At 66.7% G+C, this 56,793-nt stretch carries 52 protein-coding genes (2 of these 52 only partly in view); 27 read left to right on the plus strand and 25 right to left on the minus strand.

From position 1 onward, the window contains the following. The 6 genes in view from ABRP28_RS00275 to ABRP28_RS00300 are tightly spaced (each overlapping or abutting the next) and all read left to right on the plus strand, a layout consistent with a single transcriptional unit that may run on beyond the window. Positions 1-64, plus strand: partial view of a glycosyltransferase gene (locus tag ABRP28_RS00275; protein ID WP_350003945.1) — the end only. Its footprint begins 749 nt before the window's first position; only the last 64 of its 813 coding nucleotides appear in the window; its start codon lies beyond the left edge, outside the window; the stop codon is at positions 62-64. Further along, on the plus strand, positions 61-1,344 hold the full coding sequence (locus tag ABRP28_RS00280; RefSeq protein WP_350003944.1) for a polysaccharide biosynthesis protein: 1,284 nt from the start codon (positions 61-63) through the stop codon (positions 1,342-1,344). The genes ABRP28_RS00275 and ABRP28_RS00280 overlap by 4 nt, the downstream gene beginning before the upstream one ends. Next, the gene (locus ABRP28_RS00285; protein WP_350003943.1) at positions 1,341-3,119 is read left to right on the plus strand and encodes a glycosyltransferase; all 1,779 of its coding nucleotides are present in this window, start codon (positions 1,341-1,343) and stop codon (positions 3,117-3,119) included. Before ABRP28_RS00280 ends, ABRP28_RS00285 begins: the two co-directional genes overlap by 4 nt. After that, on the plus strand, positions 3,116-3,454 hold the full coding sequence (locus ABRP28_RS00290; RefSeq protein ID WP_350003942.1) for a hypothetical protein: 339 nt from the start codon (positions 3,116-3,118) through the stop codon (positions 3,452-3,454). The genes ABRP28_RS00285 and ABRP28_RS00290 overlap by 4 nt, the downstream gene beginning before the upstream one ends. Beyond that, entirely contained in the window at positions 3,454-3,666 is a 213-nt protein-coding gene (locus ABRP28_RS00295; protein ID WP_350003941.1) for a hypothetical protein, read from the plus strand. Before ABRP28_RS00290 ends, ABRP28_RS00295 begins: the two co-directional genes overlap by 1 nt. Then, a complete protein-coding gene (locus ABRP28_RS00300; protein ID WP_350003940.1) occupies positions 3,663-4,715 on the plus strand; it encodes a hypothetical protein in 1,053 nt (350 codons plus the stop codon). The genes ABRP28_RS00295 and ABRP28_RS00300 overlap by 4 nt, the downstream gene beginning before the upstream one ends. Positions 4,716-4,750: 35 nt before the next feature. On the opposite strand, the gene ABRP28_RS00305 is transcribed toward ABRP28_RS00300, so the two are convergent. From ABRP28_RS00305 to ABRP28_RS00315, 3 genes are all read right to left on the minus strand, one after another. Beyond that, complete coding sequence (locus tag ABRP28_RS00305; protein WP_350003939.1) at positions 4,751-5,146, minus strand: DUF1622 domain-containing protein; 396 nt, start codon at positions 5,144-5,146, stop codon at positions 4,751-4,753. A gap of 71 nt (positions 5,147-5,217) precedes the next feature. After that, positions 5,218-6,078: an SDR family oxidoreductase gene (locus tag ABRP28_RS00310; RefSeq protein ID WP_350003938.1), complete on the minus strand. Its 861-nt coding sequence runs from the start codon at positions 6,076-6,078 to the stop codon at positions 5,218-5,220. Positions 6,079-6,081: 3 nt separating this feature from the next. Next, entirely contained in the window at positions 6,082-7,002 is a 921-nt protein-coding gene (locus tag ABRP28_RS00315) for an MSMEG_6728 family protein (RefSeq protein ID WP_350003937.1), read from the minus strand. 156 nt (positions 7,003-7,158) lie between these two features. On the opposite strand from ABRP28_RS00315, the gene ABRP28_RS00320 reads away from it, so the two are divergent. Continuing rightward, on the plus strand, positions 7,159-7,746 hold the full coding sequence (locus ABRP28_RS00320; RefSeq protein ID WP_350003936.1) for a hypothetical protein: 588 nt from the start codon (positions 7,159-7,161) through the stop codon (positions 7,744-7,746). A 152-nt stretch (positions 7,747-7,898) separates the two neighbouring features. Here the strand turns inward: ABRP28_RS00320 and ABRP28_RS00325 are convergent, their stop codons facing one another. Together ABRP28_RS00325 and ABRP28_RS00330 are read right to left on the minus strand one after the other, a co-directional pair. Further along, positions 7,899-8,561, minus strand: a complete 663-nt coding sequence (locus tag ABRP28_RS00325; protein WP_350003935.1) for a transglycosylase family protein — start codon at positions 8,559-8,561, stop codon at positions 7,899-7,901. Positions 8,562-8,777: 216 nt separating this feature from the next. Next, entirely contained in the window at positions 8,778-11,309 is a 2,532-nt protein-coding gene (locus tag ABRP28_RS00330) for an excinuclease ABC subunit UvrA (protein WP_350003934.1), read from the minus strand. Positions 11,310-11,357: 48 nt separating this feature from the next. On the opposite strand from ABRP28_RS00330, the gene ABRP28_RS00335 reads away from it, so the two are divergent. The 3 genes from ABRP28_RS00335 to ABRP28_RS00345 all read left to right on the plus strand — a co-directional run bounded on the left by ABRP28_RS00335 (position 11,358) and on the right by ABRP28_RS00345 (position 14,066). Then, positions 11,358-12,422 carry an adenosine deaminase gene (locus ABRP28_RS00335; protein ID WP_350003933.1) on the plus strand — a complete coding sequence of 355 codons (1,065 nt, stop codon included), beginning with the start codon at positions 11,358-11,360 and terminating at the stop codon, positions 12,420-12,422. A gap of 254 nt (positions 12,423-12,676) precedes the next feature. Next, positions 12,677-13,594, plus strand: coding sequence for a glycosidase (locus tag ABRP28_RS00340; protein ID WP_350003932.1), 918 nt, complete (start codon positions 12,677-12,679; stop codon positions 13,592-13,594). 112 nt (positions 13,595-13,706) lie between these two features. Then, positions 13,707-14,066: an acylphosphatase gene (locus ABRP28_RS00345; protein WP_350003931.1), complete on the plus strand. Its 360-nt coding sequence runs from the start codon at positions 13,707-13,709 to the stop codon at positions 14,064-14,066. A 13-nt stretch (positions 14,067-14,079) separates the two neighbouring features. Here the strand turns inward: ABRP28_RS00345 and ABRP28_RS00350 are convergent, their stop codons facing one another. The 3 genes from ABRP28_RS00350 to ABRP28_RS00360 form a co-directional block, all read right to left on the minus strand. Then, positions 14,080-17,697: a TM0106 family RecB-like putative nuclease gene (locus ABRP28_RS00350; protein ID WP_350003930.1), complete on the minus strand. Its 3,618-nt coding sequence runs from the start codon at positions 17,695-17,697 to the stop codon at positions 14,080-14,082. A 112-nt stretch (positions 17,698-17,809) separates the two neighbouring features. Next, on the minus strand, positions 17,810-19,009 hold the full coding sequence (locus ABRP28_RS00355) for a TerC family protein (RefSeq protein ID WP_350003929.1): 1,200 nt from the start codon (positions 19,007-19,009) through the stop codon (positions 17,810-17,812). 41 nt (positions 19,010-19,050) lie between these two features. Next, the gene (locus tag ABRP28_RS00360) at positions 19,051-20,724 is read right to left on the minus strand and encodes a RecQ family ATP-dependent DNA helicase (protein WP_350003928.1); all 1,674 of its coding nucleotides are present in this window, start codon (positions 20,722-20,724) and stop codon (positions 19,051-19,053) included. 220 nt (positions 20,725-20,944) lie between these two features. Between ABRP28_RS00360 and ABRP28_RS00365 the strand changes: the two genes are divergently transcribed. After that, positions 20,945-23,272, plus strand: a complete 2,328-nt coding sequence (locus tag ABRP28_RS00365) for an FdhF/YdeP family oxidoreductase (RefSeq protein WP_350003927.1) — start codon at positions 20,945-20,947, stop codon at positions 23,270-23,272. Between the two features lie 17 nt (positions 23,273-23,289). Here ABRP28_RS00365 and ABRP28_RS00370 read toward each other — a convergent pair whose 3' ends face one another. After that, entirely contained in the window at positions 23,290-23,619 is a 330-nt protein-coding gene (locus ABRP28_RS00370; RefSeq protein ID WP_350003926.1) for a DUF6457 domain-containing protein, read from the minus strand. 324 nt (positions 23,620-23,943) lie between these two features. Between ABRP28_RS00370 and fdhA the strand changes: the two genes are divergently transcribed. The 4 genes from fdhA (at position 23,944) to ABRP28_RS00390 (ending at position 27,396) form a co-directional block, all read left to right on the plus strand. Continuing rightward, a complete protein-coding gene (gene fdhA / locus ABRP28_RS00375; RefSeq protein WP_231457053.1) occupies positions 23,944-25,161 on the plus strand; it encodes a formaldehyde dehydrogenase, glutathione-independent in 1,218 nt (405 codons plus the stop codon). Between the two features lie 132 nt (positions 25,162-25,293). Then, positions 25,294-25,644 (plus strand): GNAT family N-acetyltransferase, encoded by a 351-nt coding sequence (locus ABRP28_RS00380; protein ID WP_350003925.1) that lies wholly within the window; start codon positions 25,294-25,296, stop codon positions 25,642-25,644. Between the two features lie 160 nt (positions 25,645-25,804). Then, positions 25,805-27,166: an MFS transporter gene (locus tag ABRP28_RS00385; RefSeq protein WP_350003924.1), complete on the plus strand. Its 1,362-nt coding sequence runs from the start codon at positions 25,805-25,807 to the stop codon at positions 27,164-27,166. Between the two features lie 23 nt (positions 27,167-27,189). Next, positions 27,190-27,396: a hypothetical protein gene (locus ABRP28_RS00390; RefSeq protein ID WP_350003923.1), complete on the plus strand. Its 207-nt coding sequence runs from the start codon at positions 27,190-27,192 to the stop codon at positions 27,394-27,396. Here the strand turns inward: ABRP28_RS00390 and ABRP28_RS00395 are convergent. Continuing rightward, a complete protein-coding gene (locus ABRP28_RS00395; RefSeq protein WP_350003922.1) occupies positions 27,393-28,145 on the minus strand; it encodes a metalloregulator ArsR/SmtB family transcription factor in 753 nt (250 codons plus the stop codon). The two genes, ABRP28_RS00390 and ABRP28_RS00395, sit on opposite strands and share 4 nt — an antisense overlap. A gap of 83 nt (positions 28,146-28,228) precedes the next feature. Between ABRP28_RS00395 and ABRP28_RS00400 the strand changes: the two genes are divergently transcribed. After that, a complete protein-coding gene (locus tag ABRP28_RS00400; protein WP_350003921.1) occupies positions 28,229-29,212 on the plus strand; it encodes a phosphotransferase in 984 nt (327 codons plus the stop codon). On the opposite strand, the gene ABRP28_RS00405 is transcribed toward ABRP28_RS00400, so the two are convergent. From ABRP28_RS00405 to ABRP28_RS00450, 10 genes are all read right to left on the minus strand, one after another. Next, the gene (locus tag ABRP28_RS00405; protein WP_350003920.1) at positions 29,209-30,462 is read right to left on the minus strand and encodes an MFS transporter; all 1,254 of its coding nucleotides are present in this window, start codon (positions 30,460-30,462) and stop codon (positions 29,209-29,211) included. The genes ABRP28_RS00400 and ABRP28_RS00405 overlap by 4 nt on opposite strands. Before the next feature lie 152 nt (positions 30,463-30,614). Then, a complete protein-coding gene (locus ABRP28_RS00410; protein WP_350003919.1) occupies positions 30,615-31,889 on the minus strand; it encodes an AGE family epimerase/isomerase in 1,275 nt (424 codons plus the stop codon). Between the two features lie 47 nt (positions 31,890-31,936). Further along, positions 31,937-32,119 carry a hypothetical protein gene (locus ABRP28_RS00415; protein WP_350003918.1) on the minus strand — a complete coding sequence of 61 codons (183 nt, stop codon included), beginning with the start codon at positions 32,117-32,119 and terminating at the stop codon, positions 31,937-31,939. 57 nt (positions 32,120-32,176) lie between these two features. Beyond that, positions 32,177-32,920: a sulfite exporter TauE/SafE family protein gene (locus ABRP28_RS00420; protein ID WP_350003917.1), complete on the minus strand. Its 744-nt coding sequence runs from the start codon at positions 32,918-32,920 to the stop codon at positions 32,177-32,179. Further along, entirely contained in the window at positions 32,921-34,360 is a 1,440-nt protein-coding gene (locus ABRP28_RS00425; protein WP_350003916.1) for an NAD-dependent succinate-semialdehyde dehydrogenase, read from the minus strand. A 79-nt stretch (positions 34,361-34,439) separates the two neighbouring features. After that, positions 34,440-35,255: a carbohydrate ABC transporter permease gene (locus ABRP28_RS00430; protein WP_066273968.1), complete on the minus strand. Its 816-nt coding sequence runs from the start codon at positions 35,253-35,255 to the stop codon at positions 34,440-34,442. A gap of 4 nt (positions 35,256-35,259) precedes the next feature. Next, complete coding sequence (locus tag ABRP28_RS00435) at positions 35,260-36,222, minus strand: carbohydrate ABC transporter permease (protein WP_374152901.1); 963 nt, start codon at positions 36,220-36,222, stop codon at positions 35,260-35,262. After that, positions 36,219-37,505: an extracellular solute-binding protein gene (locus tag ABRP28_RS00440; RefSeq protein ID WP_350003914.1), complete on the minus strand. Its 1,287-nt coding sequence runs from the start codon at positions 37,503-37,505 to the stop codon at positions 36,219-36,221. The genes ABRP28_RS00435 and ABRP28_RS00440 overlap by 4 nt, the downstream gene beginning before the upstream one ends. A gap of 95 nt (positions 37,506-37,600) precedes the next feature. Next, positions 37,601-38,485 (minus strand): aldolase, encoded by an 885-nt coding sequence (locus ABRP28_RS00445; RefSeq protein WP_350003913.1) that lies wholly within the window; start codon positions 38,483-38,485, stop codon positions 37,601-37,603. 16 nt (positions 38,486-38,501) lie between these two features. Further along, on the minus strand, positions 38,502-39,416 hold the full coding sequence (locus ABRP28_RS00450) for a PfkB family carbohydrate kinase (RefSeq protein WP_350003912.1): 915 nt from the start codon (positions 39,414-39,416) through the stop codon (positions 38,502-38,504). Positions 39,417-39,557: 141 nt separating this feature from the next. Here ABRP28_RS00450 and ABRP28_RS00455 point away from each other — a divergent pair, with 141 nt between their 5' ends. The 4 genes from ABRP28_RS00455 (at position 39,558) to ABRP28_RS00470 (ending at position 44,091) form a co-directional block, all read left to right on the plus strand. Then, positions 39,558-40,700 carry a Gfo/Idh/MocA family oxidoreductase gene (locus ABRP28_RS00455; RefSeq protein WP_350003911.1) on the plus strand — a complete coding sequence of 381 codons (1,143 nt, stop codon included), beginning with the start codon at positions 39,558-39,560 and terminating at the stop codon, positions 40,698-40,700. Between the two features lie 69 nt (positions 40,701-40,769). After that, positions 40,770-41,552, plus strand: coding sequence for a DeoR/GlpR family DNA-binding transcription regulator (locus tag ABRP28_RS00460; RefSeq protein WP_350003910.1), 783 nt, complete (start codon positions 40,770-40,772; stop codon positions 41,550-41,552). After that, positions 41,549-42,478: a 2-hydroxyacid dehydrogenase gene (locus ABRP28_RS00465; RefSeq protein ID WP_350003909.1), complete on the plus strand. Its 930-nt coding sequence runs from the start codon at positions 41,549-41,551 to the stop codon at positions 42,476-42,478. Before ABRP28_RS00460 ends, ABRP28_RS00465 begins: the two co-directional genes overlap by 4 nt. A 110-nt stretch (positions 42,479-42,588) precedes the next feature. After that, positions 42,589-44,091 carry a DUF222 domain-containing protein gene (locus tag ABRP28_RS00470; protein ID WP_374152995.1) on the plus strand — a complete coding sequence of 501 codons (1,503 nt, stop codon included), beginning with the start codon at positions 42,589-42,591 and terminating at the stop codon, positions 44,089-44,091. Here ABRP28_RS00470 and ABRP28_RS00475 read toward each other — a convergent pair. After that, positions 44,088-44,975 carry a LysR family transcriptional regulator ArgP gene (locus tag ABRP28_RS00475; protein WP_350003907.1) on the minus strand — a complete coding sequence of 296 codons (888 nt, stop codon included), beginning with the start codon at positions 44,973-44,975 and terminating at the stop codon, positions 44,088-44,090. The genes ABRP28_RS00470 and ABRP28_RS00475 overlap by 4 nt on opposite strands. A gap of 70 nt (positions 44,976-45,045) precedes the next feature. Between ABRP28_RS00475 and ABRP28_RS00480 the strand changes: the two genes are divergently transcribed. Further along, complete coding sequence (locus ABRP28_RS00480) at positions 45,046-45,642, plus strand: LysE/ArgO family amino acid transporter (protein WP_350003906.1); 597 nt, start codon at positions 45,046-45,048, stop codon at positions 45,640-45,642. 20 nt (positions 45,643-45,662) lie between these two features. On the opposite strand, the gene ABRP28_RS00485 is transcribed toward ABRP28_RS00480, so the two are convergent. The 4 genes from ABRP28_RS00485 to ABRP28_RS00500 form a co-directional block, all read right to left on the minus strand. Beyond that, entirely contained in the window at positions 45,663-46,526 is an 864-nt protein-coding gene (locus tag ABRP28_RS00485) for a hypothetical protein (protein WP_350003905.1), read from the minus strand. After that, on the minus strand, positions 46,523-47,197 hold the full coding sequence (locus ABRP28_RS00490) for a hypothetical protein (protein WP_350003904.1): 675 nt from the start codon (positions 47,195-47,197) through the stop codon (positions 46,523-46,525). The genes ABRP28_RS00485 and ABRP28_RS00490 overlap by 4 nt, the downstream gene beginning before the upstream one ends. Positions 47,198-47,928: 731 nt before the next feature. After that, positions 47,929-49,188 (minus strand): MFS transporter, encoded by a 1,260-nt coding sequence (locus tag ABRP28_RS00495; protein WP_350003903.1) that lies wholly within the window; start codon positions 49,186-49,188, stop codon positions 47,929-47,931. Next, positions 49,185-49,562 carry a MarR family transcriptional regulator gene (locus tag ABRP28_RS00500; RefSeq protein WP_350003975.1) on the minus strand — a complete coding sequence of 126 codons (378 nt, stop codon included), beginning with the start codon at positions 49,560-49,562 and terminating at the stop codon, positions 49,185-49,187. Before ABRP28_RS00500 ends, ABRP28_RS00495 begins: the two co-directional genes overlap by 4 nt. Before the next feature lie 445 nt (positions 49,563-50,007). On the opposite strand from ABRP28_RS00500, the gene ABRP28_RS00505 reads away from it, so the two are divergent. The 6 genes in view from ABRP28_RS00505 to ABRP28_RS00530 are tightly spaced (at most 49 nt apart) and all read left to right on the plus strand, a layout consistent with a single transcriptional unit that may run on beyond the window. Continuing rightward, positions 50,008-52,077: a beta-galactosidase gene (locus ABRP28_RS00505; RefSeq protein WP_350003902.1), complete on the plus strand. Its 2,070-nt coding sequence runs from the start codon at positions 50,008-50,010 to the stop codon at positions 52,075-52,077. An 11-nt stretch (positions 52,078-52,088) separates the two neighbouring features. Continuing rightward, positions 52,089-53,069 carry an ABC transporter permease subunit gene (locus ABRP28_RS00510; RefSeq protein ID WP_350003901.1) on the plus strand — a complete coding sequence of 327 codons (981 nt, stop codon included), beginning with the start codon at positions 52,089-52,091 and terminating at the stop codon, positions 53,067-53,069. Between the two features lie 11 nt (positions 53,070-53,080). Further along, complete coding sequence (locus ABRP28_RS00515; RefSeq protein ID WP_350003900.1) at positions 53,081-53,980, plus strand: carbohydrate ABC transporter permease; 900 nt, start codon at positions 53,081-53,083, stop codon at positions 53,978-53,980. Between the two features lie 7 nt (positions 53,981-53,987). Next, on the plus strand, positions 53,988-55,622 hold the full coding sequence (locus ABRP28_RS00520) for an extracellular solute-binding protein (RefSeq protein ID WP_374152902.1): 1,635 nt from the start codon (positions 53,988-53,990) through the stop codon (positions 55,620-55,622). 49 nt (positions 55,623-55,671) lie between these two features. Further along, a complete protein-coding gene (locus ABRP28_RS00525; RefSeq protein ID WP_350003898.1) occupies positions 55,672-56,352 on the plus strand; it encodes a YesL family protein in 681 nt (226 codons plus the stop codon). Between the two features lie 31 nt (positions 56,353-56,383). After that, positions 56,384-56,793, plus strand: partial view of an alpha/beta hydrolase gene (locus tag ABRP28_RS00530; RefSeq protein WP_350003897.1) — the 5' portion only. It continues 376 nt past the right edge of the window; the window shows 410 of its 786 coding nt (coding positions 1-410); the start codon lies at positions 56,384-56,386; its stop codon lies off the right edge, out of view.

The following is a 56,793-nucleotide window of genomic DNA, read 5'->3' on the forward strand; positions in this document are numbered from 1 at the left end:
GCGCTACTACCTTGCCTTCTGCTGGTACAACTACGCGGGCCTGGCGCGGGGTCTCGCGCGGTGAGGGCTGGGCGGGGGACAGCTGAGACGAACGCGACAACCGTCCGGCACTCCGCCCTGCGCAGCTCCCTCGGCCTCGTCGTCGCAAAGGCAGCCCAGACAGGCGCGGGCTTCGCCTTTTGGGTCGTGGCCGCGCGCGCTACGTCCGACCGCGAGGTTGGACTCACCATGGCCGCGGTCTCCGCGGTGATGCTCTGCACCCAGCTCGCGGTGCTCGGTGCCGGGTCGGCCGTGATTGTCTCAGTGGGGCGGGGGGAGCCGCCTGCGCGGGTGCTGGACGCCGCCTTTGCCATCGTGGGGGTGGCCGGCACCGGGCTGGCCCTTGGCTACCTTGTGCTGCAAGCGGCCGTGACGCCGGACACCGCCTCCTTGTCGGTGCTCTTCTGGCTGACGTTCCTTGTTGCCGCCGTTACCGGCACCATGGTGATCGTCTTGGACCAGGCGCTCGTGGCGTTGGGACGCGGCGCCAGCGCGGCCTCGAGGTATGCGTTGGGCGGCGGTGTGGCACTCGGAGCCGCAGGGCTGGTGGCCTGGCGGGCGAACGGTGCCTCCGCCGACGTGCTGATGGCCTGCTGGACCCTCGGGACCACCGTGGCGTGCGTGGTGGGTGCCGTCCAGTTGCGAAGACTGGTGGGCTACCGGCCGCGGCCGACCCTGCGTGTGGCGCGCGGCCGTTCACTGCTGGCCCTGGGCCTGCCGAACCAGATCCTTACGCTCACCGAACGCGCCCCCGGCCTGGTGCTGCCGCTCCTCCTCGCGCACATGGTGTCGCCTGAGGCCGCCGCCTACTGGTATCCAGCCTGGATGATGGCCTGGGCTGCCTATACCGCTCCCATGCTGATGGGCATCGTCCAGTTTTCCGAAGGTGTCCGGGAGCCTGACCGCCTGGTAGCCACCACCTGGGCGAGCCTCCGGTGGTCGCTCGCCGTGGGAGGCCTCGCCGCCGTCGTCCTTGTGGTTTTTGCCCGCCCGCTGCTCGGCCTGCTGGGGGAGCGCTACGCCGATTCCTCAGCGGACGCCCTCCGGCTCCTGGCGGCCGGGCTGGTGGCATACGCGGTGCTGCAGGCCTACAACGCCGTGTGCCGGGCCAGCGGCCGCTACGCTGAGGCAATCATCGTGGGTGCGGCGCTCGGAACCGTCCTGTGCGCTTCGGCGCTGGTGGCGGCCGAGAGGGGGGCCAGCGCCATGGCCCTTGCGTGGCTGGTAGTGCTCTCCACCGGTGCAGCGGCTGCCGGCATCCGGCTGTTCGTTGTCCTCCGGCGAGTGAAGCAGGACGCGAGATGACCAGCACACTCGATGTGGCCAGACGCACCGAAGCGCGCTGGAAGCCCCGCGAGGTGTGGTGCGCAGTGGGGGGAGCCGGGTCGCTGGCGCTTGCCGCGGGGGCCGCCTCCACAGTGGCCGTGCCCGTGAACAGCGACCTTGGGCTCCTCGCCGTCCTGCCCTACCCGTTCTGGGTGGGGATCCTGCTCCTCAACGTTTCCTTCGCCGTCGCGCTCCGCGGGGATGCCGCGGGCCCGGCGCGTCGCCCGGTCATGCTGTGGCTCATCGCGGTGCTCGTGGTGGTGCTCTTCGGGACCGCAGCCTTCGTGACGGACATCCCGCGGGGGGAGGTCGCCTTCCGCCACCTCGGCATCGCCGACGCCCTCTCAAGGACCCAGGGCATCGACCCGGACATCGACGCGTACTTCAACTGGCCGGGCTTCTTCGCCCTCCTGGCGACCGTGCTCGGCGCGACGGGTCTTGACCCCGCCACCGTGGCATTGTGGGCACCGGTGCTCAACATGGGCCTGTGGCTCGCTGCCATGGGCGTGCTGACGCGCTACCTGACGCGCGATCCGCGGCGCCGCTGGCTTGCGCTGTGGATCTTCTGCCTCGGCAACTGGCAGGACCAGGACTATCTGTCTCCCCAAGCCTTCGGCTTTTTCCTGTACCTCGTCATCGTTGCACTGCTCGTCGGGCCCTTGGCCGCGCGGGCGCCCGGCTTCCGCGGCTTCAACCGCGCCGCCCTGGAGTCATGGTGGCGCGGGCGGTCGCCCACGGAACCCCGGCAGGCCCACCGGGCAAGCGCAATCGCCGTGGTCCTCCTGCTCGTCCCAGTCATCTGCGCGAGCCACCAGCTGACACCCTTCATGCTCTTGATCGCCATGATCGCCCTCACCCTGAGCGGACGGATCTGGCCCAGCCGCCTGCCCCTCATCACCGCCGTGGTGCTGTCGCTCTGGCTCGTGTACCCCGCCAGTGCCTACCTCGTGGGGCACCCTCCACTCGAGGACGCAGGACTGCTGGCAGCAGCCGAGGCGAACGTCGTCGACCGCGTGGGCGGGACCCCCGGGCATGTGTTTGTGGTCCAGGTCCGGATGGTCCTCACCGTTGTGCTGTGGCTGCTCGCTGCAGCGGGCGCCTTGCGGGACTGGCGCAGGGGGCGGCTCGACATTCGGGTGGTGCTCCTGGCCGTCAGCCCGCTGCTGCTCTTTCCCGCGCAGGCGTACGGCGGGGAGATGCTCATCCGTGTCTCACTGTTCGCGCTGCCCTTTATCGCATTGCAGGCCTGTTCGGCCCTGCTTCCCAGGCATCGCGGCGCACGTCCTTCCGTCCTCCGTGCCACGGGCCTTGCGCTGACCTGCTCCCTGCTGGCCGTGCTGACCGTGACTGGGCGCTTTGGGAATGCCCAGTATGACGTCTTCACCGAGGGCGAGATGGCCGCCGTCGCCGCCGTCCAGCGTTTCGCGCCGCCAGGCTCGGCAATCATCTCCGCCGCCCATCCGACGCCATGGCGCAGCGAATCCTACCTTGAGCACAAGTACCGGACCGTCGACGAACTGTGCCAGGCCGACCTGTCGGCGTCGGTGTGTGGCCCCCTCGTTTACAACTATGCCCGGCACAATCCTGCCGGTGCCGTCCTGCTGCTCACACGCTCGTCCGAGGCGAGCCTCGTGGTGCAAGGAGCCACCACTGAGCGCGGCTTCGCGGAGCTGGAGGATTGGCTGGGCGCGCAGGACGGCGTGGAGTTCGTGTTCGGCAACGCGGACGCACGCGCTTACCGGGTGGCGCCATGAGCGGCAGCGTCAGCCGGTTTACCCTGGTGCTCGGCCTCGCGGCCGTGGCATTGGCGCTGGTGACGGTGGTTGGGTTGCCGGCACCGCTGCAGGCGGTGACGGCGGCGGCCGTCCTTGTCCTGCTCCCGGGGCAGGCGCTGGCGCGGCTCACACCGGTGACCGACGCCGGGCTTGGCGCGCTGCTCGTCCTGGCCCTGGGCCTCGCCACGCTCACGGCGGTGTCCACGACGATGTTCTACCTCGCTGTCTGGTCCTGGCAGGCGTGCGTCGTGACGATGGCCGCCATCACTGTCCTCGCGTGCGTGGCACGGGCACGGCAGGAGGCGGCAGGCTGATGGACCTGTTGATCGACCTGGTCGGCCTGCTCGCGGCCGCAGCACTGCTTGTCACGCTCGTGGCGCTTGAGGTGCGGCGCCCGGAACCGGACACCGGGCAGCCCGTACACCCTAGGCTCCTCGGCCTGACCATCAGCCCCCGGGTGGTTGCCGCCGGCTGGGTGGTATACCTGATCCTCTTCCTTCCGCGCCTGCTGGGACTCCTGGTATGAGCGGCGCGGCGCGATGGCTGTTCCTCAGCGACCTCCACCTGGGCGTGACGGACGACGACGCGCGGCACCCCGGCACGGTGCTGTCCGCGTTCCTGCGGCGTGAGGTGCTCTCGGCCCCGGGTCCGCTGCCGCACGTCGCGTTCGTCGGTGACACCTTCGAACTGGTCGGGTGCAGCGGGGAGGGAAGCGTGGCCCGGCTCGAGGCCATCCGCAACCGCCATCCCGGGACGTTCGAGGCGCTGGAGGCGTGTGCGGCGCGCGGGGTGCAACTGCATTTTGTGTGCGGCAACCACGACGTCGAGCTGGCGAGGCCCGCGGTGTCCGCCCGCCTTGCGGCACTGCTGTCACCTGCAGAGCCGGGTCGGGTCCAGGTGCATCCCTGGTTCCTGCACGTCCCGCGGATACTCGTGGCCGAGCACGGGCACCAGCACCACGCGCTGCACCGGATACCCGAGGTTCTCCGCGCTGCGGTCAGCGGCACCGACGGACTGGACCTGCCACCGCTCGCCGCCTGGACCGCCGATCCGTCGAGGTCACGCCTGCGCCGTGCCGGGGCGCTTGCGCAGGCCTGCCTGGGGTCCGAACGGGCGGAACGCCGCGTACGGGAGCCCGCTTACGCCAACCTCCTGCAGGCCGAATCGTCCCGGCTCGGTCTAGACGGGGCGGCCGTGCTGGATCTGGCACGCCTGTCCCGGTTCCGCACCGTGTCGGCGCTGCCGGCTGCTGCGGCCCGCATGGCGCTGGCAGCTGCTGGGCGAAGTGCTGCGGGCGGAAAGGCCCCTGCTGCAGCGGCCAAGGTGGCACATACCCTTGAAGCCCATGGCGCCGGGGTTGCCTGGTACATTTCGGGCCACACCCACCGGGCCGTGGAATCGGCCCTCGAGGCCAGCTCAACCCGGTACGTGAACACCGGCACCTGGTGTTCGGACATCCGCGGCCGCGGACCCGACCAGTCGGACCGCCAGGCGTTCCCGTATGCCGTGGTGGACGTCGCCCGCGACGGCGCTACCAGCGGCGGGCTGCGGTACTGGCGTCCGGAAGCCGGTTGAGCCGCACCGGCAGCGCAGCGGTGCTACGGGAGTCCTCAGCCTGCTGAAGCCGCCGCTGGCTCGGCGGGCTTGGTGGATTCCTTCTGCCAGGGCCAGCGCCCGGTGATTTCCAGCTCAAGCGAGAAACTGAGGAACGTCCGGATCAGCACGATGATAGCCAGGACCCCGACGCTTTCGAACGTGGGGGTCACAGCAACCGTGCGGATGATGTCGGCCGCAACCAGCAGCTCCAGGCCCAGAAGTATGGACCGGCCCAGCAGTTGCCGGTAGGAGCGGTAGAAGCTCAGCCTGTCCGCGCCGGCGGGAAGGTTGCGTGGCTGGTGCCCGCGGAGCGCCAGCGGGATGGAGATGAGCGCGCCGATCACCATGACGGCAACTCCCGCAAAATCGACGAACTCTCCGACAGTCTCGATGATGTGCCGAAAATCCATGGTTCACGCCTTCCTCTGCGACCGGGGTCCAGTCAGCCAGCCTAATGCCGGCGCCCGCAGCCACGCCGCAGCTACGGATGGCGGACCCCGGTCCCGGCGAGGACGGCCCGGTAGCCTTCCCGGAATGTTGGATAGGTGAACGCGAAGCCGGTACTGAGCAGGAGACCGTTGCCGCAGCGCTTGTTGCCGCCCCGCGCCGGCCCTGCATCACCTGCCGGGGGCTCGGCGAGCCCGATCTCCGTGGCGAGGAAGCGCAGCACCGTCCCGAGGTCGGCGGGATCGTTGTCCACGCCAACATAGGTTGCATCGGGCCGGGGGGCCATAGTGGCGAGATGGACGATGGCGGCCGCAGCGTCGTCCCGGTGGATGCGGTTGGTGTACCTGACATCCTCCGGAATAACGGCGGAACCGTTGCGTACCTGGTCTATCAGGCGGGTGCGGCCAGGGCCGTAGATGCCGCCTAATCGGAGGGATGTGGCCGTGGTGGCGGTGCCGCGGAACCGGGCCTGGATGAGCTCCTCGGCTTCCAGCAGCACGCGTCCGGAAAATCCACCGGGCACAGCCGGCGTGCCTTCGTCCACCCAACCACCTGCGGCGTCGCCGTAGACAGCCGTGGAGGAAACGAAAAGCACCCGGCCCGGCTGTACGCCGTCTCGTTCCAGGGCGTCGAGGACGTTGATGGGTCCGTCCACGTAGCTCGCGCGGTAGGCCTCCTCGGAGGGCGAATCGGCAGCAACGGCTATAACGACGGCGGTGGTGTCGGCGGGAACCGGCGGCAGTCCCGGCGCGCTGAGGTCGGCTGCGACACCTTCGATGGCGGACGGCAGCTTCGCGGGGGAGCGGCGCCAGCCCACCACGCGGTGGCCCAGCGCGTGGAACCGCAGCCCCGCTTCGGTCCCCAGGTCACCACAGCCGGCTAGGAGGATAGTCATGGGTTACGGTGCCTCCACCGGGAAGAACACGCGCGGGTCCTGCAGGAGGGCCGGATAGGTGAAGGCGGAACGGTCGATGATTTCCGTGACCGTGAAGTTCCTGCCGAACCTGCCGTCCTCCAGCGTGATGGGCCGGCCGACAACCTGCCCCACCGCAAACTTCGCACCGTGTTCGAACGGGACGGCAACGGGAGTCTTGCCCGGGAGGGTGGAGAATGCTTCCTCCTGCGCCAGGCGCTTGCGCGTGGGCTTCTTCACAAGCTGCTTGGGCGGTGCCTTGCGGGACTGCCGGGACGGGCGCCGGGACCCGTCGTCGACGAAAACAGGGGAGTAGTCCGCGTCCGCACCGGACGCATCAGCGGCGGCAGCGGGGCTCCCGTTCACCGGCGGAAGGGCCACGGTATCCAACGACTGGGGATCGACGTCGTCGTGCGGGGACCTCAGGATCCACAGGATGTCACCCTCAGGCTCCTGCGGCAGGAACTCATGCCGGGGCTCGGGCCAGATGTAGTCCATCTCCGGTATCGCATCGGTGAAGACCGGGGTGTAGAACTTGGGTTCCTTGCGTACCAGCTTTGAGCGGTGGCTCAGGTGGAAATCGGGGTCCCCAAGCCAGGGCGGCATGGGGATCTTCGCCGCATAGTCCGGGTGGGCTGCCTGCGGCGCAAACTCAGCGATGTTGGCGCGGGTGTTGTCCGGGTGGCCGCGCTGGGTCCACTCGTCAACCATGGCCAGCCCGTACATGGTGAGTGCGGGCACGTACCCCATCCACATCCGGATGGCCGGGTGCGTCTGCCAGCCGTAGCCGGGAATCACCAGGGCACGCAGTGTCTGCAGTGCCTCAACGCGCTGCTTGCCCAGCCTGGCGGTGTCCAGGGCAGCGGCGCTCTGCCGGAAATCAGGGTACGGGAGGAAGGTTTGCATCCCTTCAGTCTGACGGCACCCGGCGGATGTGCCAATTGCAGTGCCACGGACCACATGGACGAAGCCCGGATGTTCACATAGTGGACCTATGCATACGCCGGTGCTCCCAACCCACTAAGATCACCGCAACCACCCCGGCGTTTTGGAAGCTCCCTCATGACATCAACACCTGAAAAAACCACCGCAACCGCCCCCTCCCTGCCCCGCTACGGGCAGATGCTGAGCCCGGAAGCAAAGGGCATCCTTGTCCTCGACGAGTTCACCCTTGATCCCGCCGCGGCCCGCAAGGAACAGCACCGCTTCCGCGACGGCATGGCCGCGGTCGCCCTGACAATGCGCCGCATCGCCGCGCTCCGCATTGTGATCGCCATCGTGGCCATCGGAAATCTTCCACTGTTCCTGCTCTCGAGCGGCTGGTGGATCTACGGCGTTTCGCTCACCCTCGTGGTTGCCGTCCATGCCGCCGTCTCCTGGCTGAACCGGCACGAGCCGCGGTTGAAGCAGCGCTCAGCCCTGGAACTGCACAAGCACCGCGAAAGCAGCGCGAACTACCGCAAGGTCCGCGACGCCGTGAAATACATGATCGACACCCCCGCCCGGATGAACGAGCACCTTTACCTTGAGCTGCTCGCCGCCAAGCGGGTCGCCCTCAACCTGGCCCACGGCACGGTCGCCCTGCTGGACACCAGCGATGACTCGGCGTGGAAGGTGCGGATTGTCCGGGAGTTGCCCGGCGCCGCGTAGGGCCGGCTGCGGCCTGTAAAACCATTAAAGAACGACGCCGGCACATCCCCTTGTGGGGGCGTGCCGGCGTCGTAGCTGGTCAACGGAATTTGTCTATCGCCGACCTGATCTTGGTGCCCTTGCGGGCAGCTGCTGCGCAGCTTCAACAGCCACTAGGCCGGAAGCTGGATGACCTGTCCCGCGAATACAAGGTTGGGATCCGCAATGGTGTCCAGGTTGGCGTCGGCAAGGTGCTGCCAGCCGCCTTCAATGCCAAGCTTCTCGGCAACCTTGCTTAGGGTGTCGCCGGCCTGCAGCGTGTAGGTCTCGCCGCTCAGGGCCACGGAGGTCACGTGCTTCGCAACCGGAGCGGCCTGCTCTGCGGGCACGCTCTGCACCGGTGCGGCCTGGACCGGAGCTGCCTGCACTGGCGCGCTCTGGACCGGAGCAGACTGCACCGGAACGGACTGGGGCGCAACGCCGCTGCCGCCGCCGCTCAGGCCTAGCTGGGCCGAGCAGGAGGGCCAGGCGCCCCAGCCCTGCGAGGCCTGGACCCGCTCGGCTACGGCGATCTGCTGCTCGCGGCTGGCGTCAGCGGCGGAACCCGTGCCACCGAAGGCAGCCCAGGTGGTGGGGCTGAACTGCAGGCCGCCGGAGTAGCCGTTGCCGGTGTTGATGGACCAGTTGCCGCTGCTCTCGCACTGTGCCAGGGCATCCCACGTGGAGGTGCTGGTGGTGGCGTTGGCAGCGGTGGCTGAGAGAGCCAGGCCTGCAGCGGAGATGGCAGCTACAGTTGCTCCGCGGCGTGCGGCAGTACGGAATTTGGTGTTTTTCATGATGGGTGATGCTCCTGAAGGCCACCTGCGCTGCTTCCGTCCCCGGAGATCATCGCGCCACTGCCCGCCCCTGACGAATAGAGGTCGTTTCGGTGGCTGCCTGCTGGGCAGTTGTGGTGAAGGCAGCACCGGGCATTCATGGGTCCGCCAGCGGCGGGCATGCCTTTTACGCTAGGACATTGCGCGGCCGTTATCAAATCGAGATGTTTCTGGGCATTAGCTGGGGGTTCCCTGACCGAGCGCGGTTGCCAGGTACGGAGCGGTGCGGCTCCGGGTGGAACGGGCGACGGCGGCCGGCGTCCCGGTAGCCACGATCAGGCCGCCTTTGTCCCCTCCTGACGGGCCGAGGTCAATGACCCAGTCGGCGCCGGCGACTACTGCCATATCGTGCTCAACAACCACCACGGAGTTTCCCGCGTCCACCAGGCCGTGGAGCTGGGCCATCAGGAGCTGGACATCGGCAGGGTGCAGCCCGGTGGTGGGTTCATCCAAAAGGTAGAGGCTGTGGCCACGCTGGGCCCGTTGCAGCTCAGTGGCCAGCTTGATCCGCTGCGCCTCGCCGCCCGAGAGCTCGGTGGCTGGCTGCCCCAGCCGCAGATAACCCAGGCCGACATCCCGCAGGCTCTTGAGGCTCCTCGCCGCTGCGGGGATGGTGGCCAGGAACCCGGAGGCGGCGTCCACCGTCATGGCCAGGACTTCGGCGATATTCAGGCCGTGGTACTGGACCTCAAGCGTTTCAGGGTTGTATCGCGATCCCGCGCATTCCGGGCAGGGGCCGTAGCTGCCGGGCAGGAAGAGCAGTTCGACGGCGACGAACCCCTCGCCCTGGCAGGTTTCGCAGCGTCCTCCCGCCATGTTGAAGGAGAACCTGCCGGCGCCGAAGCCGCGGGCCCTGGCCTGCTCCGTGGCGGCATACTCCTTGCGCACGGCGTCGAACAGGCCGGTGTAGGTGGCCAGGTTGGATCGCGGGGTCCGGCCGATGGGCTTCTGGTCCACCGTCACCAGGCGGTCAATGCGGTGGTGACCCAGGACGGCTCCCAGTTCCAGCGGCTCGGCAGATTCATCCTGCTCAGCCGGGGTCCTTAGGCCGGAGCCCACCACCTCGCCGAGTACTTTGCTCACCAGGGTGGACTTGCCGGAGCCGGACACGCCGGTGACTGCCGTCAGGACGCCCAGGGGGAACTCGGCATCCAGCCCGCGCAGGTTGTGCCGGGTGATGTCCTTCAGCTCCAGCCACTCTTCCGGTTCCCGCACCCGGCCGGTACCGGAACGGCCAGACGGGACGGAATCGCCGCCGTCGAAAAGGAAAGGCCTGGTGACAGACGCTTCAATTCCGGCGAGGCCGTCAACCGGCCCGCTGTAGAGCACTTCGCCGCCGCCTTCGCCGGCGCGGGGGCCTACATCCACCAGCCAGTCCGCCCTGCGGACCACGTCCATGTTGTGCTCCACCACGAACACCGAGTTGCCGGACGACTTCAGCTGCGCCAGCACCTCCAGCAGCGGCTCGGCGTCGGCAGGGTGCAGCCCGGCGGACGGTTCATCCAGCACGTAGATCACACCGAACAGGCCGGACCGCAGCTGCGTGGCGATCCTGAGCCGCTGCATCTCGCCCGGCGAGAGGGTGGGGGTGGCCCGGCCGAGCGCCAGGTAGCCGAGCCCGAGGTCCAGCAGCACCGTGATGCGCTGGAGCAGGTCCCGGGTGATGGCCACCGCTACCTCGTTGGACTCCCCGGAAAGCTGCGTGCGGGAGGCCGTGCCGGCGTCGTCCAGTACAGCGGTGGGGCGGACAACCTCGGCGAGCTCCGCCATGGGGAGGCCGTTGAGTTCCGCGATGGTCCTGCCCGCAAACGTGACGGCCAGGGCCTCGGGCACCAGCCCCGTGCCCGAGCAGCGCGGGCACGGACCGGACTCCATGTAGGCCAGCACGCGTTCACGCATGGAAGCGCTCTGTGAATCGGCCAGCGTATGGAGGACGTAGCTGCGGGCGCTCCAGAACTTCCCCTTGTACGGTTTGGCAACGCGGTCCCGCTGTGGGGTCACCTCCACCACGGGCTGTTCCTCGGTGAAGAGGATCCAGTCACGGTGTTTTTTGGGTAGCTTGCGCCACGGGACGTCGACGTCGTAGCCCAGGTGGGTGAGGATGTCCCGCAGGTTCTTCCCCTGCCATGCGCCGGGCCAGGCGGCGATGGCGCCGTCGCGGATGCTCAGTGACGGGTCCGGGACCAGCGAGGACTCCGTGACGGTGTGCGCGATGCCCAGGCCGTGGCATTCCCGGCAGGCGCCGGCAGCTGTGTTGGGGGAGAAGGCGTCCGAGTCCAGCTGGGTGCTGCCTGCCGGGTAGGTGCCAGCCCGGGAGAACAGCATGCGGAGGGAGTTGGAGAGCGTGGTGACGGTTCCCACGGTGGACCGGCTGCTGGGAGCGCCGCGGCGCTGTTGAAGCGCGACGGCGGGGGGCAGCCCGCTGATCAGCTCCACCTTCGGGTTGTGCCCCTGCTGGATCAGGCGGCGGGCGTACGGGGCGACGGATTCGAAATAGCGCCGCTGGGCCTCAGCGTAGATGGTTCCGAACGCCAGGGAGGACTTGCCGGACCCCGAGACGCCGGTGAACGCCACGATCGCATCGCGCGGGACATCCACATCCACGTTGCGGAGATTGTTTTCGCGGGCACCCCGGACCCTGACAAAACCGTCTGCGGCGGGGGCGGGAGACGGGTACTGCAGGTCATCAGCGTGCTTAGCGTTCTGCATTGGTTCGACTCTAGTGGTGATTCCGGCGCTGGGCATTATCCTGACCCGATGGATAACTTTGCCGGCGGCACTGCCGTGCCCGAGAGAGAACTGGACGCAGCAGAGCTGGACGTCCCCGCCAAAATCCTTCCGGTGGCGGAGCTGCACCTGCACATTGAGGGAACCCTCCAGCCGGAGCTGATTTTCGCGCTCGCGGAGCGGAACGGCATCGCCCTCCCGTATGCAGGCCTGGACGAGCTCCGGGAAAGGTATGAGTTCACGGACCTGCAGTCCTTCCTCGACCTCTACTACGCCAACATGGCCGTGCTTCAGACGGAGCAGGACTTCGCGGACATGACCCGCGCCTACCTTGAACGGGCCGCCGCCGCAGGAGTGCGGCATGCCGAGATCATGATGGACCCGCAGGCCCACCTCTCCCGCGGCATCCCGCTGGAAGTGTGCGTCAACGGCGTTGCATCCGTCCTGGCGACGTCCCAGGAAGAATTCGGGATCTCAACGCTGCTGATCGCGGCCTTCCTCCGTGATCTCAGCGAAGAATCCGCCCTGGACGTCCTGGACGGCCTGCTGGCCATGAACGCCCCGATCGCCGCCGTCGGCCTGGACTCCGCCGAGGTGGGAAACCCGCCGTCCAAGTTCGAGCGGCTCTACGCGAAAGCCCGCGAAGCCGGCCTGCGGCTGACCGCCCACGCAGGGGAGGAGGGCCCGGCGTCGTACATCATCGAAGCCCTGGACATCCTTGGCGTGGAACGGATCGACCACGGCATCCGCTGCATGGATGATCCGGACCTGGTGGAGCGCCTGGTGGATGCGCGTATCCCGCTGACGGTGTGCCCGCTCTCCAATGTCCGTCTGCGCGCCGTGGACACCCTGGCGGACCATCCCCTGCCCGCCATGCTGGCAGCCGGCCTGAACGTGTCCGTGAACTCCGATGATCCGGCCTACTTTGGCGGCTACGTGGATGACAATTTTGCCCAGCTGGGCGCGGTCTTTGAGCTCTCGGACTTCGACAAGGCCAGGCTCGCCGCCAACTCCATCCACTCGTCCTTCGCTTCCGAGGAGCGTAAGGCGGAGCTGCTGGACGAACTGAACCGCGGGGAGGCCGTGCACCCGTAACGTGTCTGAGGCAACAACAGCCGCGTCATGCGGCTAAACTGGGTGCCGCAGGCGTGTCTGGGAAGTGCAGTGCGGCACCCATGTCAGCGCTCAAGGGTTGTGCAGCCAGCCCGTTTCCCGAGACCTCAGCCTCACTTGTTGGGACGTCCGCTTAACAGTCGGTCACGACACGCAGTGTTAACCATTTCAAGTCGCGCGATTTAACGGGCAGTTGGCAAGATGCCTAAGACCGATCGCTTTTATAAAGGGGAATCATGGCCAAGTCCACCGCAGAAAACACCTTCCTTCGACTCAAGACCGTACTGGATGTCCTGACCGAAGGTGTGTGGTCAGGCGATGCGCTGAACGCGGGCCAGGTCCTCGCCGAGGCAACGGCCCGGATGCCGTTCAACGAGCACGAGGCCGAGCTGCTCAGCGGCGGCATTCCCCGCGGCCACAAGACGCTCACCTCCGCCACGGCAAAGCTGGTCAAGGCCGGCTGGCTGGTCAAGGGCCGCTCCGGCTGGACCATCACCGACGAAGGCATGCGTGCCACGGTCGCCTTCCCGGATGCGGTTTCCTTCGCCAGCGCGCTCGACGCCGGCACGCCCATCCCTGCCGACGTCCAGGTTCCCACTGCTCCAGAGGGCTTCGTCCGGAAGACCACCGCGGTTCCCGCAACGGCAGCTGCCGCCACGGAACCCAAAAAGGCCACCAAAAAGACGCCTGCCAAGAAGGCCGCCGCCGCCGTTGGCAGGGCAGCCAAGGTGATCGAGGACGCCGTCGAACCGGTTGTGAAGGCTGTCCGCAAGGACAAGGCACCGTCCAAGACCGAGGCAGTTGCCGCACCCGCAGCGCCGGAGGCGTTTGAGGACGCGGACGTCGAGACGCACCCGCAGCCCGAAGCAGTGGCTGTTGCAGGCGACTTCAATACCTTCCTGGGCGCTCCGGAGAACTGGGCGCCGCAGTACGACGAAGCGCAGATGGAGTTCGACTTCCTGGACCAGATCTGGAAGAAGAGCGCCGAACTGCCTGCCGGTTTCTACACCTTCAAGATCGCCATCAACCGCTCCTGGGATGAGAACTACGGCGCTTACGGCACGTTCGACGGCCCCAACCACGAACTGCACCACGCCGGCGGCACCGTGACCATCCGCTACAACCACAGCACCCGCGACATCACCATCAACTAACGGGTTGCCCTCCCGCCCAACCAGGTAGCAGTTAATGTCGTTTTGGAGGCTCGGAACGGCACTTACTGCTACCTGGTTGGGCGGGGGCGGCGCTGACAGGAGGGGAGGCACCTTGGCCAGGCACGCAGGTTCGTCATCCGGGGTGCCCGACTCCTCCGACGGAGCGGCTTCTCCTGGCGCGACGGCTCCAGCTGACACGGATGCGGTCCGGCTGGAGGCGCGTGTTTACGGCATGGTGCAGGGAGTGGGCTTCCGGTTCCGGACCATGGGCAAGGCCGAGGACCTGGGCCTGGCCGGCGAAGTGGAAAATCTTAGCGACGGTTCGGTGGCCGTGGTTGCTGAGGGCCCCGAGCGGCAGGTCCGGGCACTTCTCGACTGGCTCAATTCCCCGAACACCCCCGGCCGGGTGGAGCGTGTTGAGGACTCGTTCTCCGCGGCGCGCGGCGGCTTCCGCGGTTTCAGGGCCCGCTGACCGGCATCTCCCGTCAGCCGCGCGGGCTCAGGCCCAGGAACGCACCCAGCTCCTCCAGCGCTGCGGGCCGGTGCGGCATATAGCTGGTGAGCTCGGGCGAGCGGATGATCACCGATCGCCACTGCCCCCGCGAGACAGCAACATTGATCCGGTTCCTGTTCAGCAGGAACTCCGCTCCCCGCGGCGCCTCAGCTACGGCAGAGCAGGCCATGGACACGAGCACTACCGGCGCTTCCTGCCCCTGGAACTTGTCCACCGTCCCCACCCGGACCTCCGGCAAACCGGCTTCCTCCAGCGCCCTGCGCACCAGGTGGACCTGGGCGTTGTACGCGGCCACCACCAGCAGGTCCTGCTGGCTGAGGGGCCGGAACTCATCCTCGGCGCCGGGCTTCCATTTCAGCCCCAAATGCCGCCGTGCCTGCCGCACCACTTCAGCGGCCTCCTCCGGGGATGCTGTGGTGTTGCCGGCGTGCTCTACGAACACTGTCTCGACGCCCGGCGGCAGCTCCTCGAGGTTGCGCAGCGACGCCGCCGGCGCGGACTGCAGCTTTCCCTCGTAGCTGAGCCGTGACACCGCCCGGCACAGGTCCGGATGCATCCGCCAGCTGTCCGCCAGGAAGTAGCCCAGGCTGGCAGGCAGGGTGGCGTGCCCCGCAGCCAGCCAGCCCAGCGCCGATTCATCCACCGGCTCCGGGTGGGCCCCTTGGCTGACCTGCGGAAGCTGCTGAGGATCGCCCAGCAGGAGGAGCCGCTTGGCCGCGCGCGAAACCGCAAGGGTGTTGGCCAGCGAGAACTGGCCCGCCTCGTCGATCACCAGGAGGTCCAGCGAGCCCGCCGGGACTTCCTTGCCCGTCATGGTCCACGCCGTTCCGCCCACCAGGCAGCCGCCGGGGGAGGCGAGCAGCCGGGCGACGTCGCCGTCGGCCGTCTGGGTCCAGGGGACATCGTGCGGCGCAGCCAGCTTCTTCGCCACAACCGTGGGGGAGACACCGCGGGTGGCGATGGCACGGCAGAGCAGGTTTTCCACCACGTTGTGCGACTGGCCCACCACGCCGATCTTCCAGCCGTCAGCCACGAGGTGGCCGACGACGTGGGCCCCCACGAACGTCTTTCCTGTTCCCGGAGGGCCCTGGACTGCCAGGTAGGAGTGGCCAAGGTCCCGAAGCGATGCCGTGATGGCTGCAGCGTAGTCCGGAGCGCCCGCGGTGTCATGGCGCACCCCTGCCGGGCCGGGAAGGCTGTAGAACTGCGGGGCCCGTTTCCGCAGGATGTCCAGGCCGGGATGGGCCGGCAGTGACGGAAGGGAGGCGCCCACCGTGCGGGCAAGCTCGGCGATGGCAGCCTCGATGCTGGTGGTGGCCAGCGGCTGGTCCTCGGTGAGGGCGACGGGAAGGTGCGGGTAGGCGGCCACCTTCCCGGTCTCCCGCTCGGCAACCATGATGATGGTGTGCTCCGGGTTGTCGGGCGCGGGAGCAACGCCGCTGATTTTCGTCCCAAAGGAGAAAGCCCGCGCACCGGGGGCAGCATCCTGGGCAGCCATGCCGTCAGGTGGCGGGGCGTCGTAGAGCCGGCACCAGGTGGAGTCCGCGCGGAAGTCCGAGCCCTCCGTCATGGTGCCGCGGAGCCGGAGGGTCCGTGTCCGCATCCGTTCCCGGGGCTTGGCAAGCGCCCAGTCCGAGGCCACCTCCGCCGAGGACACCAGGAACACGTTGCGCTGGTCCGCCCAGTTTTCCACCGGTGCCTCCACGCGGTCGAAGTGCTGCCACCAGAACTGCTTGCGTTCGCGGCGGTGGTAGCCCGTGGCGGCGGCCACCATGGCGATTGCGCGTTGGTCGTCACTCCAGGCCAGGTCCTCGGGCAGTCCCGCCAGGAATTCGCGCAGCCTGGTTTCCTCAGGCGTCTCCTCCGCGGCCGCCGCGCGCTCCGGGGATGCTCCCTGGGGCGGTTGGCCGGCGGAAGCGGCACGATCAGCTTGTGCCCCGCCGGGCTGCCCCGCCACGTCCAGCAGCCAGTCCCGGAGCTTGAGCGTGGACAGGCAGTCGTACTGGTTGTAGTCGGAGATGGATGCCAGGACCTTCCCTGCTTCGGCTGAGCGCCCCGCGTCCCTGGCTGCACAGTAGGCGGCGTACGCAACAACGGATGCTCCGGCGTCTTTGACCTCACCGGAGCGCAGGTTGCTGCCCATGTACAGCGGTTCGAGTTTCTTGATCGAGTAGGACGCCTCCGAGATGCGCAGTGACTGCCGGACGGTGGCATAGAGATCCACCAGCAGCCCTTCCCGCAGCCATGCGTCCACCGTGTCTTCCCCGGCCTGGTGCGCCAGGGAGAGGTTCCGGAGGGCCGTTTTTTCGTAGGCGGCGTAGTGGTAGACATGCATGTCCGGATAACGGGCGCGGCGTTCTTCCACGTACGCGAGGAAGTCCAGGAAGGCGCGGCGTTCCTCGGCCCGGGAGTGCGCCCAGAACGGGCGGAACACGGGATCGCCGTGATGGTCCGGAACCGGCGCCTCAACAACGCCGAACAGGTACTCGATGCCCCAGGCGCCGGTGGCCGGATCCTGCCAGAGGGGATCACCCTCGAAGTCGAAGAAGATGTCCCCGGGGCTGGGCGGTGGGAGCAACCCGATGGTGTTTTCCGGGAGGACGGTGAACGAGACGGTGTGGGGCGCCCCGTCCTTGGTGAACGTCCGGGACCCCGCCACGGCGTCCAGGCCCAGCTGCATCCGCGCCTGGGCCCGCAGCCGGACCACGGAATTCCTGGCGTCCCCGGCAGGCATGGCCGCCAGTTCATCGATGGTGGTGATGCCCGCCGCATGGAGCTTCTTCCGCTGCACCACGGACATCCCCGCCACCATCAGCAGGTCCCGGTGCACCTGCACCTGCTCGGCGCAGTAGTCGCACCGGCCGCAGTGGACCACCCCGTGTTGCTGCCACTGCACAGTGGCGTTCCCTGCCCGGTGCTGCGCAGTGAGCTCGCGGAAGCGCCGCCGCCGTTCCCGGAACGCCGGCAACAGATCGGGCAGGGAATGGCTGCTGCGGAGCCAGTCTTCACCCACGCGGGTCCCCAGCACCAGGGTGACCACCGGAGAGGGCTCCAGCCCCATCCCGAGCAGCTGGTCGCCGTAGGCCGCAAGCTGCAGGAGGGCACCCACCTTCGCGTGGCGGGCAAGCTTGGTGTCCCAGACCTCGTACCGGCCGGGGTTGCCCGTGCCTGCGGCCTCGTTGACCAGGAAGTCCGCATAGCCCAGGAACTCCCCGTCAAAGAAGGTGGCCTGGAACACCACGTCCGCCCCGGACCGCAGGGCAAGCTCGGTTTCCGCGTTCTTGGCCTGCAGGTCCCCGCGCAGGTTCTGGCCACGTTCCAGGGAGTAGACGCCGGCGCCGCGGCTGGCATCCCACTCACCGTATTTGCCAATCAGGCTGGCCAGGACGGTCTGCTCGTGGTGGTCGCCCAGTTCGCCGGCGCGCACCTGCATCTCGTCGGCGGGGAACTCGGCCTTGGGGGAGCGGCCCAGCTTCTCGTCCAGTACCCGAAGCGTCCGGTACTCACACTCGCTGGCGGCAACAAGGTCGCTGGCGGAAAACACCAGGTCCGGCGGCGCGCCGGCCGCTGCGGCTTCGAGCAAGAACACGGGGCCTCCCCATCGACAGCCGGGCTGTCATCCTCAGGCTGTTATTGCCAGAACCGGAGACTGTTCCCCCGCCCTGATCCAAACGTAGCAAGAGGGGGTGACAATCACTGTTCTAGTTCTCGGCGGCCGCCCGCACCTGGGCTTTGTCGTGCTCGGCGTGGGCCTTCCGCAGCAGGTCCAGGAACTCGGTCTCGTTGCGGACGAGGCGCTTGTACTTCTCCGGAAGCTTGCGGATCTCGTTCTCCTCGCGGCACATGGCAGCGAAGATCTTGTCCCGCTCGTTCATGTCCGTCTCGTAGTTGAGGTCCAGGTACTCCACGGCGTGCCGCCGGGCGCCGGAGACAGCGTTCTTGGCTTTGCCCTTGGGGCTGAAGATGGACGCCAGGACCGTGATCACCAGGACGCCGAGGATCACGCTCAGCGAAACGCCCGTGCTGACCTCCACCACGCTGACGTGCTCGCCGTCGTTGATGAACGGGAGGGTGTTCTCGTGCAGGGCGTGCAGGATGAGCTTCACCCCGATGAAACCCAGGATGACGGCCAAGCCGTAGGACAGGAAGATCAGCCGGTCCAGCAGCCCGTCGATCAGGAAGAACAGCTGCCGCAGGCCCATCAGGGAGAACGCCGTGGCCGTGAAGACAATAAAGACGTTCTGGGTCAGGCCGAAGATCGCCGGAATGGAGTCCAGTGCGAACAGGATGTCCGTGCCGCCGATTGCCACCATCACCAGGAGCATGGGCGTCAGGACGCGCTTGCCGTTTTCAACGGTGAACAGCTTGTCGCCGTCGTAGTGTTCCGACGCCGGCAGGAACTTCTTGGCGAGCCGCACCACCAGGCCTTCGGAGTCGTCGTCGTGGCTGCCCGGTTTGAGCAGGTTGCCGGCGGTGATCAGCAGGATCAGACCGAAGATGTAGAACACCCACGCGAAACTGTTGATCAGTGCCGCACCCAGGAGGATGAAGCCCGTGCGGGCGATCAGGGAGAAGACGATGCCGAACAGCAGCACCTTCTGCTGGTCCGCGCGGGGCACCCGGAAGCTGGCCATGATGATCAGGAAGACGAAGAGGTTGTCCACGGACAGTGCCTTCTCCGTGATGTACCCGGCGAAGTATTCGGTACCCATCGTGGGTCCGCCGAACAGCAGCACGCCCAGTCCGAAGAGCACCGCGATGCCCACATAGATCGAGGACCAGAGGGCAGCTTCCTTGAGTGAGGGCGTGTGGGCCTTGCGCACATGGAAGAAGAAGTCGAAGGCCAGGAGGCCCACGATCCCGGCAATAGTCAGGGTCCAAACATAAGCAGGTACTTCCACGCTGCGGGCCTTTCGTCGGAGTCTCCTTAAAGCCTACCCACCTATGCCGGCTTCAGGAGTTCGTGTTCCACGACGGCGGCGCGCGAGAGGGTTTTGTAGCCCTCCTGTTCGAACAGGACCGTGATGACGTCATCCTCATGCCGCATCACCAATCCCGGCCCCCACTCCTTGTGGACCACGGCGGACTGGAGCGGGAACGGCTCCGCGGCCCGGCCGCCCGGTGCTGTGCCGCCGTCGTCCGCCCCGTCACGGGTGTAGTGCCTTGCGGCGTCGGCGCAGGCGTCGCAGTTGCCGCAGGCCTTTGCCAGTTCCTCACCGAAATAGCCCAGCAGGAACTGGCGCCGGCAGCCGTCCGTCTCGGCGTAGGCGCGCATCATGGTGAGCCGGGACTGGTCAACGCGCTGCCGGGCTTCGGCGAGTTCGACGGCGCCCCGCACCAGGGTGGGCAGCTTGGCTTTGGAGGACAGGCGGACGCCGCGCTTGCCAAGGGTGACGGCTCCGGTTTCCTCGAGCTGGTTAAGCAGCCCGGTGATCCGGCGGGCGGGAAGCCCCGTCAGCTCAGGCAGCGAAGACTTGGGCGTGGGCCCGTCCGCTGCTTTCAGCACTTTCAGCACCGCCAGGAGGGATTCCGGATCGGGGGAGTGGGTTGCGAAGAACTTCCGCAGGCCCAGGTCCTCTGACCGGTAGTGGAGGACGGCGGCCGCGGGTTCCCCGTCCCGCCCGGCCCGGCCGATCTCCTGGTAGTAGGCGTCCAGTGACTCCGGGATATCCGCATGGACCACGAAGCGCACGTTGGGCTTGTCGATCCCCATGCCGAAAGCGGTGGTGGCCACCACCACGTCGAGCTGGTCGTCCAGGAACTGTTCGTGGATGTGCTCCCGGTCCGCCGCGGAACGCCCTGCGTGGTACGCCTCCGCGCGCAGCCCCTCCTTGCACAATTTGGCGGCGTACTTCTCGGTGTCCTTGCGGGTGGCGGCGTAGAGGAGCCCCTGCCCGTCCCGGGCCAGGGCGGCAACCTGCTTCAGCAGGGCCTTCCGTTTGTCCTTGTCCTCGTGGTGGCGCACGACGTCGAGGCCGATGTTGGGCCGGTCGAACCCGCGGACCAGGACCAGCGGGTCCTTCATGCGCAGCCGCTCAACGATTTCGTCCCGGACCGGAGGCGATGCGGTGGCGGTGAGGGCGGCTACGGGAGGGTTGCCGAGCTGTTCGCGGACGTGGCCCAGGCCCAGGTAGTCGGGGCGGAAATCGTGGCCCCAGGACGAGACGCAGTGGGCCTCGTCCACCACGAACAGGGAAATGTCCAGGGCTGCGATGCGATTCACGGTCTTGTGCTTGGCCAGCTGCTCCGGGGCCAGGAAGAGGAACGTGGCTGTGCCGTTTTCCACCGCCTGCCATGCCGCCTCCACCTCGGAATCGCTGCGGGAGGAGTTGACGGCCACAGCCGCACCCGGCCCCAGGTCCCCGTCGAGGCCCTCCAGCTGGTCCTCCTGCAGCGCAATGAGCGGTGAAACCACGACGGCGGGACGTCCCGTTGCGTTGTGCAGGTGCTGGGCCGCGACCTGGTAGATCGCGGACTTGCCGTAGCCGGTGGGCATGACGGCCAGGACGTCGCGGCCGTCGGCGAGGGCGGCCATCCCGGCCAGTTGGCCGTCCCGCAGGTGGGCCAGGGAGAAGGAGGATGCCGCAAGGGCAGCGAGGTCATGAGCGTTGGACATGGGGGCGCTCCGCACAGAGTGGTTACTGCGGCCGCTTGCTTCAGCCAACTTAAACAGCCTAACGCCAGCCGTGTGCCGCCGTCGCCCGTTGCCCGACGCCCGCCCGGCAGGGGAGCTGCCTCCTTGACTTCCCCGCCACCCTGAACAAGTGTGGGAAAGGAACCGGCCCGCCGAAGCATCGGAATGTGGCCGCGCCTGCAGAACGCAAGGAGAACCAGCCGTGACGCGCAAGAATCCCGATGTTGAAGAGGCCGACGAATCTGACATCGAAGTCAGCGATCACCCGAAGACATGGGCCGCTGGGGTGCCCGGCGTCTACCATTCCATGCAGCCGGCGCTTAAGCACATGGGCCTGGAACGGTCCAGGAAGACCCTGCTGGCGCTGAACCAGAAGGACGGTTTCGACTGCATGAGCTGCGCGTGGCCGGACCCCGGGCACCGCAAGACGTTCGAATTCTGCGAGAACGGCGCCAAGGCCGTGACGTGGGAGGCCACCCCGGTGGTGATTGGCTCGGATTTCTGGCAGGAGCATCCCGTCAGCGAGCTGCTGCAGCGCTCCGAGTACTGGCTGGGCATGCAGGGACGCCTGACGGAGCCGGTGTACAAGCCCGCCGGGGAGGACCACTACCGGCCCGTCAGCTGGGACCAGGCGTTCGGCATCATCGCGGACAAGCTGGCGTCCCTGCCCAGCCCGGACCAGGCGGCGTTCTACACCAGCGGCCGCACCTCGAACGAGGCCGCGTTCCTGTACCAGCTGTTCATCCGCGGGTACGGCACCAACAACCTGCCGGACTGCTCCAACATGTGCCACGAATCTTCCGGCTGGGGCATGGGCCAGACCATCGGCGTGGGCAAGGCCACGGTGTCCTATGACGACTTCGCCAAGGCGGACCTGATCATCATCATGGGCCAGAACCCCGGCACCAACCACCCCCGGATGCTCACCGCCCTGGAGGAGGCCAAGGAAGCGGGCGCAAGCATTGTGGCAGTCAACCCGCTGCCCGAGGCCGGCCTGATGCGCTACAAGAACCCACAGAAGGTCAAGGGCATCATTGGGCGGGGCACGGATTTGGCGGACCAGTTCCTCCATATCCGGATCGGCGGGGACATGGCGCTGCTGCAGGCGGTGTCCAAGCGGGTCCTCGATGCCGAGGCAGCCAATCCGGGCACCGTGCTGGACCATAAGTTCCTCGAGGAACACTGCCAGGGGCTTGAGGAGCTCCGGGAACACCTGGCCGGACTGGACGAAGCATCCGTCCTGGCAGCCACCGGCCTGCAGGCCGGGGAGATCGACGAGCTGGCCGACCGCTACCTCCGCGCCGAAAAGGTCATCATCACGTGGGCCATGGGCATCACCCAGCAGAAAAAGGGTGTGGCCACCATCAAGGAGATCATCAACCTGCTGCTGCTGCGCGGCAACATTGGCAAGCCCGGCGCCGGTGCCTCGCCCATCCGCGGGCACAGCAACGTCCAGGGGGACCGCACCATGGGCATCTGGGAGCAGATGCCGCCGGCGTTCCTGGATGCCCTGGGCAAGGAATTCAGCTTCGAGCCGCCCCGCGGGCATGGCGCGGACGCGGTGGAGACCATCCGCCAAATGCGCGACGGCGGGATCAAGGTTTTCATCGCGATGGGCGGCAACTTCGTGGGCGCCATGTCCGACACCCGGGCTGCCGAAGCGGCGATGGGCGGCACGGAACTCTCCGTCCAGATCTCAACGAAGCTGAACCGGTCCCACGCCGTGACAGGGGCCGAGGCCCTGATCCTGCCCACGCTGGGGCGCACTGAGATCGACCGGCAGGAGTCCGGCCTTCAGTTCGTCTCGGTGGAGGACACCGTCTGTGCCGTGCACGCCTCCCACGGCACCGTTGAACCGGTGGCTCCGGGCCTGCTTTCCGAGGTGGCGATTGTCTGCCAGCTGGCGCAGCGGGTGCTGGGGGACAGGATTTCGGCCGACTGGGCCGGCTTCCAGAAGGACTACGACCTGATCCGCGAGCATATCTCCCACGTGGTGGTGGGCTGCGAGGACTACAACCGGAAGATCCGGCAGGACGGCGGCTTTGTCCTGCCCAACGGTCCCCGCGACTCCCGCACGTTCAACACGCCCACCGGCAAGGCCATGCTCACGGTGAACGAACTGGAGCATGTGGAGCGCCCGGCCGGCACCCTGATCCTGCAAAGCATGCGCTCGCACGACCAGTTCAACACCACCATCTACGGCCACAACGACCGCTACCGGGGCATCAAGAAGGGCCGCGAGGTGGTGTTCGTAAACCCCGAGGACCTGGCCGAGCTGGGCCTGGAAGACGGGCAGCACGTGGATGTGCGCGGCGTGTACCCGGACAACGTGGAGCGGGTCCTGCGGAACTACCGGCTGGTGTCCTACCCGTCAGCACGCGGATGCGCGGCCGCCTACTATCCGGAAGCAAACGTCCTGGTGCCGCTGGAGAGTGTGGCGGAGGGCAGCCAGACGCCGGTGTCCAAAGCGGTCATTGTCCGGCTCGAACCCGTTACCGTGCTCGAGGAGGAGCCGACAGCCGCGGGCTAGCTACTGCGCTGTGTCCTTTACTGCGCTGTGTCCGCCCAGCCTTTGCTGGCCGGGCCGGCGTCTGGCCCGTCCTCGCACAGCTGGAAGGCGACGTCCGCCGCTTTCGCCACTGACGCCGTCGACGCTTCCTTGGTGCCGGCGCTGCCGGTGCCTGCTTCCAGCCCTGCCGCATACCCCACCATGAAGGTGGTCACCGGAGCCGCTGCATGCGTTACGGAGTCGGCCGATTTGCGGGCCAGGTCCAGGAGGAGGTCGTGGTCCACCTTCAGGTCCAGGATTTGCAGCGCCTGCGCCAGCCGGTTGCTCCACTGGTCCAGGATCTGCATTTCGTCCTCGTTGGCTGGCATGTCCGCTCCTTGGTCTTCCGTCGATTTCGGGACATTGGATCGTCCTCCGTGCCGAGACTACAAGGCTTCGCAGCGGAAGTCATCGCTACCGGCCGTTCCCCGAGTAACCCCTAATCCACAAACAGGTAGACAGCCGGACTTTTTACCCCTAGATATGAGGGCTGCCCGTGCTTAGACTGGGCCCACCCGCTCCAGGAAGCTCTCCGGCAACTGATTCCCAGCCATTACCAGATGCTGGACGGTGCCTGTCCGGCGGGATGCGCATCACCACTCATGAATCACGGCAGCCCTACCGGGCGATACGTGGGATAACAGGAGAAAAAGATGACAGGGAACAAAGCCGTTGCCTACAAGGGACCCGGGAAAGTCGAACTGATTGATATCGACTACCCCACGTTCGAACTCAAGGACGGGCCGGGCGTCAACCCGGCAAATGTTGGGCGCGCCGTCAACCATGGCGTGATCCTGAAGACAGTGGCCACCAACATTTGTGGCTCGGACCAGCACATGGTGCGCGGCCGCACCACGGCACCGCCGGACCTGGTTTTGGGGCACGAGATCACCGGTGAAGTGGTGGAGGTTGGCCGCGACGTTGAATTCATCAAGGTGGGGGACCTTTGCTCAGTCCCGTTCAACATTGCCTGTGGCCGCTGCCGGAACTGCAAGGAACGCAAGACCGGCATCTGCCTGAACGTGAACCCGGACCGCCCGGGCAGCGCCTACGGGTACGTGGACATGGGCGGCTGGGTGGGCGGCCAGGCCAACTATGTGCTGGTGCCGTACGCCGACTGGAACCTGCTGAAGTTCCCGGACAAGGACCGGGCCATGGAGAAGATCCTTGACCTGGCCATGCTTTCGGACATCTTTCCCACGGGATTCCACGGTGCCGTCAGCGCCGGCGTGGGAGTTGGCTCCACCGTCTACGTGGCAGGCGCAGGTCCCGTGGGCCTGGCAGCGGCCACCAGCGCGCACCTGCTGGGCGCCGCCGTCGTGATTGTGGGCGACCTGAACGAGGACAGGCTGGCGCGGGCGCGCAGCTTCGGTTGCGAAACTGTGGACCTCACCAAGGGAGGCCCGGCGGAGCAGATCGAGCAGATCCTTGGCGTGCCGGAAGTGGACTGCGGCGTGGACGCGGTGGGCTTTGAGGCGCGCGGCCACGGCCACGGCAAGGACGCCGAAGAGGCCCCGGCCACGGTGTTGAACTCGCTGATGGACATCACCGCTGCCGGCGGCGCGCTGGGCATTCCGGGGCTGTACGTGACGGGCGATCCGGGCGGCATTGACGAGGCAGCCAAGAAGGGTGCCCTCAGCCTGAGCCTGGGTACCGGTTGGGCCAAGTCGCTGAGCTTCACCACCGGCCAGTGCCCGGTGATGAAGTACAACCGCCAGCTGATGATGGCCATCCTGAACGACAGGGTGAACATCGCCAAGAACGTGAACGCCAAGGCGATCACGCTTGAGGAGGCCCCGCAGGGCTACGCGGAGTTCGACGCCGGCGCGGCCACCAAGTACGTCCTCAACCCGAACGGCTACCTGAGCTAGGCCGGACGGCGTCACGCGGCGCCGCCGGAAGCGGGGCGGCGGACGGTGCTGTCCGGTAAGGGACCGGTGCGGAAATAGATGCCCTTCGGCTGGGGTTAGGCTGAAGGACACACCGCATCGAAGGAGATTCCCTTGAGTGACATCACTGTCCGCCACAACCCCGGCCGCGAGCGCTTTGAGATCCTCGACGCCGGCAACGTGATTGGCAAGGCGGCGTACAAGGCGTACGACGGCGGCGCCTCGCCGGAGCGGATTTTTTACCACACGGTGATCAACGAGGAATACGGCGGGCAGGGCCTTGCTGGGCAGCTCGCCACCGTTGCACTGGACGAGACGGTCAAGGCAGGCGTGGGCATTGTCCCGGTCTGCCCCTTCATCAAGAAGTTCCTCGCCAAGCACCCCGAATACGCCGGCGATTCGGTGGCCGTGAAGCCCGCGCACCTTGAGTTCCTCAACGGAGCCCTGGCCAGCCGCGCCCGCTGACGTGCGACCCGCTCATTCGTTGTTGCCACGCAGCTTGGTTTTCGACTCGCAGGTTAGTTCTCGCCCCTCGGATTAGGGCCGCGCCTCCTAACTTGGGCTTCGAGATGTACTTTGCGTGTCGCCAGATGCCCTCCCGCGCCCCGTGCAGCAGACTGTTTCCGTGAGCAACAAACCCCGGACTGCGCTGGCCGTCGCCGGCCTCAGCCTGGGCACGGCGCTGAACCCCCTCAACTCCTCGATGATCGCCGTCGCCCTGGTGGTGCTCCGCGGGGACTTTGGACTCGACGTCGCGGCCGTCACCTGGGTGGTGACCTCGTTTTACCTGGCCTCGGCCGCGGGCCAGCCGGTGATGGGCAGGCTTGCCGACAGGTTCGGGCCGCGGCGGATGTTCATGCTGGGCATGGGTTTGGTCGCGGTTACCTGTGCGCTGGCGCCGTTCGCCCCGAACTTCGCGCTGCTCTGCGTTGCCCGGGCAGTGATGGCGCTGGGCACGGCCACCGCCTATCCCAGCGCTGTGGTGATGGTGGGTGCCATTGCGCACCGGGCCAACGTGGAACCGGCACGTCCGCTTGGCAGCCTCCAGATGGCCAACACGTCGGCGGCGGCAGTGGGACCTGTGATCGGCGGATTGCTGGTGGGCTTTGTGGGCTGGGAGGCGTTGTTCCTGGTCAATGTCCCGCTGGCGCTGGCCGCGCTGCTGATCGTCCGGCAGGCTGCTCCGGCGGACAAAGCCAGGGAACGCGGCAGCGTTGCCGAGCTGCTGCGGGACTCGGACCTTCCCGGCATCCTGGGCTTTGTCTCCGCGCTGCTGCTGGTGATGATGGCCGCCCTGAACGTCTTGCCGGGCTACCGCTGGTGGATGCTGGCCGCAGGAACCGCAACCGCGGGGCTGTTTGCCTGGCGGGAGCTCCGGTTCACCCGGCCGTTCCTAGACCTGAGGCTCCTGGGCCGCAACAAGCCCTTGATGCTTATCTACCTTGCCTTCGCAGTGTTCAGCAGCGTCTATTACTTCGTCTTTTTCGGCCTGCCCCAGCTCCTGCAGGAAGCCGGGGGCTACGAGCCCGGCATTGTGGGCCTGCTGATGCTGCCCCTGGCGGGCATGTCCGTCCTGGCAACCCCTTGGGCAGTGAAGGCAATGGGAAGGTTCGGCGTGCGGCGCGTGCTGATTGCCGGCGTCGTGCTCCTGGCCGCGGCCGCCGCCCTGATGTGGCTGCTCACCGGCACCCTGGCGATCCCGCTGGTGGTGGTGCTCACTGCCCTGATGGGCATCCCGTACGGGACCGTGGGCATCGCCACGAACCAGGGCATGTTCGTTTCCATCCGGCCCCAGGAGCGGGGCGTCGCCGCCGGGATCTACCAAACCTGCCGGTATGTCGGCGCGATCACGGCCACGGTGATGATCGGTGTATTCGCGGGCGGCGGCGTGGACCAGGAAAGCTGGGCGCGGATGGTCCTGGCGATGCTGGTCCTGTGCGTGGTGACGTTCGCCGTGAGCCTGCTGTGGAGGCAGCGGACACCCTAGCGTCACAGCGTTATGGTGGATAAATGAAGTACCTGAGGGGCCCGCTTTACCTCGACATCACTGCAAAGGGCATGTGCATCGTGGGCGCTGCCCTGATGATTTTCGGCCGGGGCGGCTGGTTCTACGTGGGCGTCGCCACCGTGGTGCTGGGTGTCCTTTTCATCGGCGCTTCCCTGCTGGCCACCCGGCACCTGCGGCAGCGTGGATGGGACGGCAGGAAACGCGCCTAGGTGTACATCAGCGAGCCCGGCGTGGTCAGCTTCTCCCCGGTCTCCAGCCAGGTCTTGAGGCCGGAGAGGATCATGGGCCAGCCGCCGTAGAGCTGTTCATTGGCGCCTTCGCGGAGGTCGCCGTGGGTGACGGTCAGGCGGCAGGAATCGCCCACCGGCTCGATCTCCCACGTGATCTTTGAGGTTCCCTCGGCCTTGACGTCATCACCCCAGAGGGCCCGCATGGTCTGGACCAGCCGGCGGGGCGGGTCCACCTCCAGGTTTTCGCCCTCACCCAGCGGTGCGCCGGCTTTGGCATTGTTCATGGTGTAGCTGCTGCCCGGGGTCCAGTCCGTCTCAATGGTGTTCCCGAACTGGTACTTGCTGCGCATCCCGCTGTCCGTGATGGCTTCCCAAAGCCGTTCCGGCGTGGTCTTGATGTAGATTTCGAAGATTTTTTCCATGGGACTTTCCAATCTGGATTTGAGGTCGCTGAGGCCAGCGGCCCATGGTTCTGAATACTTGCTCACCCAGCGGTCGTGGATAAGCCTGATGGGCACGGGATTCAGGAAGTGCAGCTTTTCCCGCCCCCGACGGCGGCTCACCACCAAGCCTGCATCCTCCAGGAGCTTGAGGTGCTTGGCAATCCCGAAGCGGGTCATGTCGAAGCGGGCCCCAAGCGCGCTCAGGGACTGCCCGTCCTGGCGGAACAGCTCATCGAGGAGGTCCCGGCGGGTGGGGTCGGAGAGTGCCTTGAACACTGCGTCCATAACCACATGATAGGTGACTATATGGTCACCTATCAAGGGTGTGCCACTATGTTTTTGTGCTGCCCCTGAGCCAAATTTCCAGTATGCGTAAGACGGTCGACGACGGCTGGCGCTCACCCGTGGCGGATGCCGTGGGGGAGCTTTGGGATATCGACCCCGCTGGACTTCGGTTCTGGCGCTCATCCTCGGTACACGTGTTCGTTGTTCCACCAGGAAGCGATGACCGTGGTGTGCTGTACGCGCGCTTTGCGCCGTACGACGGAACGGCGGGGCGCCGGCTGCGGCAGGGGGCAGAACTCGGCGAACTACTGAAGGCGGCCGGAGCCGCTGTGGCCGGGGTGGTCGGGTCCCGGTCCGGCGCGGTCGTGGAACGCGTCAGCACGCCGTTAGGCGACATGGCCGCGTGTGTGCTGCATCGGGTGGAAGGCGAGGAACTGGACGCAGATGACCTCGTGGCGGAGGACGCACGTGCCTGGGGGCTGGCGCTGGCTGCTTTCCACCGGACAGCGGGGGAGGTGGGTTCGTCTGCCGCTTCGCGCCCGGACCAGGCGGTCCCGGATGCCTTTGCCGCCCTGGCCGCTCATGCAGAGCGCCACGGCGATGCTGAACTTGCGTCGGCGGCTAGCCACCTGCGTGGAGTGTATGCGCGCTTGGACCCGGAATCCCTGGTGTTAGGGCACGGCGATTTCGAACTGGACAACCTGCGGTGGTCAGGAGGCCAGGCTGTGTGCTTTGACCTGGACGAATCCGGCGTGATGCCTGCGCCTGTCGACGTTGCCTCCGCAGTGCGCGACCTCCTGGGCCCGTGTCCTGGATCGCCACAGCATCCGGAGCTGCTCGCGGCGTTCCTCGATGGTTACCGCCTCGGATCAAGCCGCGCCATCAGCCCGGACCAGCTCCTCCTGCACCGTGCGTCCTTCGCCGCGGAACACGTCCTGGAAGCACCGGCAGTCCTGGACCTGAACCCCGCAGGCACGGGCTGGCTCCCGGATCTGGCTGCCTCCCTGGTCCGCCACTACAAAGGCGAGCGCACCATCATCCTGGCGACGGCCGCCGTCGTGCCCTAAGAGCGCCCGCCCACTTTGTCCGGGAACGGCTTGGCGATGGGCCGCGGCTCCAGCCATATCCGCTCCCGCGGGCCCTGTGGGTACGCATGCTTCTTGCCGGCCAGCGTGATGATCCAGGCTGCCACTACCGGCAGCGCGGCGGCCACGGGAACCAGCATCGGACCACCCGCCACCAATGCCGCTGAGCCATACAAGGCGCCGACCGTGATGCCGAGCTGGATGGTCAGCACGGTGAGGCCGTTCGCTGCTTCCTGGTACTCGCCGCCGGCCCTCAGGATGGCGGACTGGTTGTAGATGCCGATCGCCCCCAGTCCCGCCCCCCAGACGGTCATGAGGACCAACGCCACGGTGAAGTTGCCTACGGCGAGGGGCAGGAAAAACATGGACAGGGCGATCGCCGCAGTGGTGACCAGCAGGGAACGCCGGGGCCGGGAATCCACGGTGAGGCCGGCGATCCAGATGCCCAGCAGCCCGGAGCCGCCCAGCACGGTGAGCGAGAGGCTGATGGCGTAGTCCGGGAAACCGGCGTCGCGGATAAACGGAGCGATATAGGTGAACAGGGCGAAGTGCGCCAGGACCAGCAGCGGCCAGGCAATTGCGACCGGCTTCACCCCGGGCTGGGCGATGGCTTTGCGCAGTGACGGGCGGACGGCGTCGGAGATCTTTTGAACGCGTGGCAGCAGGAAGAACGCCAGCACGGTGAGGACCAAGCCGAACCCGGCCAGCACCATGAACGCGGCCCGCCAGCCCAGGAAACCGCCCAGCGCGGTCCCCACGGGCGCGCCGATGGCCAGGCCCAGGCTGTTGCCGCTGAAGACAATGGCCAGGGCCTTGCCCACCTTGTCCGCCGGAACCACCCTGGTGACGAACGGGGCCATGGTGGTCCACAGCAGCCCATGGGCCAGGCCGCCCACCAGCCGGGCAATCATCGCGGACGTGAAGTCAGGCGCCAGTCCCACCATGGCGTTGCTGGCGGCGAACGTCAGGACCAGCCCCACCAGCAGCGCATGCCGCGGTATCTTCACCAGCAGCCGGGCAGCCGGAACCACGGTAACCACAATCACCGCGGCATAGGCCGCAGCCAGGTAGCCGGCCACCGGCTCGGACACATTCAGGCCCGCGCTGATCTGCGGGAGCAGCCCGGACGGCAGGAGTTCGGTGGTGATGGCGGTAAAGGCAATGGTGGCCAGGACCACCATCGCGGCGTAGGGGAAACGGGCAGGCGCCGGCGCGGAAATCGCGGAAGACATGGGGGAGGGGTCCATTCAAGGGGGAGGGGTGGAACGCGGCTCGCTGGCCGGACAATTCCTCCCTTAAATTTACAGGATCCCGCCCCCTGCTCCGTGCCGTTCCCGGCGCGTCCCCGGTGCCGCTTGCGGCGCGCCGTGCCGCACCGCTGGAATCAGCGGGCGGCCGGTTCCCTGACCTCCGTGATGGCGCTTAGCCGTGAATCCAGCAGGCCTGCCGCGACGGCTGGAGCAAGCCCCGGCGCCAGCGGAAGGCGCGGTACCACCAGGCAGTGCCAGAGGTGGTAGATGTCCGCCTTGCCCGACCATACGGTAGAGGTGACATTACCGTGCTCGTCGAGTTCCTGCTTCCAGGAGCCGTGCTCGTAATCGATGAACCAGTCGCGGGCGTGGTCCCAGATCCGCTCGTACCAGTCCGCATACTCCTTCTCGCCGGTGGCGATGTAGAGGGCTGCGGCCCCGCCGATTGCTTCCGCGGGAACCCAGCGGATGCGGGTGGTGACCACCGGCCTGCCCTCCCAGTCCACGGTGTAGACAAATCCGGGATGGCCGTCCGGCTCCCAGGCGTCGCGGATCGCAGCATCGAACAGGCCGCGCGCGTCTTCCAACAGCCAGGCTGGTACATCCAGGCCGCGGGCCTCGAGCCCGGCACGGAGGTGGAGGAGCAGCCGCGCCCACTCAACCCAGTGGCCGGGGGTTCCGCCATAGGCCCGAAACTGGCTGGCCCGGTCATCGGTGTTGTACTCCGGCATCGGGGTCCACTCGGGGTCGAAGTGCTCGAACACCCGGTAGTTGTTGTTGCGCGCAAATTCGTGGATGAGCACCTCGGCAATGTGGAGGGCCCGTTCCAGCCAGCGGTCCTCGCCGGTCACATCAGCGACGATCAGGTACGCCTCGACCGAGTGCATGCTCGCGTTGCCGCCACGGTAGGCCTCGGTTTCGGTGAACTCCCGGTTCCAGGAGTCAAAGCACATGTTGGCTTTGTGGTCCCAGAATTTTGTGTCGGCTACCCGCAGGGCCTCGTCCAGCAGTTCCCGGGCTCCCGGGCGGTTTGCGGCAACGGCACTGGCGGCGGCGAGGAGCACGAAGGAGTGCTGGTAGCCGGACTTGGTGTCGTTCACCGGACCGTTCGCGTCGATCTCGGCGTACCAGCCGCCAAACTCATCGTCGTGGAAGGCCCCGTTGAGCGCTGCGATGCCGTGGTCCACGAGCGTCGCGGCACCCGGCCGCCCCATCAGCGCGGCGACAGCGAAACTGTGGACCATCCGGGCGGTGATCCACAGATGGGTCGGCTTGTCGGTGAATACCTTGCCGTTGTTGTCCAGCCAGCCGAATCCCGTGGGCACCTTTGACCCCGCGGCGAAATTGATCAGCCGGTCGGTTTCTGCCTCGAGCCATCGGGCGTGGGCGGCACTGTTCAGCCATGTCATGTCAGTTCCTCTTTCTGGTACGGGGTGCAAGTTTGGAGCCGGTCCAGTCAGCGGGTGCCGAAGTCGGTATCTGTGTAGGCGCCGGCACGCCGGGCGCCACCACAGCTGCAGTCGTTTCCGACGTCAAGCTGAATGTTCACCGGTGCACCCGGGTCAATCGTCAGCGAGATGGTTTCGCCGCTGGTGGTGGACACGCGCAAGGGGCTCTTGTGCGGGGAGATGGCAGTCATGGCCGCCCTTTCGTTAGTGGTGTTGGTTGGATACATGCATCTGTTACCCGACGGTTGTTACCCGACAGTGTCGAGCACGCCGCGGACAATGGTGGCTGCCGCGCCAAGGTAGGCAAGGACGATCAGCAGGATCTGGGCGGCGCGGGCAGGGACAAAACGGGCAGCGACGTCGCCCAGCACCAGCCCCGCCAGGCAGGCTGCGGCAACCGCCGCCCACATCGCAGCGGGAAGTGAGGGGAATGTCGCGGGAGCCGTCAGGGCTTTGGAGGCCAGGGAAAGCGCGCCGATGGTGAAAAAATATGGCTGCATGGTGGCTGCGAAGGACTTGTGCTGCCACCGGGTGGCGATGGAGTACATGCTCACGGCGGGTCCGCCGACGCCGGCCGCGGTGTTCATGAAGCCGCTGAGGCCTCCCGCGGTAAAGAGGTAGCGGCGCCGGGCCGGCAAGGTGGCGGATTTCAGGGCCAGCAGGACGGTCAGCCCGACGGCAAGGATCACCCCGATGGAAATCTCCAGGACTGCAGGCGGGATGAGCCGGATCAGGAAGGCCGCCGGCACGATTCCCAGCACCGCCGAGGCCGTGAGGGCCGCGTACCGTTTCCAGTCGATGTCCCGGACAACCCGGAAGATGATGGCTCCGGCAGTCACGGCGCCGCAAACGTTCACCAGCACCACCCCCTCCACCGGGCCCAGGAGCAGGACCAGGAAGGGGGCGGCCACCAGGGCGAAGCCCATGCCGGTGATGCGCTGCATCCCTGCACCCATGACGACGGCGCCCAGCACCAGCCCGGTGGTCAGCATTTAGGGCCGCCAGGCCACGTATTGGACCTCCTCGAACTCCTCCAGGCCCAGGCTTGCGCCTTCCCGGCCCAGGCCGGACTGCTTGGCACCGCCCATGGGCGCGAAGGCCACGGACGGCAGGGGGTCGTTGACGCCCACGATGCCGGCCTCGAGCTGCTCCGGAATCTCCCAGCCGCGCTTTGGGCTGCTGCTCCAGACGTATGCGGCCAGGCCCATCTCGGTGGCGTTGGCCTTCCGGATGGCGTCCTCCTCCGAGGAGAAAGTCACGACGCCGGCTGCCGGACCGAACACTTCTTCGGTCACCAGGGGTGCGTCGTCCGGAACGTCCGCCAGGAGCGTGGGAGCCAGGAAGGAGCCGTGGCCGGGCACGTCGGTCCGCTGCGTGACGCGGCGGGCGCCGCGTTCCAGGGCGTCGTCCACCAGCGCCTGCACGGCGGACACCCGCTCGGCGTCGATCACGGGGCCCAGGTCCGGGACGGGAGTGCCGTCGTCGGGAACGCCGTGGCCGATGCTCATCGCGTCAAACCGCGCAGCCAGCCTGGCGGCGAACTCCCCGGCGATGCTGTCCTGGACCAGGAACCGGTTGGCCGCCACGCAGGACTGGCCCGTGTTGCGGAGCCGGCCCAGCACTGCGCCCTCGACGGCCGCATCCAGGTCCGCATCCTCGAAGACGATGAACGGCGCGTTGCCGCCCAGTTCCAGCAGCGGCCGGACCACCCGGTCCGAGGCGGATGCCATGATTTGCTTGCCCACGCCGGTGGAGCCGGTGAAGCTGACGGCTCGGACGGCCGGGTGCTTGAGCAGGGCCGCGGTGATCTCCCGCGAGGGGCCGTGGACCAGGTTGACCACGCCCGCCGGGAATCCGGCGTCGTGCAGGACCTCGAAGAGTCCGGTGGCGGCCAGCGGCGCCTTTTCGGAAACCCTGCCCACAACGGTGCAGCCTGCAGCGAGCATCGCGGCGAGTTTGCGGGCCTGGATGGACACCGGGAAGTTCCATGGGGTGAGGCTGAGGGCAACACCGATGGGCTTCCGCAGGCTCAGGTGGCGGCGGCCCTGCAACTCGGGCGGGCTGACGGTGCCGGTGGTGCGCCGCACTTCCTCGGCGAACCAGCGGAAGTATTCCACCGAGAAGTCCACCTCGCCCTGGGCTTCGGGGAGCCGCTTGCCGGCCTCGAGGGCCAGGGTGTGGGCGAGTTCATCGCGGCGTTCGGCCAGGAGGTCGGCGGCGTTGCGGAGCAGGTCGGCGCGGTTCCGCACGGTTGTGCGGGACCAGGACCCGAAGGCGTCCGCTGCTGCGTCGGCTGCCTGGGTGGCGTCCGCGGCGGTGCCCCAGGCGATCTCTCCGACGGTGCCGCCGTTTCCGGGGTCCGTCACGGTCTTGGAGGTGCCGGTGGCGTGCCAGGTGCCGTTGACGAGGTGTCGGGCTGATTTGAGGTTCACGGATGATGCCTTTCGGAGGGCGGGGAGAGGTCCGGCACGGCGGGGCGGGCGCGGAAGGCCGCCGCCGCCGTCGTAATGCTCATCCCTTGCTGGCGCCGGCGGTGATGCCGGCAACGAAGTAGCGCTGCAGGAAGACGTAGGCCACCACCACGGGCAGGGAGGCCAGAATGACGCCGGCGAACAGCAGCGGGTAGTCGGTCTGGAACTCGCCCTGGAAGCTCAGCAGCGCCAGCGGCAGCGTGCGGTTGCCGGGGGACTGGATGAACAGCAGCGGGTACAGCAGTTCGTTCCAGTGGATGACGAACAGGAAGATGGCGGCCGCGGCGATGGACGGCGCGGACAGCGGCAGGGCGATGGAGACGTACGTCCGCCAGGGGCCGGTGCCGTCAATGGAGGATGCTTCGTAGAGTTCCTTGGGCAGGGTCCGCATGAACCCGCCGAGGATGAAGACGGCGATGGGCAGGGTGGACACCAGGTTCGCCAGCACCAGCCCGGCCAGGCTGTCCAGCAGCCCTAAACGGCCAAAGAGGACATACAGCGGAACCATGTTGGCCTGCGCCGGGATGGCCATGCCCAGCACCAGGAAGCCGAAGATGGCCCAGGACATGAACCCCTTGAGCCGGGACACGGCGTAGCCGGCCAGGCTGGCCAGGAACAGGGTGAGCGGGACGGAAATGGCGGTGACAATGACGCTGTTCATGAAGGACGAACCGAGGTCCTGGCCGCCGATCACCTCTGCGTAGTTGCCGGGGGAGAGGGACTGCGGCAGGCTGAACGGCCCGGCAAACAGTTCCTGCGTGGACTTGAAGCTGCCGAACCCCACCACGGTCAGCGGAACGATGATGATGACCGCGTAGATCGCGAGGATTCCGCGGCGGGTTATTGACGAGAGCATGCTGTCATTCCCCCTTCGGGGTGAGGCGGAGCAGCCGGCGCTGGAGCCAGGTGACCAGGGCGATCATGGCCATGAAGATGATCGACTGGGCGGCGGCGTAGCCGAACTCCGAGTTGGCGAAGGTGCTGTAGATACGGGTGGAGAGGATGTCCAGGGACTGCTTGGGCGGATTGCCCGCGATGCCCAGGATCAGGTCGAAGGCCTTGAACGACTGCACGGTGGTGTAGGCCACCACGATGGATGTTGCCGGGGCCACGAAGGGCCAGGTGATGGACTTGAACTGCTGCCACTTGTTGGCGCCGTCCATTTCAGCTGCCTCGTAGAGTTCACGGGGGATGGCCTGCAGGCCGGCGATGTAGACCACCATCATCTGCCCGGCGTGGAACCACACCTGCGTCACGGCCACCCAGTACAGCGCCTGGGCGTCATTTCCAAGGTAGGAGCTTTGGAGTGCTTCCAGCCCCACGCCGCCCAGCACCGCATTGGCCAGGCCGAAGTTGGGATCGTAGATGAACTTCCAGATGAACGCCACTGACACCGAGGACAGGATGGTGGGGAAGAAGAACAGCGCGCGGAGCAAGACGCTCCCGCGCGAATTCTTCGTCAACAGCAGCGCCAGGATCAGCGAGAAGAACGTCTGCGCGATCACCACCAGCAGCACGAACTTGAGGTTGTTCATGAGGGCGTTCGTGAACAGCGAGTCGTTAGTGAAGGCCCGCATGAAGTTGTCCAGCCCCACGTAGTTGAACGCGGCTGAGAAGCCGTTCCAGTCCGTGATGGCGTACTGGAAGGCCTGCAGCGTGGGCATCACCAGGAAGAAGGCGATCACCGCGACGGCGGGAAGCGGGAAGAGGTAGAGCGCCGGATTTACCCGGGTGGGGGAGCGGCGGCGCCCCTTGTTGGCATTCACGTCTGGAGGGCTGCCTGGTGCCTTCCGCTTCGCAGGCAGCCCGGTGTGGGTGCTCATATCCGTTCGTCAACAATCTTTTGGGCGGCCTCTGCTGCCTGCTCGGGGCTGGTGCCCGAGATGACGGCGGTGGCGCTGGCTTCCACGGCGTTGCGGACATCCAGGTTCTGGAACTGGAACCGCGCGGCCAGTGCTGTGTTCTTGTCCAGCCAGGGACTCAGACGCTTCAGGTCCGGGTTGGTGTAGTCCACGTCCTTCACGGACACGTGCTGCGCCGTCTGGTTGGCGTAGTAGGCGGCGTTCTCCGGCTCGGAAAGGAAATCGATCCAGGCAGCCGCTGCGGCCTGGTTCTTGCTGGCCGAGTTGACGCCCAGGATGAAGGTTGCGTTGTAGACGCCCTCATACTTGGCGTTGCCGTCCGAGGTGTTGGGGAACACCAGCTCGATGGGGAACTGGGCGCCCAAGCCGCGGACGGCGGCAATGTGGTACGAGCCCGTGGCGAGCATGGCTGCCTGGCCCTGGGAGAACAGGTTCTGGGCCGGCTCCACGGCGGTGCCGGTGGCGTTGGGCTGCAGGTACGGGACCAGGTCCTTGTACTGGTTCAGCATCTTGATGAACCAGTCATCCGTGACCTTGAGCTTGCCCTGTTCTATTTGGGCGCACATGTCGTCCACAGGGCCGTTGTTGGCGATCATGCAGTTGAAGAGCTGGCCGCCGTTTCCAACATCGCCGCCCGGCCACGAAATGGGGATGACGCCGGAGGACGCCAGCTTCTCGCACATGGCAAGGAAGCTGTCCCAGTCCTTGGGGGCGAGGTCAGCGCCGGCCTTGTCGAACAGGTCCACGTTGGCCATCGGCATGGGGAACACCACCTGGTACGGCAGTCCCAGCTGGCTCTCGCCGGACTTTCCGGCGGAGAGCAGCCCTTCCTGGTAGTTCGAGACGGCCTTGCTGTCCTTGAGCTCGGTGTAGATCCCGGCCTCGGTGAAGTTCTTGAACTGGGACCCGCGGAAGGTGGCAAACGCGTCGCCAATGGAGCCGCCGCGCAGCTTCTGCAGGGCCTGGGCGTTGTAGTCGTTGGACGTCGAGATGTCCTGGGCCACTTCAACGCCGTCGTGCAGTGCAGCAAACCGCTTGACCAGCTCGTCGAACACCACCTTGTCCTCCCCGCGCCAGTGCGCAAAGGACACCTTGCCCGTGATATCCCCCGTGGCGGGGGCGGCGGGGCCGGTGGCACCGCCGGGCGCCGTGGAACCACCGGGACCGGCGCATGCTGCCGCGGTGGCGCCGAAGCCCATAGCCCCCAGGAGTGCGATGGCCTGCCTGCGTGAAATCTGACTCACAATAATCTCCTCGTTGAGTGTTTTGCTGTGCCTTGCTTGCTTGACTGCGGAAAGCGGCTTGCCACGGCCCTGACGCTGTGGCCCTCCCGGAGTGGTTACGCGTTGGTCCTTTGCGCGGTGACAACGTCGTCCACCACGGCGCAGAGGCGCTGCAGCCGCCGGACGGCGTCCGTGGACAGGGATTCGACGACGTCGGGCGCACCGATGCAGGACGCCCAGACGGCGCGTCCGGAGAGGAAGCCGCTGGCACCTTCCAGGCAGGCCCACCGGACTGCATCCGGGAAGACGTCTTCGGGGACGCCGGAGGAGAGCACCACCCAAGGTCCGTCGATCGCGCTGGTGAGTTCGGCGCACGCGGCGCGGACCTCGGCTTCGGGGGCCTGGCCTTTGTACGGGACCTCCGCCTTGTACAGGTCCGCGCCCAGGCTGCCGAGTTCCCTGGCGGCGGTGAGGATGCCGGCGTTCCAGTCGAAGTCCCCGCCGGCCAAGGGCTTGCGGGAGACGGGCTCGATGATGCTGATGAGCCCCGCGGACCGGCAGCTGTCCACGAATTCGCGGACCATTTCCACCCTGCCTTCGGCGGGCTCATCCGGGCGGTACAGCACCAGGAGCTTGAGGGCCTTGACGCCCAGGGCCTTGTATTTGTGCGGGTCCACCAGGCGGTCGATGGTTACCTCACCCACCAGCTCGCCGTGCGCGGACTCGAAGTGGTCTGCCGAGGCGATCAGCCCGCAGCTGGGATCCACCACGTTGTCCGCGATGGCCTGGTCCAGGGCGAACTGCCGGTCGATGAGGACGCCGGACGCATAGGGGGTGAGGATTTTGGCGGCCTGAAGCTTGAAGTCCTGCAGGTCCTGGTCCGTGACGGGCTGGTCGGTGTGTTCGGCGAACATGTTGCGCATGGCTTCGCGCTGGTCGACGGCGAGCATTGCGAAGGCGCCTGACGGGCGCTGGAGGGGTGAGAGGTCTGTGGGGCTCATGGGCTGCTTCTTTCAGCTAGGCGGTGTGGTTGGAAGTAAGGACAGGTGTAATGGCCTGGTGCGGGATGGCGGAGCGGCCGTCCAGCCCTTCGCAGGATGCGGAGGCGGTGCGGCCGGCGAAGGCTGCCGCGTCAGCCAGGGAAAGGCCGGCCGCGACGGCGGCGAGCAGGGCGCCGTGGTAGACGTCGCCGGCGCCCAGCGTGGAGACGATCGTGGCGGGGGTTGCGGGCACATGGAGCGGGTCCGCGTTGCCGTCCCTGACCCAGGCCCCGTCAGAGCCGGCGGTGGCGACGACGGCGGAGGCGCCGTCGTCGACCGCTTTGCCCAGGAGCGCCTCCGGTGAGTGGTGCCCGCCGTACTCTGCGTGGAGCCGTTCGATGGTTGGAACGTAGAGGGCCACGCCCCGCGGGCTGAAGGACGCGATGGGGTTGCCGGCATCCACGCTGACGTTCAGGCTGCCGGCGCTGAAGGCCGGAAGGGACGCCACGGCGTTCCAGCCCAGGTGGTCCACGTGGACCCAGGCTGCCGATTCCACCAGTTCATGGAACCGGCTGCCGGCCGGAAAACTGACCGGCGGCACGGGCCGGGTGACAATCGCCCGGCTTTCGGACGCCTTGCTGACCACGATCACGCTGGCACCCGTTTTGACGTTGGGATCGCGGATCACGGCCGAGGTGTCCACGCCTTCGGCCTGCAGGCCGGCGATGATGCGGTCGCCTTCCTCGTCGGTGCCGAGGACACCTGCGAAGGCTGTGTTTGCTCCGGCACGGGCGGCCGCCACGGCTGCGGTGGCGGCCGGGCCGCCACCCGCCGTCGCGAAGTCCGAAGCGACGGTGCGGCTGTCCGCGGCGGGGTAATCCTCCACCAAAGCGATGGAGTCAAGCGTGGCGCAGCCCACGAAGAGCAGGGTTCCAGTTGACGGTTGGGACACGTTCCACCTCGTTGTAGTTCCGGCTGGTACTGAAGAAATATACACACGCTATGTTGGAATAACAACACTTTCTGTATAGTTCTGTTTGGGATGCAACGCCACGGTCCCCCCAAAACTCAACGTAGAGAAACGGAGCAGCACATGTCATTGCCTTCTGCGGAAACGGTCCGGACCATCCGATACGGCCTCATCGGCGCCGGCCACATGGCCCGCGAACATGTCCGGAACCTGGCCCTGATTCCCGGAAGCCGGATCACCGCCGTATCTGACCCCCAGCAGTCATCCTTGGAGGAGACCGTTGCCGAGATCGGCTACGAGGTGCAGGCCTTCCCCTCGCACCAGGAACTGCTCGCTTCCGGCCTGGTGGACGCACTGGTGATCGCCAGCCCCAACGACACCCACCTGGCCATCCTCAAGGACATCTTCGCCAGCGGAACCAACCTGCCCGTGCTCGTGGAAAAGCCGGTGTGCACCACCGCCGCGCAGGCAGATGAACTGGAAGCGCTCGCCGCGGACTACCCGGCGCCTGTATGGGTTGCCATGGAATACCGCTACATGCCGCCGGTCCAGGAAGTCATCCAGGCCGCACACAACGGCAAGCTCGGCAACATCTACATGCTGTCCATCGTGGAGCACCGTTTCCCGTTCCTGCACAAGGTGGATGCCTGGAACCGCTTCGCGGAGCGGACCGGCGGAACCCTGGTGGAGAAGTGCTGCCACTTCTTCGACCTGATGAGGCTGATCCTGCAGGATGAGCCCGTCCGCGTGTACGCCAGCGGCGGCCACGACGTGAACCACATGGATGAGGTGTACGACGGCCGGGTGTCGGACATGATCGACAACGCCTACGTGATCGTGGACTTCAAGGGCGGCCGCCGCGCGATGCTGGAGCTGTCCATGTTCGCCGAGGGCTCCAAGTTCCAGGAGCGGATCTCCATTGTGGGGGATGCCGCGAAGATCGAGACGCTCATCCCCGTGGCGGCCAACCACTGGATCGAAGGTGACGAAGCGGAAGCCACGGTAGAGTTCAGCCCGCGCTCGCCGCTCGGACCGGAAAAGCATGAGGTTCCGGTGGATGAAGCAGTGCTTGCCGCCGGTGCCCACCACGGCTCCACCTACTACGAGCACCTTGGCTACCGGAAGGCGATCCTGGGCGAAGGCCCCGTTGAGGTGACGGTAGCAGATGGCCTGCAGTCGGTCCGGATGGGGCTCGCGGCCGAGCGCTCGATCGTGGAAGGACGCCCCGTTGAGCTTACGAATGCCGGTGCCGGGGTACGTCACTAGGTAAGTTGGTGTTGGAAAAGCAACACTCCGCGGGCTGGGGGCCCGCGGGTGGGGCAGGAAGAAGGGGATATGAGCACCGCACGTGAAGAGGCGCCGCTGACGCCCCGCCAGCGCACCATCGTGGAGGAACTTGGCCGGCGCGGGTTTATTTCCACCACGGACCTGGCCGAAACCTTTGCGGTATCGGACATGACCGTGCGCCGGGACACCCGGGTACTGTCCAAACTGGGCCTGGTCAGGGTGGTCCACGGCGGGGTCAGCGCCATCCATGGTCAGGGCCAGAACGCGGACTTTGCCGCCCGCGTGCGGGAGGATTCCGACGCGAAGCTCCGGGTGGCCCGTGCCTGCGTCTCCATGATCGGGGAACGCGACGCCATCATCCTGGACGCCGGCACCACCACGTACCAGATCGCCCAGGAGCTGCCCAGCTCCTTCACGGGCACCATCATCACGCACTCCGCACCGGCCATCCAGCGCTGCCTGCAGTTGACCGCTGCCCGCACCATCTGCCTGGGCGGCGAACTGCTCCTGGACAGCCAGGCATTCAACGGTCCCATGACTGTCAGCGCCGCGGCCGGCCTCCGCGCCAAGACGGCCTTCATTGGCGTGAGCGGAATCCATGACGAGGCGTTTTACATTGAGCGGGACGTGGAGCGCGCCACTAAGATCGCCCTCATGAACTCTGCGGAACAAGTGGTAGTGGTGGCAACACACCAGAAAATGCTGCGGTATGCGCTGGCCAGGCTGGCTGCCTTCGATGCGGCCGACGTGCTGGTGACGGATGCGCCCCCGCCGCGGGAAATCGAGACGGCGTTGCGCGCCGCGGACGTCAAGCTTGTGGTGGCCGCGTGAGGGCGTCGCTGCAGGTTTCCGTGCCCGACCAGAAACTGCTGGACGCGCTCGCGCCTGCTTCCGGCGTCGAATTTAATGTGTGGGACTTTTCCGGGCCCGCCCCCGCGGAACGGCTGGACATTGTGGTGCCGCCGTACATGCGCGGGCCGGAGGTGCTGGCCGCGCTGGAGTCCGTGGAGATCGGCCTCATCCAGAGCCAGTCGATAGGGTACGACGGCGTGGCGGACGTGCTGCCCCCGGGTTGCGTTTTCGCCAACGCGGCAGGGGTTCATGAAACGTCGACGGCGGAACTCGCCCTGGGCATGATGATCGCCAGCCAGCGCGGCATGGACGACTTCGTGCGCAACCAGGCCAGCGGCACGTGGGGCAACAGCCAGCGGCCAAGCCTTGCGGACAGGCGCGTGCTGCTGGTGGGTTACGGGGGAGTGGGCAAGGCCATCGAGGCCCGGCTTTTGCCCTTCGAAACGCAGGTGACCCGGATGGCCAGCCGTGAACGCGAGGATGCCAGCGGCAAGATCTTCGGGATCGACTCGTTGTATGAGCAACTGCCGCTGCACGACATTGCGGTGGTCAGCGTTCCCCTCAGTGAGCAGACCCGGCAGCTGGTGGACGCGAAGTTCCTGGCCTCAATGCCGGACGGGGCGCTGCTGGTCAACGTGGCCCGCGGGGCGGTGGCGGACACGGATGCGCTGCTGGCCGAGACGTCCACGGGCCGTCTGCGTGCCGCCTTGGATGTCACGGATCCGGAGCCGCTGCCGGCGGACCATCCTCTGTGGACCACGCCGGGAGTGCTGATCACCCCGCACGTGGGCGGGGCCAGTTCGGCGATGTTCCCCCGCATGGTCCGGCTGGTCCAGCAGCAGATTGGATTGATGCTGGACGGCAAAGAACCGGTGAACGTGGTGTTGGGCGGCGCTGCCGGATAGGGTCATTCGCCCGTATCTGGGCGTTATCCACATAGCGGTTTCCGCGGGCTCTCATTGTCAGGGGTCGCTGGCAGACTGGGGTTATGGAGGCAGGTGCGGGGAACCCGGTTATGAAGGCGGCGCCGCGCGTCTGCGTTGATTTCGCCGGCGTTGTTCCGGGTGCCGGTGTTTCGTCCGCCGCGGTCCCGAGTGCCGCAATTGGGGCCCAAACGCCGTCCGATCCCACGGTTGAGGGTCTGATCGCAGGGGTTCGGGGTCTGCGGGTGTCCTCTGACGGCGCCGGGCTGATTGACCAGTTGCGGGGCCTGGAGGAGCTGAAGGCGGCCATTGGGGCTGCGCAGGCAAGGGTTGCTGTGGCGTTCGATCTTGCCCAGCGCGCTGAGCAGGCCGAGGCCGGGATACCGGTTGCGGAGCAGGGGCAGGGCGTGGCGGCGCAGGTTGCGCTGGCCCGGGGTGAGTCGCCGTCCCGGGGCGGGCGGCTGCTCGGGCTGGCCAAAGCGCTGGTGGCGGAGATGCCCCGTACCCTGGCTGCGCTGGATGCCGGCCGGCTGAATGAGTGGCGGGCCACCCTGGTGGTCAGGGAAACGGCGTGCCTGAGCGCCGCGGACCGGTGCGCCGTTGATGAGGAGCTCGCCGCTGACATGGGTACTTTTACCGGGGCCGGGGACCGGGCGGTGGTGGCTGCAGCGCGGGCGGCGGCGTATCGGCGGGATCCCCGTTCGGTGACGCAGCGGGCGTCCCATGCTGCCGGGGAGCGGTGTGTGAGCCTGCGTCCGGCACCCGACACCATGGCGCGTCTGACAGCGCTGCTGCCCGTCGCAGAGGGCGTGGCGGCTTATGCTGCGCTGAGCGCGCACGCCGACACTTTGCGGGCCGGCGGTGAAGACCGTTCCCGGGGGCAGATCATGGCCGACACCCTGGTGGAGCGGACCACGGGCACCCCGGGCGGCGTCAGCGGTGTGGAGATCCAGTTGGTCATGACCGACCGGACTCTGTTGCAGGGGGATTCTGAACCGGCACGCCTTCCCGGCTACGGGATTGTCCCGGGCGGCTGGGCCCGTGAGTTGGTTTCCAGCGGTGGCAAGGGCGGCAAAGCCAGGAATCCGGGATCAGTTGCCGGCAGGGAGCCTGCGGCAGGTGGCGTAGAAGGCCCAGGGAGCAAGACGCCCGCACCCGGTGATCATGAGCCCGGGCTCGACGAGCATGATTTCAGGGTCTGGCTGCGGCGGCTGTACACGGCTCCCGGCGCGGGAGACCTGGTGGGCATGGATTCGCGGGCGCGGTTGTTCCCGGCAGGGTTGCGCCGTTTTATCCAGGCCCGCGACGACAACTGCCGCACGCCATACTGTGATGCACCCATCAGGCATCACGACCACGTGGTGGCCTGGCATGCCGACGGGACCACGAGCCTGGGCAACGCGGCCGGGCTCTGCGAGGCCTGCAACCACACGAAGGAAAACCACGGTTGGAAAACCAGCCCCCGGCCGGGCCCACGGCACACCATCGAGTACCGGACCCCCACCGGCCACTCCTACCACTCAACAGCACCCCCACCACCCGGAAGCCCAGTAGCTGGTCGGTTGGTGCGTGCCACAAAGCTGGTTCGAACTTAACCGCCCGGGTGTGCGTCCCGCAGCTTTTGGCGGCTGGCCTTGCGAATGGCCTTGGTGACGCGATCAAGCCGTGGTGAGTCCAGGGTCCAGGTCTGCCAGTAAAGGGCCACGTCATGGTGCTCACGCTCCTTCAACACCACCAGGGAGCCGTCGGCGAGGTCCGTTCCCAGCTGCAACTCGGGAATCATGCCCCATCCGAGGCCTGCCCTCAAACCTGCAAGGAATCCCTCGGAGGAAGGGATGAAATGTGTTGGTGGCACCTGCTGTACACCACGGGCCTTGAGCTGCAGCTGCTGCAGGTTGTCCTTGGCATTGAACTGGAGCATCGGCATGCGCTGCCAGTCCACCCCGCTGCCGGCTTTGAAGCGCTTGCGCAGCCCCGGGGTGGAAACCGGGAGGTAGCGCATATGGCCAAGCCGTTCCGCCCGGCACCCGTTGACCGGCGTGGGGTCGGAGGTGATCGCTCCGAGAACGTCTCCGCGGCGCAGGAGTTGGCTGCTGTGGTCCTGGTCCTCCACACGCAGGTCCAGAGTGGTCTCGGCCCACGTGCCGGCCTCGTGAAGCACGTCCACAAACCATGTGGCCAGGGAGTCAGCGTTGACGGCAAGGGGGGTCACGGTCCGGGAAGAGGCGCCGTTACCCAGTGACTCCCAGGTTTCGGCCTCAAGGACCTGCACCTGGCGGGACATGCGCAGCAGGACCGATCCGGCTTCGGTGGGGGTACACGGCACGCTGCGGCGGATAACCACCTGCCCCACCGATTTTTCCAAGGCCCTAATGCGTTGACTGACGGCGGAGGGACTGATCCCCAAGAGATCGGCCGCGGCCTCGAAAGTCCCCTCGTCCACGATCGCTGCTAGGGCCCGGAGATGCTCAAAGTTCATGAAGAAATTCTAATGGATGCGCAGAATATATCGTTTGTCTTCATCAATGTCGGCGGGCTACGGTCTACGCATGTGGAGCATTTGGAGTACCGGACTGATGACAGGCCTGGCATTGATCATCGCCATCGGAGCCCAGAACGCATTCGTGCTGCGGCAGGGAATCCGCCGTGAACACGTGGGTGTGGTGGTGGCGCTCTGCATTCTCAGCGATGCGTTGCTGATCCTCGGCGGCACGGCGGGGATCGGTGCTTTGGTGTCCAGGTTCCCGTTGGCACTGGACGTGCTGAGGTGGGGCGGCGCTGCCTACCTGGCATGGTGGGCGGTGCGGTCATTCAGGTCCGCACTCAAGCCCTCAACCCTGACGGCAGACGCGCCTCGGTCCAAGGGATCGGTCATAGCCACCACCTTGGCGCTGACCTACCTGAATCCCCATGTGTACCTGGACACCGTGGTGCTGCTGGGCGGCCTGGCCAACCAGCACGGTCCGGACGCGCGGTGGGTCTTCGCGGCCGGGGCCGTGGTGGGAAGCGCCCTCTGGTTCTCCGCCTTGGGATATGGAGCCCGAAAGCTTTCCGGGGTGCTCAGCAGCCCGCGGACGTGGCGGATTGTGGACCTGGCCATCGGTGTTGTGATGCTGGCGCTGGCCATCAAACTCGTGCTGGGCTGACATCAGCCGGCGGGGTAGCGCTACCTCCTGAATTCGATGCGGACTGAGTTGTCGTCCGGGAGGACGATGACCGTTCCGTCCCGGGGCGTCCAGCCGTCGTGGAGGAAGAAGAAGCGCCCGCCGCTGAGCACCAGCAGGCGGAGGCCGTCGTACCGGTAGAGCGCCGCGTCCCCGGTTCCCACCTGGACTTCCGTGACTGCGGCTGAGCCGATACCGAGCGGTGTGGGCGAGTAGACCTCCGCCCGGGGCATGTACTGGACGCCCTGTTCGAAGTTCAATGCCAGCCGCCGGCCCACCGCCTGGGCGTAGTCGGCCGTGCCCCAGAAGAGCAGCAGCGTCACGATGCTGAGGATCAGCGTGGTTTCCACCGCCCGCTGCTCGGAGCTGAGGACTGGCAATGCGCCGGCCCGGCCCAGCCGCCGCAGGCGCATGCACCACGTGGCCACCAGGACACCCAAAGCCATCAGGTACGGCGTGAACAGCGCTGTCCGGGCGGGTTCCCCAACCGCCAGGACCAGGCTGACGCCCACAAGAACGCCGCTGAGCAGGGCGGCGATGCCGGTGGCCCTGACAATGAGGGCCCTGCCGCGGTCCTCTTCGATGCGGCGGCGCAGCCAGCGGTCCAGGGCCAGCCAGACGACGCTGGCGGCCAGGATGCAGACGAGCGGCAGGAACAGTGCGTTGATGCTGATCAGGATGTAGTCCTGCACCGCGTACCCAAACAGGCTGACGTTCAGGCCCATCTGTGCCGCCTGCGCCTCCGCGCGGGCCCAGCCGAAATAGAACAGCAGGGCCGTGGCTACCGTGACCGGCGGACCGATGGCCGAAATGACGCCCAGGGCGCGGGACCAGGAGGAACGCTCGTCCCCACCGGCCTCCGTCATGGCGCGGTGCCTGGCGCCGGGGTGCATGTGGCCTGGTCCGGTGCGTATTCCAAGGAAGCAGAGCCGCTCACCGGCCAGTCGGCGTCGGCAATGCTGACCTCGGCCGTGGTTGGCTGCCCCGCTTCCAGGGGCGGTGCCAGGAAGTAAAACTCAAGCGGATGGTTAGTGTCGATGAAGCTCTGGCGCTGCAGGACCGGGGCTGTTGTAGCGCCAACGTAAACCGAGCGGACGGTCCCGGTGGGCAGGCCGGTGATGTTTCCCGACAGGACAATTTCCTGCCCCGGGCAGACCAGGAAGGGCGGCGAATTGCCTTCGCTGTCCTCAAGACCCGTCAGCTCCGGCAGGCATGCGGTTCCGGGACGAGGGGCGAGTTTCACGGAAACGCCGGGCTTTTGCTGCCGGACGGCGGCTATGGGGCGGAGGACCTCGAGGGCGGTAGCGGACCAGCAATCGCCCTCGAATGGCGGCGGCATGGTGTCAAGGCCGGCGGCCGCCGCATCCCAGGCAGCCTGGTCTCCGGTCAAACCGAGGCACAACGCTTTCGCCGCTTCCTCCACCGTATTGAAGGGTTCGGAGTTACCGGGGAGAACCCCGCAGTCCAGGCCCCTCAGGTTCCTGTACCAAATGGGGTCGCCCCTGCCCACGGGGCCGATGGGCAGCCAGTCGAGCACCACGGTCTCCGGTACCGGCGGCAGGTTCGGGGCAGGCGGACCCGGCGGCGGGGCAGGCGGCTGATTTCGGGCAGGTGGGTCTGGTGGCGGGGCAGGTGGCTGGTTCGGGGCGGGCGGTCCGGGCGGCGGGGCGGGTGGTTGAGCAGGCGGCTGGTTTGGGGCCGGCGGGCTGGGTGGCTGGGCGGGCGGCGGAGCGGGCGGTTGGCCAGGGGCAGGGCTTTGTTCAACGCCCGGCGCAGGCAGTGGCTGGCCCTGTTGCGGATCTTCAGACTGGCTGCGTTCCCCGCCGGCGGTGGAACCGCCAGCGGAACCACCGGAACCGCCAGCGGAACCGCCAGAACCGCCGGACTCGGTGGCCCGGCTTGATTGCGACGTGCTGCCGGGAGCCGGCTGGTCACCACCGCCGGTCGGCATGCAGGCAGACAGGAGCAGCGACAGGGAGACCGCCCAGATGAGGGCAGCCGGGCGGCGGCTGCAGATGTGCATCTCGCACCATCACTATCTGTACTGCCTGGGTTCCAGCCCTCTATTTCCGGCCGGCCAGGGAAAGCATCGACCGTGGAGAGGTCATTGCGTCCAACGGAATTAAACCCTGCCGGCGTTACTAGGGCGTTACTGCCGGCGGTGCGAAGAACGTACGACGGCGGGGTGGGCCGCCGAAGCAGCCCCTCCTTGGGTGCGTCCACGGAGAAGTCCGGCGCCGCCGTCGTCCGTTGCGCGGATGCGCTGCGCTAGACGGCCGGCTCGCGGCGCCGCCGGAACACCATGCGGAGGTTGTCCCGAAAGCTCAGGCTGCTCCGCCGGCTCACCACAATCACGGCGGCCACGGCCGCCAGCAGCACGACGATTCCACCGGCCGCCACCGACCAGCGCGCGCCGAACTCCGAGCCGATCCAGCCCATCAGGGGAGCGCCCACGGCGGTTCCGCCCTGCAGCACGGCGAGGTACAGGGCCAGCACCCGCCCGCGGAACCGGGGCTCCACGGACAGCTGGATGCTGGTATTGCAGCTGTTCAGGAAGGTGATGGACGCCAGGCCTACCGGGATCAAAACTGCTGCATACAGCCAGAACGACGGCGACACGCTGCCCAGGAGCGTGAACGCGCCAAGCCCGAGCGCCCCGCCCAACAGGAACCTCAGCCGGGGACCGGCCCGGCGTGCGGCAAGGAGTGCCCCGGCCAGGGTGCCCACTGCCATGATGGATCCCAGCAGCCCGAATTCGCCGGCGCCCACCCCGAACTCGGTGGTGGCCATGAGCGCGTTGATGATGGGGAAGTTCATCCCGAAGGCGCCGAGGATGCCCACCAGGACCATGATCAGCATCAGGTCCGGCCGGTTGTGCACGTAGCGGACACCCTCTGCCACCTGGTGCCTGCCCCTGCTGGCCGGCGCTGCGGGAGCGAGCTCCGAGGCCCGGATCCTGGACAGGGAGATGATGACGGCCCCAAAGCTGGCTGCGTTGAGCAGGAACACCGGCCCAGTCCCTACCCAGGCGATCAGTACGCCTGCGATTGCCGGGCCGGTAAGCCTGGCCGTGTTGAAGGACGCGGAGTTCAGTGCCACCGCGTTGGAGATGTTGTCCTGGCCCACGAGTTCGGAGACGAAAGCCTGCCGGGAGGGCGCGTCCATGGCGCTGGCAATTCCAAGGCACAGGGCCGCTACGTAGGCGTGCCACAGTTCGGCGGTACCGGTGACCACCAGCAGCCCCAGCGCCAGGCCGGTCAGGCCCATGGCCACCTGGGTCCACAGCAGGATCAGGCGTTTGCGGTAGCGGTCCGCCAGCACTCCGCCGTACGGTCCAAGGAGCAGCATGGGGAGGAACTGCAGGCCGGTGGTGATGCCGACGGCAGCGCCGGAGTAGTTGGTAAGGACGGTCAGCACCAGCCAGTCCTGGGCTATCCGCTGCATCCAGGTGCCGATGTTGGACACCAGCGCACCGCTGGCCCAGATCCGGTAGTTCCGGTTCTCCAGGGCCCGGAACATGGCGCTCATTTGCCGCTCATTTCCTGCATGATCTCTGCCGCGCGGCCCAGGACCAGCCTGTCCTCTTCGCTCAGTCCGGCCACCCGCTGCGCCAGCCAGGCGGTCCGCTGGTTCCGGGCCTCGGCCAGGACTGCCCGGCCGGCGTCGGTGATGTCCACGCGGACCTGGCGCCCGTCGTCGGGGTTTGCGGTTCGGGATACGAACCCCTGCTCTGCCAGCGCGTTGACGATCCGTGTCATGGAAGGGGCCTGCACGTGCTCGCTTTCGGCGAGGGCGCGGAGGGTGCTGGGACCGTTGCCGTTGAGGAGGGCAAGCACCGTGTACTGGCCGGGGGTGATGGCGTCCCCGGTGGCCTCGACGCGGAGCCGCCGCGAGGTGCGCATCACGGCCGTGCGGAGTTCGATGGCCAGGCTGTCCGGGGTGGCCGTTCCGGTGGTTTTGCGGTTCTCGATGTTGGTGGTGGTCACGCCGGAATTGCGCCTCCTGAAGATACTTAGCACTGCTAATTAGTTCTGCTAATAAGTATGCTCCTGATTCATCCGTCCGGCAAGGAAACGTGCCGGGAGTAACAGTGATGCAGGCAGGTCCGATAGTTTCTGCATTTGGTCCGAAAGGGTGGGACCGAATGTGCCGCAGGCATGATTGGGGCCGCCGACTTGCGGCCTCGCGGTGCGTTGTTGGGCGGGGTCGGTTCCTGCGGTGGCGTGGGAGTGCACTTTCGGTTCGCATCAGACTGTTGTTATTGCTGAAACTTTACGATAGTTTCTTCGTGTGATGCAGGTCGCAACGGTGGGGAGCCGGCGGCCTCTTGCCTACCGAAGGACAATGATGACCAGCGAGCCTCACGTAAGCACCCCCGAAATCCGTCTTAAACGCCTGCACGAGAGGCTGGGCGGCATCGCGTACGGCGGGGACTACAACCCGGAACAGTGGCCCCGCGAGGTGTGGCAGGAGGACGTCCGCCTCATGAAGGAAGCGGGGGTCAACCTGGTTACCCTGGCTGTCTTTTCCTGGAGCCGGCTGGAAACCGCGGACGGCGTCTATGACTTCCGCTGGCTGGACCAGATCATGGACCTGCTGCACACCCACGGCATCGGCGTGGACCTGGCCACCCCTGACGCGGTTCCGCCGGCCTGGCTCGTTGCCCGGCACCCGGACATCCTCCCGGTCCTGGCGGACGGCACCACCTTCGGCTTCGGGTCCCGCCAGCACTTCGACGTCTCCCACCCCGCGTACCGGGAGAAGTCCCTGGCCATGGCCGAGAAGATGGGGGAGCGGTACGCCAGGCACCCCGCCCTGTGCATGTGGCACGTCAACAATGAATACGGCCCCGTCTCCTACGGCCCCCACGCGGACCGGGCCTTCCGTGCATGGCTGCAGCAGAAATACAGCAGCCTGGATGAACTCAACCAGGCCTGGAGCACGGACGTCTGGGGCCAGGTCTACTCAGACTGGGCCCAGGTCAACGCCCCCGCCCAGCCCCGCACCTGGTCCAACCCCTCCCGGCGCCTGGACTACCACCGCTTCACGTCGGACAGCATGCTGGAGCACTACAAGGCCGAACGGGACATCCTGCGCCGGCACACCCCGGACCTGCCCATCGTCACCAACTTCATGCGCTTCTACAAGAACAACGACTACTGGGCCTGGGCCGCGGAAGAGGACGCCGCCGCCTTGGACATCTACCCGGACCCGCGCGAGGAGGACGCCCACGTGGCCGCCGCGCTCAACTTCGACCTGATGCGCTCGCTCCGGAAGGGCCAGCCGTGGCTGGTCATGGAACAGGCCACCGCAGCGGTGAGCCAGTGGTCCGTCAACGTCTCCAAACTTCCCGGCAAGATGCGGCTGGGCTCCTACCAGGCGATCGCCCAGGGCGCGGATTCCATCCTCTTCTTCCAGTGGCGCCAGGCCAAGGGCGGCACGGAGCGCTTCCACTCCGGCATGGTCAACCACGCCGGGCCCAACACACGCGTTTTCCGGGAAGTCTGCGAGCTGGGCCGTGAGCTGAAGGAGCTCGGCGGAATTACCGGCACACGGTCCGCCGCCAGGGTGGCCATGGTGTTCGACTGGGACTGCTGGTGGGCCCTGGAACTAGGCAACTCGCCGCGCTCTGACCTGAGCTACACCCAGGAAGTCCTCCGCCTCTACCGGCCCTTCTTCGAGGCGAACATTCCGGTGGACTTCGTGGACACCAGGGCGGATCTCAGCCAGTACCGCCTGCTGGTCCTGCCGGCGTCGTACCTTCTTTCAGACGAGGCCGCGCAGCGGATCGAGGACTACGTTGCCGGCGGCGGCCGCCTGGTGGCCAGCTACCTCTCCGGCATTGTGGACCCGGACAACACCATCCGCCTGGGCGGCTACCCGGGCGCCCTCCGGAACGTGCTGGGCGCCTGGAGCGAGGAGATGCATCCCCTCGCCGGCGAGGGTGAGGAAGTAAAGCTTTCAACGGCCGACGGCGGCACGGCCTCGGCCAGTTACTGGACTGAGCACCTGCACACCGAAACAGCGGACGTCCTGGCGAGCTACGCCTCCGGCCGGCTCGCGGGATCGCCCGCCGTCACCCGGAACGCTTTCGGCGAGGGCACGGCCGTCTATCTGTCCGCCCGGGTGGACAGCACCTTCCTGGAGGAACTGCTGGCGTCCGAGCGCGCTGCTGCGGGGATCCGTCCGGAACTTGACGCTCCGCTGGGAGTGCAGGTCCGCCGTCGTACGGGCAACGGACGCAGCTACCTTCTGGTCCTGAACCACAACGACGCCCCGGCCCGCGTGGACATCAAGGCCGGCGGCACCGACCTCCTCACCGGCAACGCCGTCCAGGGAACCGTAGAGCTCGCTGGCTACGGCGTCCTGGTGATTGAAGAACCCGCAGAATCCATTTCCGCAGAAACCGCCCGATAGGAGGCCCCACCATGGCCCTGCGACTGGAAGTACCTCCCGAGGCGGTCACCCCGGACCCGCCCGGCACCACCCGGAACCGCCGCAACAAACCCGGCAGCTGGGGGCTGGCCCTGAAACGGGACTGGCGGCTCTACACCCTGGTGCTGCTGCCGCTGGCCTACTTCGCCGTGTTCCGCTACCTGCCCATGGCCGGCAACGTGATCGCCTTCCGGCAGTTCCAGCCCGGCGGCAGCATCTTCGGCGAGAAATGGGTGGGACTGAAATACGTCACCCTGTTCATCAACGATCCCAGCTTCTGGCAGGCGTTCCAGAACACCATCGTCCTGGGCGTGCTGACGCTGCTGTTCTGCTTCCCCATGCCCATCATCTTCGCGCTGATGCTGAACGAGCTGCGCTCGCAGAAGTTCAAGAAGTTCGTCCAGACCGTGGCGTACCTGCCGCACTTCATGTCCGTGGTGATCATCGCCGGCATGATCCTGCAGAACTTCTCCATGACCGGCACGGTCAACCAGATCGCCAACACTTTGTTCGGCACCACGGTGAACTTCACCCAGGACGCCGGCTGGTTCCGGCCCATGTACATCAGCTCCGAGGTGTGGCAGACCATGGGCTGGGGCGCCATCCTCTACCTCGCCGCGCTGACCCGCGTGGACGAATCGCTGTACGAGGCCGCCCGGATTGACGGTGCCAACCGCTGGCAACAGACCTGGCACGTGACGCTGCCGGCCATCAGGCCCACCATCATCACCCTCCTGATCCTGAACATCGGCACGTTCATGGCCGTGGGCTTCGAAAAGATCCTCCTGATCTACAACCCGCTCAACTACGCAACGTCCGATGTCATCTCCACCTACCTGTACCGGGTGGGCCTGGAGTCCAGCAACTTCAGCTACGCCGCGGCCATCGGCATGTTCGAATCCGTCATCGGCCTCACGCTGATCCTCTCCGCCAACGCCATCTCCAAGCGGCTGGCCGGAACGAGCCTGTGGTGAAAGGGCCAACCATGAAAGAAACCGGCGTCCTGCTCAAGGACATGAAGGTCTCCCGCAGCATGCGGGTGTTCCGGATGTTCAACCTGGTTTTCCTGCTGGTGGTGGTGTTCCTGACCCTCTACCCGTTCCTGAACATCATTGCCCAGAGCTTCTCCAGCGAAGGCTTCATCAACGCGGGCCAGGTCAACCTGTTCCCCATGGGGTTCAACACCGAAACGTACAAGCTGATCCTCGCCGACTCCACCTTCTGGAACAACTACGGCAACACGGTCCTGTACACGGTGGTGGCAACGGCCATCTCCATGGTCCTGACCACTAGCTTCGCCTACGCCATCGCCAAGAAGGACCTGAAGGGCCGCAGCGTGTTCATCGGCATCGCCGTGTTCACCATGTTCTTCAACGGCGGCCTCATTCCCAACTACGTGCTGATCAGCTCGCTGGGCATGCGGGACACCCTGTGGGCCGTGGTGCTGCCCAATGCCATCAGCGTCTTCAACCTGCTCATCATGAAGTCGTTCTTCGAGAACATGCCCCGGGAGCTGGAGGAAGCCGCCGCCATTGACGGCCTGACCCAGTACGGCGTGCTGTTCAAGGTGGTCCTTCCCCTGAGCAAGGCCATCGTGGCCACCATGGTGCTGTTCTACGCCGTGGCCAACTGGAACTCCTGGTTCCAGGCCTTCCTCTACCTGGACAACCCGGACCTGTTCCCGGTGACCATCTACCTGCGCAACATGATCGCCGGAGTGACCACAGCGGGTTCGGCCGGAGGCACCGCGGAAAACGTGGGCCAGATTGCGGCGAACATCCAGTCGGTCACTATCGTCCTCACCGTCATCCCCATCCTGTGCGTCTACCCCTTCGTCCAGAAGTACTTCTTTTCGGGCGTCATGCTCGGTTCCGTCAAGGAATAACCCCCTTATGAAAGGAAAACCCATGATCCGCAGACGAGAGTTCCTCGGCCTCTCCGCCCTCGCCGCCTTCGGCCTGGTGGCAGCCGGCTGTGATTCCGATTCAGATGCCAAGGTGGATACCGCCAAGGCCCGCACCGGGGCCATGGACAGCTTTGGGGTGGGGGATACGTTCAAGGCGACGGCGCCTGTAAGCTTCACCTTCCTCTTCAGCGACCAGCCCACGTACCCGTTCAAGAAGGACTGGCTGCTGTTCACCCAGATGTCCACCGCGAACAACGTCACGCTGGAACCCACCATCGTTCCCAGCAGCGACTACGAGCAGAAGCGCAGCCTGCTGATCAGCTCGGGCAACGCCCCGGAAATCATCGCCAAGACCTACCCGGGCCAGGAAAGCGCCTACGTCTCCTCCGGCGCGGTCCTGCCGGTCAGCGACTACGTGGACCTGATGCCGCACTTCCAGGACAAGGTGAAGAAGTGGAAGCTTGAGCCGGAGATCGCCGGGCTCACGCAGGAGGACGGCAAGTACTATGTGCTGCCCGGCCTGCACGAGGAGCTGTGGCCGGACTACACGCTGGCGTTCCGCACCGACATCCTGGAGAAGGAGGGGATCTCGGATCCAAAAACGTGGGACGAGTTCCGCGAGGTGCTGCGAAAACTGAAGAAGGCCTACCCGGACGTGGTGCCGTTCTCGGACAGGTTCAACGGCAACAGCGTGCTGAACATCGCCGGGAACTCGTTCGGCACGGTGGCGGGCTGGGGCCTGGTGGACGGGCTGAACTTCGATGAATCGAAGAAGGAATTCGAGTTCGCCGCCGGCACTTCCAAGTTCAAGGAACTGGTGACCTACTTCAACTCCCTGGTTTCCGAGGGCCTGATGGACCCCGAAAGCTTCACCCAGACGGACGACTCCGCCATCCAGAAGTTCACTTCCGGCAAGTCGTTCGTGATTAGCGCGAACTCGCAGAACATCATCACGTACCGCACGTCCATGGAGCAGTCGCTGGGCAAGGGCAACTTCACCGTCCGCAAGATCACCGTCCCGGGTGGCCCGGCGGGGGACGTCATCGGCGGCTCGCGGCTGGAGAACGGCATCATGCTCAACTCGTCCGTGAAGGACAAGGACACGTTCGTGGCGCTCATGCAGTACATCGACTGGCTCTTCTACAGCGATGCCGGGCAGGAGTTTGCGAAGTGGGGTGTGGAGGGAACCACCTTCACCAAGGAAGGCGGGAAGCGCGTCCTGGCGAAGGACATCAACTTCCAGGGCCTCAACCCGGCCGGCACCAAGGACCTGCGGGTGGAATACGGCTTCTCCGGCGGCAACTTCGCCTACGGCGGCACCACGGACCTGCTGCACTCCACCTTCAATGAGGAGGAGCTTGCGTTCCAGGAGGCCATGAAGAGCAAGACGCCGAAGCCGGTGTCCCCGCCGGTGCCGTTCAGCGACGTGGACCGTGAGCAGGCCACCCTGGTGCTCACCCCGCTGAAGGACCACGTCAAGCAGAACACCCTGAAGTTCATCACGGGGCAGCGGAGCCTGGGCGAGTTCGACGCCTACCTCAAGGAACTGGACAGCAAGGGCATGTCCAAGTACGTAGAGTTGGCGAACAAGGCGTACACGGCTTACGCGGACAAGAAGTAGCAAGTACGACGGCGGCGGCCAGCTTTGGCCGGCAACCGAGAGGCAGTGCGTGGTTCAGAAGAAAGCGGAGTACGGTGCCGGCCCCCTGTTCAGGGCGGCCGGCACCGTCTCCGGCGTGATGATGGGCCACGCGCTGCTGGTGCTTGCCAACGTGCCGCTGGTGGTAGCGCCGCTGCTGGGCAACTGGCTCCTGGTGCTGCTGGCCTGCCTTCCGGTTGGCCCGTCCCTGGTGGCCGCCATGTACGCGTTCAACCGGCTGCTTACCGGCCATGACACCGGGGTGTTCCGTGACTTTGTGCGCGGCTACCGGATGAACTTCGTGCAGGCCCTGATGGTGTGGCTGCCGTACCTGCTGGTGCTGGCCGTGATCACCTTGAACCTGGCCGGACTGCCGCTCATCCCCGGGGCCGGGCCCGCCGCGGAACCGGCCATCCGGGTGGCGTTGCTGGTCCTGGGGCTACTGGTGGTAACGGCGTCATTGAACGCGTTGCTGCTGCTCTCCCGCTTCACCTTCCCGGTGCGGGACATCTACCGGTTGTCGCTGTACAGCTTCGGTGCGCAGAAGCGGGTGGCGCTGGGCACCGCCGGCATCCTGTTTGTGGCTGCATTCCTGCTGCTGATGACCACCACCTACCTGATGCTGGTGGCCGCCGGGGCCCTGGTGTTCCTGGTGTGCCTCAACTCCCGGCCGCTGCTGCGGTTCATCGAGGACCGGTTCACCAAACGCTGAGGGATCCAACTGTGCCTGTAGGCTCTGGTTCGTGATTGCTCAAGTCTTAGGAGAAGGCCTTCCGCTCTTAGTAATCCACGGATTCGGCGTTGATCATCGGATCATGCTGCAGTTGGAGGACGCCATCGATGAGTCCGGATGGCAGCGGATCTATATCGACCTACCGTGGGCCGAGGGGAATGCTGACCCCAATGTCTCCAGCGCAGATCACGTCGCGCAGGGGGCTCTGGACGATATCCGTGAGTATCTTGGAGACCGGCCCTTCGCAGTGATCGGCAACTCCTTCGGAGGCATGATCGCCCGGCACGTAGCCCACGTGCTTCGGGATCAGGTTCTTGGCCTGGCTACTCTTGCGGGCGTGTACGAACCGACCCATCAGGCTCGTACACTTCCCCGCCGGCATGTTGTCCGGGAGGACCCGTCCGTCCTGGCTTTGGCTGG

It is taken from the genome of Pseudarthrobacter sp. WHRI 8279 (assembly GCF_040224115.2).
Taxonomy (GTDB): domain Bacteria; phylum Actinomycetota; class Actinomycetes; order Actinomycetales; family Micrococcaceae; genus Arthrobacter.

What these genes read in the sequence shown, in the direction of transcription:
- ABRP28_RS00285 (WP_350003943.1), top strand. Translation starts at nt 1,341, where the DNA reads ATGACCAGCACACTCGATGTGGCCAGACGCACCGAAGCGCGCTGGAAG.
- ABRP28_RS00290 (WP_350003942.1), top strand. Translation starts at nt 3,116, where the DNA reads ATGAGCGGCAGCGTCAGCCGGTTTACCCTGGTGCTCGGCCTCGCGGCC.
- ABRP28_RS00295 (WP_350003941.1), top strand. Translation starts at nt 3,454, where the DNA reads ATGGACCTGTTGATCGACCTGGTCGGCCTGCTCGCGGCCGCAGCACTG.
- ABRP28_RS00300 (WP_350003940.1), top strand. Translation starts at nt 3,663, where the DNA reads ATGAGCGGCGCGGCGCGATGGCTGTTCCTCAGCGACCTCCACCTGGGC.
- ABRP28_RS00305 (WP_350003939.1), bottom strand. Translation starts at nt 5,146, where the DNA reads ATGGATTTTCGGCACATCATCGAGACTGTCGGAGAGTTCGTCGATTTT.
- ABRP28_RS00310 (WP_350003938.1), bottom strand. Translation starts at nt 6,078, where the DNA reads ATGACTATCCTCCTAGCCGGCTGTGGTGACCTGGGGACCGAAGCGGGG.
- ABRP28_RS00315 (WP_350003937.1), bottom strand. Translation starts at nt 7,002, where the DNA reads ATGCAAACCTTCCTCCCGTACCCTGATTTCCGGCAGAGCGCCGCTGCC.
- ABRP28_RS00320 (WP_350003936.1), top strand. Translation starts at nt 7,159, where the DNA reads ATGACATCAACACCTGAAAAAACCACCGCAACCGCCCCCTCCCTGCCC.
- ABRP28_RS00325 (WP_350003935.1), bottom strand. Translation starts at nt 8,561, where the DNA reads ATGAAAAACACCAAATTCCGTACTGCCGCACGCCGCGGAGCAACTGTA.
- ABRP28_RS00330 (WP_350003934.1), bottom strand. Translation starts at nt 11,309, where the DNA reads ATGCAGAACGCTAAGCACGCTGATGACCTGCAGTACCCGTCTCCCGCC.
- ABRP28_RS00335 (WP_350003933.1), top strand. Translation starts at nt 11,358, where the DNA reads ATGGATAACTTTGCCGGCGGCACTGCCGTGCCCGAGAGAGAACTGGAC.
- ABRP28_RS00340 (WP_350003932.1), top strand. Translation starts at nt 12,677, where the DNA reads ATGGCCAAGTCCACCGCAGAAAACACCTTCCTTCGACTCAAGACCGTA.
- ABRP28_RS00360 (WP_350003928.1), bottom strand. Translation starts at nt 20,724, where the DNA reads ATGTCCAACGCTCATGACCTCGCTGCCCTTGCGGCATCCTCCTTCTCC.
- ABRP28_RS00370 (WP_350003926.1), bottom strand. Translation starts at nt 23,619, where the DNA reads ATGCCAGCCAACGAGGACGAAATGCAGATCCTGGACCAGTGGAGCAAC.
- fdhA (WP_231457053.1), top strand. Translation starts at nt 23,944, where the DNA reads ATGACAGGGAACAAAGCCGTTGCCTACAAGGGACCCGGGAAAGTCGAA.
- ABRP28_RS00390 (WP_350003923.1), top strand. Translation starts at nt 27,190, where the DNA reads ATGAAGTACCTGAGGGGCCCGCTTTACCTCGACATCACTGCAAAGGGC.
- ABRP28_RS00395 (WP_350003922.1), bottom strand. Translation starts at nt 28,145, where the DNA reads ATGGACGCAGTGTTCAAGGCACTCTCCGACCCCACCCGCCGGGACCTC.
- ABRP28_RS00400 (WP_350003921.1), top strand. Translation starts at nt 28,229, where the DNA reads ATGCGTAAGACGGTCGACGACGGCTGGCGCTCACCCGTGGCGGATGCC.
- ABRP28_RS00405 (WP_350003920.1), bottom strand. Translation starts at nt 30,462, where the DNA reads ATGTCTTCCGCGATTTCCGCGCCGGCGCCTGCCCGTTTCCCCTACGCC.
- ABRP28_RS00410 (WP_350003919.1), bottom strand. Translation starts at nt 31,889, where the DNA reads ATGACATGGCTGAACAGTGCCGCCCACGCCCGATGGCTCGAGGCAGAA.
- ABRP28_RS00415 (WP_350003918.1), bottom strand. Translation starts at nt 32,119, where the DNA reads ATGACTGCCATCTCCCCGCACAAGAGCCCCTTGCGCGTGTCCACCACC.
- ABRP28_RS00420 (WP_350003917.1), bottom strand. Translation starts at nt 32,920, where the DNA reads ATGCTGACCACCGGGCTGGTGCTGGGCGCCGTCGTCATGGGTGCAGGG.
- ABRP28_RS00430 (WP_066273968.1), bottom strand. Translation starts at nt 35,255, where the DNA reads ATGCTCTCGTCAATAACCCGCCGCGGAATCCTCGCGATCTACGCGGTC.
- ABRP28_RS00435 (WP_374152901.1), bottom strand. Translation starts at nt 36,222, where the DNA reads ATGAGCACCCACACCGGGCTGCCTGCGAAGCGGAAGGCACCAGGCAGC.
- ABRP28_RS00445 (WP_350003913.1), bottom strand. Translation starts at nt 38,485, where the DNA reads ATGAGCCCCACAGACCTCTCACCCCTCCAGCGCCCGTCAGGCGCCTTC.
- ABRP28_RS00455 (WP_350003911.1), top strand. Translation starts at nt 39,558, where the DNA reads ATGTCATTGCCTTCTGCGGAAACGGTCCGGACCATCCGATACGGCCTC.
- ABRP28_RS00460 (WP_350003910.1), top strand. Translation starts at nt 40,770, where the DNA reads ATGAGCACCGCACGTGAAGAGGCGCCGCTGACGCCCCGCCAGCGCACC.
- ABRP28_RS00470 (WP_374152995.1), top strand. Translation starts at nt 42,589, where the DNA reads ATGAAGGCGGCGCCGCGCGTCTGCGTTGATTTCGCCGGCGTTGTTCCG.
- ABRP28_RS00475 (WP_350003907.1), bottom strand. Translation starts at nt 44,975, where the DNA reads ATGAACTTTGAGCATCTCCGGGCCCTAGCAGCGATCGTGGACGAGGGG.
- ABRP28_RS00480 (WP_350003906.1), top strand. Translation starts at nt 45,046, where the DNA reads ATGTGGAGCATTTGGAGTACCGGACTGATGACAGGCCTGGCATTGATC.
- ABRP28_RS00485 (WP_350003905.1), bottom strand. Translation starts at nt 46,526, where the DNA reads ATGACGGAGGCCGGTGGGGACGAGCGTTCCTCCTGGTCCCGCGCCCTG.
- ABRP28_RS00495 (WP_350003903.1), bottom strand. Translation starts at nt 49,188, where the DNA reads ATGAGCGCCATGTTCCGGGCCCTGGAGAACCGGAACTACCGGATCTGG.
- ABRP28_RS00500 (WP_350003975.1), bottom strand. Translation starts at nt 49,562, where the DNA reads ATGCGCACCTCGCGGCGGCTCCGCGTCGAGGCCACCGGGGACGCCATC.
- ABRP28_RS00505 (WP_350003902.1), top strand. Translation starts at nt 50,008, where the DNA reads ATGACCAGCGAGCCTCACGTAAGCACCCCCGAAATCCGTCTTAAACGC.
- ABRP28_RS00510 (WP_350003901.1), top strand. Translation starts at nt 52,089, where the DNA reads ATGGCCCTGCGACTGGAAGTACCTCCCGAGGCGGTCACCCCGGACCCG.
- ABRP28_RS00515 (WP_350003900.1), top strand. Translation starts at nt 53,081, where the DNA reads ATGAAAGAAACCGGCGTCCTGCTCAAGGACATGAAGGTCTCCCGCAGC.
- ABRP28_RS00520 (WP_374152902.1), top strand. Translation starts at nt 53,988, where the DNA reads ATGAAAGGAAAACCCATGATCCGCAGACGAGAGTTCCTCGGCCTCTCC.